The organism is Pseudarthrobacter polychromogenes (assembly GCF_014644495.1).
GTDB lineage: Bacteria > Actinomycetota > Actinomycetes > Actinomycetales > Micrococcaceae > Arthrobacter > Arthrobacter polychromogenes.
On the sequence record NZ_BMKU01000002.1, the window covers coordinates 427,443 to 482,462 of the forward strand.

Here is a 55,020-nt window from a genome sequence, read left to right on the forward strand (position 1 = left end):
CGGCCCCGCCGCTGTTACGATGGCAGCCAGATCCCGGCTGCCCCTTTTGAAAGGCCTCAATGACTGTTGTACCCCTGCCGCTCGAGCAGAACCACCCCGGCGATACCCTGGTCCATGGTTCCGACGGCGGCTCCGAAGTCCGGCGCTCGGTCCTGCCCGGGGGAGTGCGGGTACTCACCGAGGCGATGCCCGGGCAGCGGTCGGCCACCATTGGTTTCTGGGTGGGCGTCGGTTCACGGGATGAGGCTCCGGGACAGCACGGCTCCACCCACTTCCTGGAACACCTCCTGTTCAAGGGCACCAGGCGCCGTACCGCCCTGGAAATCGCTTCGGCCTTCGACGAGGTGGGCGGCGAGTCAAACGCCGCTACGGCCAAGGAAAGCACGTGCTACTTCGCGCGCGTCCTGGATTCTGACCTGCCCATGGCCATTGACGTCATCGCGGACATGATCACCGGAGCTGTCTTGGACCCCGCTGAGATGGAGCAGGAGCGCGACGTCATCCTGGAGGAAATCGCGATGGACAGCGATGACCCCACCGACGTCGCCCATGAGCACTTTGTGGCGGCCGTGCTCGGCAGCCACCCCCTGGGCCGCCCCATCGGCGGTACCCCCGACGCCATCAGGGCCGTGGCCCGCGACTCGGTGTGGGAACACTACCAGCGGTACTACCGGCCGGATGAGCTGGTCATTACCGCAGCCGGGGGACTGGACCACGACGTCGTCTGCAACCTTGTGGTGGATGCCCTCGAATCGGCCGGCTGGTCGCTGAAGTCCGACGCCGCACCGGTGGAACGCCGGTCCACCGACCGCGCCCTCATCACGGGGACGGCAGGCCTGCACGTGGTCAAGCGCGCCGTGGAGCAGGCCAACATCATCATGGGCTGCCCCACCATCGTGGCCACGGACGAGAGGCGCTACGTCATGAGCGTCCTGAATGCCGTGCTGGGCGGGGGCATGTCCTCACGCCTGTTCCAGGAGATCCGGGAGAAGCGCGGGCTCGTGTACTCCACGTACTCCTTCGCGTCCTCCTACGCGGATGCCGGCTATTTCGGCATGTACGCCGGGTGCACCCCGTCGAAGGTGCGCCAGGTCCTGGAGTTGCTGGCTGTTGAGCTGGACAAACTGGCTGAGCACGGGATCTCCGAGGACGAGCTCCGCAAGGCCGTGGGCCAGCTGGGTGGCGGAATCGTGCTGGCGCTGGAGGACACAGGTTCCCGGATGTCGCGGCTGGGCCGCGCCGAGCTCGTCTCCGGCGAATACCAGGACATTGACGAAACGCTGCGCCTGATCAAGGCTGTCACCGCCGACCAGGTCCAGGAACTTGCGGCCGAACTGGCTGCGGCACCCCGGACCGTGACCGTGGTGGGACCGTTCGAGGAGACTGAAACTTTCGGCTTCTGACTTCCGGGCCCCAGGCTTAGGATGAACCCGTGAGGGCAGGTCATTGCCCGGGTTAGGGGAGGACGAATCATGGACCGGCCCCGTACCGATCATGGACACCAGGCCCTGGCGAACCTGCTGGGCCGGTGGCAGGGGACCACACGGCTCGAGTCCGGCCCCTGGGGAGCGGAACGGACCGTGGAGGCCGAAATGACGTTCACCCTGGTTGCCGGAGGCTCGGCCGTGGTGCAGAGCTACCGTCACACAGAAACGGATGGAAGCCACTTCGAGGGCCACGGCATCTTCACGGTCGATCCCGTCCGTCGGGATGTCCTCTGGTACTACGTCGACAGCGTGAGCCCCGCCCCGGATGCCCCTGCGCGCTGCACCTGGCATGACGGGGACCTCCAGGTGGAGCGCCACGCCGGAGCGGGTTCCATCCGCCATACCCTGCGCATCACAGACGGAGTCCTCTTTGACATCGCCGAAATCCGCCGGGATGGTTCTGCTGGCGCGGATCTCCGCTACCGAAGCGCAGCTGACGGAGCAACGGCCCCATACAAACCTTTCATGACCTCCCGGTACAGGCGTGATCCGGGCGCACCGGCTGCGTGACTCCCCGCGTCCTGAACTGCAATGCCGGACACGCCCCGGCCCCTACGTTGGGGCAGCTGTCACCACATGTCCGGTTAGCGCCAGCCTCAGGTAGAACTCCCCGAACACGTCCTGCGGCAGGTCGCACTCCGCTACTCCCGTGTCTTCCGGAATCTCGAATTCCGGCAGGTCAACGAGGGGCGGATCGTCATCATCAGGCATCCCTGAACCCGCGGCATGGCCTGCTGAACCGCTGCCAGGCTCGTGGATGTCAGTCACACATGAAGAAGCCAGCCAGCCTGGCCAGTGGGGTGGTTCCCAGTCCTGGTGTTCGCTTTTGTAGTGGCGCCCGGTGGGTGAGGTCCAGCCGGGTGGTTGGTTTTTGGTGGCTGGTGTTGGTTTCCAGCCGGTGGTGTGCCGGAGTTTGTGGTGTTTTGGGCAGGGTTGTCCGAGGTTGCTGATTCCGGTGGTTCCGCCGTGGTGCCAGGCGAGGAGGTGGTCTGCCTCGTTATCCAGGGAGTTGTTGCTGCAGCCGGGGAAGGGGCATGTGCCGTCCCGCATCCGCAGCCAGTTCCGCATGGCTTTGGTGACGCGGTAGCTGGTCCGTCCGATCTCCAGCGGTGCCCCGTCCCGCGGGTCGACAAGGACGCGGTGGAACGAATCAGCACCGTTCGCGACGAGGTCCCTCGCCATGGACGGCGGGATGGGCCCGTACCCGTCCAGCATGGCGGGCTCGTCGGTCAGGCCCATCAGCGCGACCACCGGCACGGTAACGAGCACCTGCGCCCGGCTCGTCGACGACAGGGCGGCATTGGATCCGTTAGTGAGGATGGCTTCGGCGAAGTTGTCGGCCCGGATCTGGGTGAGGGTGCGGGACTCGTCGGGTCCTTGTGCGGCCCGGGCGAGGGCGTTGAGCCGGTTCCAGCCCGCCATTGCCTGATGAGCGGGGAGGCAGGCCGACAGCCAGGCCATGCCGTCCTGGTCCGGCCGGTATTCCACCCGGCGGTCTGTCACGGCCTTGGTGTGGCGTTTCTCGATGGAGTCGGTGTGGTGGCGTTCGCGCCAGGTGCGTGCTTTGTGCCGGAGGCGGTGCGCGGGGATGTCCCCGGCCGGGGCGGCGGTGGAGGGCCTGGGTGTGTCGGGGTCCAGGAAATGGCCCTCAAGGGCGGCGGCGCCGGTGGGGTCGAGGGTGGCGGCCTCGTCCGCGAGGGCCAGGGCGTGCTGCCAGGAGATGGTTCCGGATTGCAGGGCCGAGAGGGTCAGGGGCAAGGTTGTGTCCAGGGCGTGGGACGTGGCCAGGAACGTGCTTGCGGCCCGTGGCCCGATGGCCAGCACGGCCCCGATTTCCGCGGCGATGGCCATCTCCTGCGCGCGGGCCGGCATCTCCGGTGCCAGGGCGTGGGCGGTGTTGGCGTATTTCATGGCCGCGCGGGCCTTCAGGCCTGCGAGCCCGGCTTCTGCTTCCTTGGCGCCGGCGAGGATGTCCAGGTTTCCATCGGCCAGCCCGGCCAGCGGATCAGCAGCCGAGAACGGCTCCGCACCACGCCCGTCCACCTCAGCGTTGAGCACAGCAAGGGCGGCGCGGATGTCCGCAAACGCCTTCGCCACCGATTCCCTGCCCATGTACCAATCATCGGGGAAGGGTCTGACAATCAGGGCTGGGCAAATGGACCGGCCGGAAAAAGCGCTCCCTACCCCCCGGCGAAAGGAGGCAAAATATCCACCACGTCGTCCGCTTTTAGCACAACTGAGTGGTCACGCACCGCCACTTCATTAAGGAGGAAGCTGCTCCGGGAGAGAATGCGGGGCAGCGGCGGCGTGCCGGAGGGAGGTCCAGGGCGCTGCACGGCCAGGACAGCCTCCAAAAGGTCCGCAACGGTGGCGCCCTCCGCCAGGTGGAAGCTCTCTTCCTCCAGGCCGGCAGCAGCGCGTGCGGCAGCGAAGTAACGTACGTTCAAGAGATTCAGCCCCCGATGGCGCTCATGCTGCGGTCCGGCTGGACGAAGTCCGGAGCATCAAGTCCCACGTGGTCCATTCCGTGAGCCTTCGGCTTGAGCCACATTGCGTCCTGCCACCGCTGGGCGAGGGCTTCATCGCTTGCCCCGCTGCGCAGGAGGCCCAGCAGATCGAACTCCTCGCGGGAAAACAGGCAGCTCATGATTTTGCCCTCTGCGGTGATCCGGGTGCGGCGGCAGTCGGAACAGAAAGGTTCCGTCACGGAGGCGATGATTCCAACGGTTCCCAGCACCGGACCGGACCCGTGATCGGACCCTGGCGTCCGGCGTCGTACTTCAAAACGTTCTGCAGGCGCACCGTCACGGGCGCGGGAGTCGGGGCTGAGGATAAAGTCAGCGGAGAGCAGTTGGCGGATTTCGGCAGCCGTAATCATGTTCCGCCGTGTCCAGCCGTGGTCGGCATCCAGTGGCATCTGCTCGATGAAGCGAAGCTCATAGCCGCGGCCGAGCGCCCAGTCGAGCAACGATGGCGCCTCGGCGTCGTTGATTCCTCGCATCAGCACCGCGTTGAGCTTGACCGGCCCAAGGCCCGCTGCCCACGCGGCGTCCACTCCCGCCAGCACCTGGTCCAGGAACGGCCTGCGCGTCAGCTGGGTGAAGGTTTCCTCGTGCAGCGAGTCAAGGGACACATTGATCCGGGTCAGTCCGGCGCCCTTCAGGGCAGCCGCCTTCTTCGCCAGGCCAACGCCGTTGGTGGTCATGGAGATCGGCAGGTCCGGGTGGTTGCTGCGCAGGGCGGCAATGATGTCCACGAGGTCGTGCCGCACCAGCGGTTCGCCGCCGGTCAGCCGCAGCTCGCGGACTCCCAGCTGCCCAACCCCAATGCCGACGATGCGGACGATCTCCCCGGCGGTCATCACGGCCTGCTTCGAAAGCCACTCCAGGCCCTCCGCCGGCATGCAGTAGGTGCAGCGCAGGTTGCATTTGTCCGTCAGGGACAGCCTCATGTCCGTCGCCAGCCGGCCGTAACGGTCCGCGAGCCCGGCCGGCGCATCCCCGGGGCGGGCGGCTGGGACTGAGGGCAGGGGTGCGTCTGCTTCCTCCCGTGGCTGCGGCATGCCTAGCTGGACACTCATGAATTCAGGCTACGCCACCTTGGGGCGCGCATCACACCCGGGGTGGCGAACGCCGGAAACAGAAAGCCCGGGAACGGCGCCATGCGCAGTCCGCGAATCTAAGCTGGAGGTGTGAGCAGCTCCGAGCCAGGGCAGGCAAGGCACGACGGCGGGCCGCGGCAGGCTGCGCGGGCGGCAGCAGCCGCCGGCATCGTCGCAGTGGGGAGCGCCGCCGTACTGGGGGAACTGCTGGCCGGATTCTTCAGTCCATCGCTGTCACCCATGACCGCTGTCGGCGGAGCGGTTATCGACGCCGTTCCCCCGGGCGTCAAGGACTGGGCGGTAGCCGTGTTCGGCACCGCGGACAAGGCGGCCCTCCTCGTGGGCATGGGCCTGGTGATGGCTGCATTGGCCGCCCTGGCAGGAATCCTGGAATACCGGAAGCGCTTTGCCGGCGCTGCGCTGATCGGCGTCTTCGGCATGGTGGGCCTGGCCGCCGTCCTGACCCGGGCCCAGGCCAGCGCCAACGCGGCAGTGCTGGCGGTGCTCACCGCCGTCGTCGCCGTACTTCTGCTCAGGTTCCTCATTCGCACTCTCCGGGAATGGGAGACCCAAGCGCTGGAGCCTGCCCCCGGTGCCCCGCCGGCACGCCGCCGTTTCCTTCAGGCTCTGGCCGGGGGAGCGGTGTTTACGGCGGCAGGAGGCCTGCTGGCGGGACTCTGGCGTGGTGCTGCTGCCGTCGCCAGCGAGGCCCGGAGCCGCGTGACCTTGCCTGTTCCCGCATCACCTGCACCGGCCATTCCCGGGGACGCCGAGGCCGGAGTGGACGGCATGCAGCCGCTTGTCACCCCCAACAAGGACTTCTACCGCATCGACACCGCCCTGACGGTCCCCGCCGTGGACCCCGCGACCTGGGTCCTCAAAGTCACAGGACTGGTGGACCGGGAGGTGGAACTGACCTTCGCCGACCTCCTGGCCAAACCCCTGACCGAGCGCCACATCACCATCGCCTGCGTGTCCAACACCGTGGGCGGAGACCTCATCGGCAACGCCCGCTGGCTCGGCTGGCCCGTCCGCGAACTGCTGGCACTGGCCGGGCCCCAGGCCGGCGCGGACATGGTGCTGTCAAAAAGTGCCGACGGCTGGACTGCCGGCACGCCGCTTGACGTGCTCAGCGACGGCAGGGACGCACTGCTCGCCGTCGCCATGAACGGCGAGCCGCTGCCCCTCGAGCACGGCTTCCCTGTGAGGCTGGTGGTGCCCGGGCTGTACGGGTACGTCTCGGCCACCAAGTGGGTCACGGAGCTGAAAGTCACCCGGTTCGCGGACGACGTTGCCTACTGGACGCCGCGGGGCTGGTCCGAGCGTGGGCCCATCAAGACCTCTTCGAGGATCGACGTGCCCCGCCCCGGACGGCAGGTGAAGGCCGGAACCATAATGTTCGGCGGTGTCGCCTGGGCGCAGCACACAGGCATCGGCAGGGTGGAACTGCGACTGAACCGCGGACCCTGGCGCCAGGCAGACCTTGCCCAAGGTATCTCGGTGGACACCTGGTACCAATGGAAACTGGGAGTGGAGCTGACGGAGGGCCAGTATGAAGTCCAGGTCCGTGCCACGGACCTCGCGGGACGCATCCAGGACGAGCGGAGCCGGCCGGTTGTCCCGGACGGAGCCACCGGGCTCCACACGATTAGAGTGGACGTGACACCCTGAACGCTCGACCTGAAGGCGGAACCATGGCCAGCCCGCAACCGCATGGAACGCCTGCAGAGGCGGAGCACCGGACGGAGCACCAGCGGCATCACGCGAAGCACCAGGCGAGGTCCGTGGCAGACCATGCAGCAGCCGTCACTGCGTTGCTGGAGCCATTGCACTCGGTGCACAGGACGGAAACGCTGCCCCTGGCGGATGCCCTGGGCCGCGGCCTGGTAGCGGACGTGCGTGCCCCCATCAGCCTGCCGCCCTTCGCCAACTCCCAAATGGACGGGTATGCCATCCGTTCCGTGGACGTGCCCGACGGCGGTGCAGAGCTGGGCATCATGCCTCCCGTCCCAGCGGGCGCACGTCCTGCACCACTCCAACCCGGCATGGCTGCCCCCATCATGACCGGAGCGATGCTCCCCGCGGGGGCGGACGCCGTCGTCCCTATCGAGCGTGCCGTTCCGGACCGCTTCCTGCCAGCCGGCGCCCAGGCAAAGGAACACGCCACCGTATGGCTGCCGCCGGCAGCCCCGGGCACGTTCATCCGTGCCGCAGGCAGCGATGTGCAGGCCGGCGGGGCGGCCCTGGCGGCGGGCACCTTCCTTGGCCCGGCCCAGCTGGGACTCCTGGCCGCGCTGGGCATCCCGGATGTGACCGTGTGCCAGGCCGTGACGGTCCTGCTGGTCACCACCGGCGACGAAGTGGTGGAGCCGGGCCGTGAGCTCCAGCCCGGAAAGATCTTCGACTCCAACGGGACACTCCTGGAAGCCGCCATGAAACAGGCAGGACTGCACGTCCGCCGTGCAGGTATCGCCACGGACAACCCGGACGGGCTCAGGACGCTGCTGCGGGAAGAGGGCGCAGGAGTGGACCTGATCGTGACCACCGGCGGGGTCAGCCAGGGCGCGTACGAAGTGGTCCGGCAGGCCATGGCGGACCAGCCGGTCGAGTTCCTGCATGTAGCCATGCAGCCGGGCGGGCCGCAGGGGATCGGCACCTTTGAAGGCCGGCCCTTCCTCGGGTTCCCCGGCAACCCGGTCAGCTGCCTCGTCTCATTTGAAATGTTCCTCCGCCCCGTCCTCGCCCGCCTGCTGGGTGCCCCGGCGCCCCGCCTGCCGGTCCGCGCCAGGCTCAGCCAGCCGCTCACCTCGCCCGGGCACAAGCACCAGGTCCGCCGCGGAACCCTCAAAGCGGACGGAACCGTGGAACTTCAGGGCGGCGAAAGCTCACACCTGATGCACGCGCTTGCCGGCTCCAACGTGCTGGTCCATGTTCCGGAAGGAGTGGCCGCGCTCGCGGCAGGGGCGGAGGTGGAAGTATGGATGCTGTGAATGCAGAACAAACCCCGGCCGCGCTGACGCACCTGCGCCAGGACGGCAGCGCCCAGATGGTGGACGTCTCCGCCAAAGCCGAAACCACCCGTGAGGCCACCGCCACCGCTACAGTCCGCACCACAGCAGAGGTGATGGGCCTGCTCGGCTCGGGCGGCCTGCCCAAAGGTGACGCCCTGGCCGTGGCACGCGTGGCCGGGATCATGGCCGCCAAAAAGACCCCCGAACTGATTCCGCTGTGCCATCCGCTTCCCCTGTCGAAGGTCACCGTGGACTTCGAGCTGGCACCGGACTCCGTCTCCATCCTTGCCACCGTGAAGACTCGCGGCGTTACCGGCGTGGAGATGGAAGCACTTACGGCTGCCTCCGTGGCGGCGCTCAGCGTTTATGACATGGTCAAGGCGGTGGACAAGCACGCCGTCCTCACCGACATCAAGGTGCTGGCCAAAAGCGGTGGCAAGAGCGGGGACTGGACACTGTGAGCAGCCCCGGCACCCTGAACGCCCCCGAACCCCACCGCCACGGCGACGTGCAGGGCAGGAAGGCAGGCGTCGTCATTGCCTCCACCCGTGCCGCGGCCGGGATCTACGACGACGAAACCGGTCCCGTCATCACCGACTGGCTCACCGAACACGGCTTTGACGTGTTTCCCGTTATGGTCGTTCCTGACGGCGAGCCGGTAGGCGCAGCCATCCGTGCCCTCCTGACCCAGCGCACCGCCGTCGTCATCACCAGCGGCGGCACGGGCCTCAGCCCGGACGACCGGACTCCCGACGTCACCCTCCCGCTGCTGGACCGCGAAATTCCCGGCATCATGGAAGCGGTCCGCCGTGCCGGAGCCACGAAAACCCCGCTTGCGGCGCTCAGCCGCGGTTATGCCGGTGCGGCCGGCACCACGTTCATCATCAACCTGCCCGGATCACCGAAGGGAGTCATGGACGGACTGACCGTCCTTGACCCGGTCATCGGGCACCTTTGCGACCAGCTGGAAGGCGGACATGGGCACTGAGGCAGCATTCGAGGTAGTCAACGCCGTGCTGAGCGCGGAACCCATCTCCGTTGACCAGGCCATCGCCGCGGTGGAAAGTGACACCGCCGGTGCGGTGGTCAGCTTCAGCGGCGTGGTGCGCAATCACGACGGCGGCAAGGCAGTTGAGCGGCTCAGCTACAGTGCGCATCCTACCGCCCACCAGGTGATGGCCGACGTCGTGGCCCGCCTGGCGTCCGAACAGCAGGCAGCCCGCGGCAGCGGCGATGGCGACGGCGCCGCCTCTGGCCCGTCCCCGCAGCCCGTGCGGATCTGGGCAGCGCACCGGATCGGCATGCTGGACATCGGTGATCCCGCGCTGGTGTGCGCCGTGTCCGCGGCCCACCGCGGGCAGGCCTTTGCCGTGTGTTCGGAGCTGGTGGACAGGATCAAGAAGCAGGTGCCCATCTGGAAGGAACAGTTCTTCGCTGACGGCACCGTGGAATGGGTGGGTGCGGGCAGCTGACGCTGCTGTTCCGGTTCCACTGCCAGCCATAGCCAGGCCTGTTCCTGCGAGGTAACGCACAGTCCACGGTTCCCCTGCCTCCCGGCCCCGCCGGTAGGGTTAATGGCATGACCCAACAACTTTCCGATCCCAAGCTGGTGGCCGTCCTTGGCGCCAATGGCCGCATGGGCGCCGAAGCCGTAAAAGCCGTTGAAGCCGCGCCCGACATGAAACTTGTTGCGGCCCTGGGTCGGGGTGATTCGCTGGACCAGATCACCGCTGCCGGCGCCCAGTACGTCGTGGACCTGACAGTTCCCGAAAGCACCGAAGCGAACGTCCGCTTCGCCGTCGAGCATGGCATCCACGCCGTTGTGGGCACTACCGGCTGGAATGCCGACCGCCTGGCCGGGCTGGAAAGCCTGCTGGCCGGCCACCCGGAGACGGGCGTCCTGATCGCCCCGAACTTTGCGCTTGGTTCGGTGCTCGCCTCGGCCTTTGCCGCCAAGGCATCCAAGTATTTTGAATCCGTGGAGATCATCGAGCTCCACCACCCGGACAAGGTGGATGCCCCCTCCGGCACGGCAGTCCGCACCGCGCAGCTGATCGCGGCCGAACGCAAGGCCGCAGAGGTGCCGCCGAGCCCGGACGCCACCACCAGTGAGCTGGCAGGAGCGCGTGGCTGCGAGATTGACGGCATCCGGGTCCACAGCGTCCGCCTCCGCGGACTGGTGGCGCACCAGGAAGTCCTGCTGGGCGGTTCCGGCGAGCAGCTGACCCTGCGCCACGACTCCTTTGACCGCGCATCCTTCATGCCGGGCGTGCTTCTTGGCGTGCGCAACGTGGCTGCCCACCCCGGGCTGACGGTGGGCCTGGACGGCTACCTGGACCTGGGATTCTAGGCCATGGGCGGACTGCTGGCAGGGTTCCGGAAGAACCGCACCAAGATCTGGGTGGGAGCGGTAACGCTGCTGCTGGTCTTCTACCTGGTGGTGTCCTTCCAGCGTTCCATCCTGCTCCTGACGGACAGCAACCTGGCGGCCCAGGCAATCGGGGCTGCGTACCTGGTCCTGCCCGTCATTGGTGCATGGGCCCTGATCCGGGAACTGATGTTCGGGGCCCGGACCGAGCAGATGGCGAAGGTCCTGGAGGCCGAGGGCGGTCTTCCGGTCGACGAGCTGCCCCGCACTCCCGCGGGCCGGATCGTCCGCTCGGCAGCGGATGCGGAATTCGAGAAGTACAAGGCCGAGGCCGAGGCCGCTCCGGACGACTGGCGTTCCTGGTTCCGGCTGAGCTGTGCCTATGACGCCGCGGGGGACCGCAAGCGTGCCCGGGCCTCCATGCGCGACGCCGTCAGGCTTTTCCAGGGCAACGCCCCCGCCTAGGGTTCAGGAACGTCAGGCCCTTACCGGACAGCCCTGACCTGGCCCCGGCCCACCTGGTTTGCCGCGTGCCCCAGCCATTCGAGAGGGCCGCGCCACTTGAGCAGCACGAACACCATGCCCACGATCACGGCCGTGGCGGCCTGGGCAAAGTACATCCCGTCCTCGGTCCAGCCGGCGGGCAGGGGCTTGAGGTAGAACCCGGATACCACCCAGACGTGGACGGTGTAAAGGCTCAGGGTCATCGCGCCCGCGCCGCGCAGCGGCAGCAGCAGGTCCAGGTCCACCCATTCGGCCAGCCGGCCCAGCAGGAGGCAGGCCCCGATCACGGCCACGGCCACGGCCGATGTGTGCAGCAGGTCCAGGGTGGTTGCCGAGTGCGGCGCGGCAGACGCCAGCCACCACCAGGAACCCTCCTGTGGAATACCCGTCAGGTTCACCTGCAGCACGCTGTCCAGCGGATACCCGGGGGAATTCAGCACATCCTCCAGGGCAGCGCGGCCGCCCCAGCTTTCCATGGCGGTGACCCCCACGGTCTTGGCCAGGACGGCAACCAACGAACCGGCCACCAGCAGGACTACCGGGACCATCGCTCTGCCCAGCACCAGCCGGCCCACGATGAGCCCCACCAGCAGGTACGAGAGCCACTGGAACACGGGGTAATAGCCGGTGAAGAACAGGTCAGCCAGCAGCCGTGACGGGGTGGCGAGGTCCTCCCAGGACGGGTTGTGACCCAGTTTGAGTGGAGGCTCGGCCGCCAGGAGCCACGGGCGCAGGAGATACGCCATGACGGGGGAGCCCAGGATCCAGCCGCCGGCCCAGGCGCAGAGCCGCTTCAGGCCCATCCCGAGGAAGGGCAGGACGCACAGGAACAGCACCGCGTAATGGACCAGGATGATGGCAAGGTTGACTTCCAGCCCGCCCAGGGTAAGTCCGACGGCGGCAATCATCAGGGCGCGGAGCGCGATGCCGCGGCGGGCGGCGGAGAGCTCCGGGCCCTGCACCGGCTTGTGCTTTCCCGTGGACAAGGCCAGGCCCACCCCGGCCAGGACGGCGAACAGCGCCGCCGCCCTGCCCGAAAACGTGAGACCGATCCACGTGGGGGTGAGGTCGGCGGTGGATTCGAAGGTGGGAAGCAGATGGGTGGCCATCATCCCCAGCAGCGCGAGGCCACGGGCCGCGTCGATGCCGTGGAGGCGCCCCGTGGCGGGCTGCCCGCCGGATTTCCGGGACGTTCTGGCCGCATTACGGGACGTCATGACCAGATCGTCTCACACCTGCCTGTGCCGGAGTGGCTGGCCAGACCTCCTTGTATTCGAATATATGTTCGAATAAGATTGCCGCCATGTACACTCCATCATCCGGAAGCCCGGCCGACCAGTCCGGCGGTGACGGGCTCGCCAAGGCCATGAGCCCGGGGGTTGTTGACTACCTGTTCCGCCAGCTGGTGGCCGGCCGGCCGGCCGAGGATGTCCAGTGGGAGCAGGAGGGCATCAGCCTCGCCGCCCAGCCCGAGGGGGCAGAACTGGCCCGGCGCCTCGCCGAGACGGACATCGATGCCCTGACCCCTGTTGAGCTCTTCCACTACGTCAGGGCCGCCCAGCGGCTGTCGTCCTGGGCCGAGGACCTCCGCCAGGCCGCCGTCGGGCGGTATTGCCACCCGCCGGCTTACCACCCGCCGGCGGAGCCATCCCGCCCCCGGTATCCCGCCTCCTGACCGGCAGTGCACCGCACCTCCTGACCAGCCCGGCACCCCGCCTCATGACCGGCCGCAGCTCCGGCTGCTGGTTAGGTGCCGGGCCGGTGCCCGGAAGATGGTGGCGGAAGGGGGGCGCGGCGCATGTGACGGTGGTTCGGCCGGTCCGTTATTTGACGTGCATCACGCCCCTGGCATTGTCCTAACCAGCCGCGGACAGGGTAACGTTTTTTCCATGGCTGACACATCCGCGCATCTCCCTGCCCTTGGTACTCTCCTGACCGCCATGGTCACGCCGTTCACCAAGGACGGCGCAGTGGATTATGAGCAGGCTGCAGCACTGGCCAGCAAGCTGGTGGACGATGGCTGCGACGGGCTGGTAGTTACTGGAACCACAGGAGAAACCTCCACCCTCACCGACGAGGAAAACCTCGGCATGTTCCGCGCCGTTAAGGACGCGGTGGGCGGCCGGGCCGCCATCATCGCCGGCACAGGCACCAACGACACCGCCCACTCAGTCCACCTGTCCCGGCAGGCAGCAGCCCTCGGCGTCGACGGCCTCCTCCTGGTGACGCCGTACTACAACAAGCCCAGCCAGGCCGGTGTCCGCGCGCACTTCGAGACCGTTGCCAACGCCGTGGATGTTCCCGTCATGCTGTACGACATTCCTGGACGCTCTTCCATCCCCATCGAGCCCGACACCATGATCCGGCTGGCACAGCACCCGAACATCGTGGCGGTGAAGGATGCCAAGGCCGACTTCGTCGCTGCCACCCGCGTCATGGCCGAGACGGATCTCCTCTTCTATTCAGGTGACGACGGCCTGACCCTTCCGTGGATGGCCCTGGGCGCCGTCGGCCTTGTGGGCGTTACGACACACGTGGCCACGCGCCGCTTCCGCGAGCTCATCGACGCCGTCAACGCGAACGACCTCAGCACCGCCCGGAAGATTAACTTTGAACTCCTGCCCGTGGTGCGTGCCACCATGACGCGGGTCCAGGGGGCCGTTGCGGCCAAGCAGATTCTTAAATGGCAGGGAGTCCTGCCCAACTCGATTGTCCGTTTGCCCCTCGTGGAGCCGGACGAAGCCGAGATCGAAACCATCCGCGGGGATTTGGCGGAAGCGGGGCTGGTCTTTTCCTGAGGAGTAAGACCAGCACCCTTTTCCGCCTGGAAAGTAGTGCAATATGACCCAAACTGCCCTTACCGGCCTTGTCACCCCTCCCCGCCTGCCGCAGGGAACGCTCCGGATTGTTCCGCTGGGCGGACTGGGGGAGATCGGCCGGAACATGGCCGTGTTCGAGATCGACGGCAAGCTGCTGATCGTGGACTGCGGCGTCCTCTTCCCCGAGGAAACCCAGCCGGGCGTTGACCTGATCCTGCCCGATTTCTCGTACATCGAGAATCGCATGGATGACATCGTGGCCGTGGTCCTGACCCACGGGCACGAGGACCACATCGGTGCTGTTCCGTACCTGCTGCGGCTCCGAAACGACATCCCGCTGGTGGGTTCGCAGCTCACCCTCGCCCTGATTGAGGCGAAACTGCAGGAGCACCGCATCCGGCCTTACACGCTCACTGTTGAGGAAGGGCAGGTGGAGAAGTTCGGCCCCTTCGAATGTGAGTTCGTGGCCGTCAACCACTCCATCCCTGACGCCCTCGCCGTGTTCATCCGGACAGCCGGCGGCACTGTGCTGCATACCGGCGACTTCAAGATGGACCAGCTGCCGCTGGACGGGCGCATCACGGACCTCCGGCACTTCGCCAAGCTCGGCGAAGAGGGCGTGGACCTCTTTATGTCGGACTCCACCAACGCTGACGTCCCCGGCTTCACCACCGCGGAAAAGGAAATCGGCCCCACGCTGGAGCGCCTCTTCGGCCAAGCCACCAAGCGCATCATTGTCGCTTCCTTCTCGTCCCACGTCCACCGGGTCCAGCAGGTCCTGGACGCCGCCGCCAAGCACAACCGCAAAGTGGCTTTCGTTGGCCGCTCCATGGTCCGCAACATGGCGATTGCCGAAAAACTCGGCTACCTGGACGTCCCGCCGGGCCTCATCGTCGACATCAAGAACATCGACAACCTGCCGGACAACCGCGTGGTGCTGATGTCCACCGGGTCCCAGGGCGAGCCCATGGCAGCCCTGTCCCGCATGGCCAACGGAGACCACCGCGTGGTGGTGGGCGACGGCGACACCGTCATCCTGGCCTCCAGCCTTATCCCCGGCAACGAGAACGCTGTCTTCCGGATCATCAACGGATTGCTCAAGCTGGGTGCCGACGTGATCCATAAGGGCAACGCCAAGGTGCACGTCTCGGGCCACGCCGCGGCCGGCGAGCTCCTGTACTGCTACAACATCCTTGAGCCGCTGAACGCCATGCCGGTGCACGGTGAAACCCGCCACCTGATCGCCAACGGCAAGATCGCCATCGAATCCGGCGTCCCGGAAGCGAGCGTCATCCTCGCCGACAACGGCACCGTGATCGACCTTAAGGACCATCGGGCAGACGTGGTGGGCCAGGTTGAAGTCGGCTTTGTCTACGTGGATGGATCCAGCGTTGGCGAGGTCACCGAGGCCGACCTTAAGGACCGCCAGACCCTGGGCGATGAAGGCTTCATCTCCATCATCACGGTCATCCACCGCGCTACCGGCAAGGTTGTGTCCGGCCCGGAGATCCACGCCCGCGGCGTGGCAGAGGATGACTCCGTATTCGACGAGATCATCCCCAAGATCAACGCTGCGCTGGAGGAAGCTGTCCTCAACCACGCGGACCACACCAGCCACCAGCTCCAGCAGGTAGTTCGCCGGGTGGTGGGCACGTGGGTCAACCGCAAGCTGCGCCGCAAGCCCATGATCATTCCGGTGGTGCTCGAGGCCTAACACCGGCCGCCGTTACCGGCCCGCGTTCCCGTGTCCAGCGGGACCGCGGGCCGGAGGCCTTTAAGGGCCGCGAACCGGGGACCGGCGGCACCCAAATCCCCGGAAATCCGGCCCAACTCGGGTACCGTGGCTAGTATGGCCACTCGTACTACTTCCGCGCCCAATGGATCCAGCAGGGGCCGCGCCGGCAGCAAAACCGGCAGCTCCTCCGGCCGCGGCGCTGGCTCCACGGCCGCCAGAACCGGACGTGCCGGTGGCTCCACGAGCACCGCACGCACCCGCCAGCTTCCCGCCGTCGAGCACCACCAGCCGTGGCTGCTGCGCGTGGTGGGCGGGGCCTGGCTGGGCCTTGGCCACCTTGTGGGCGGAGGGGTGCGGCGCATCGGCCATGACGTCAGCGACCTGCCGGCAGAGGACCGCCGGGACGGCGCGGCCCTATTCAACCTGGCCCTCGGGATCTTCATCGCCACCTTCGCCTGGTGGGGCCTCACCGGCTGGTTCCCGGACGCCGTGTATGCCGTGGTCAACGGGACCTTCGGCTGGATATCACTCCTGCTTCCGCTCATGCTGTTTGTCTGCGCGTTCCGGCTCTTCCGCCAGCCGTCCGACGGCCGGGGCAATAACAGGGTGGGCATCGGCTTCCTGATCATGACCTTTGCCGGCTGCGGGCTTGCACACATCCTCGGCGGGCAGCCCACCGTTGCCCAGGGCTTTGACGGACTCCGCAAGGCCGGCGGCATGCTCGGATTCCTTGCAGCATCGCCCCTGGCCGCCATCCATTCCGCTGTTCCGTTGGTGCTCTACTCCCTGCTGGCGTTCGTCTCACTGCTGATCATCACCGCCACCCCGTTCACTGCAATCCCGCGCAGGCTGCACGCCGCCTACGAACACCTCATGGGCATCGACCTGCTGGATGAACAGGACCGGGACAAGCACGACCGCAGCTACCTGGAGCGCACCCCCGCCGCCGCACCATCCAGGAATGCCAGGAAGAAGAAGCGCCGCTTCTTCGGCAAGGATGAGGAGGACGGCGACGCCGGCCTGGAAGGCTACGTTGGCGACGAAGCGTTCGAGCACGCCGTGATCGACGACGACGACGCAAAGGGAGGAGCGGAGGTGCGGCCGGCCCCCGGTGTCCGCCGCCCCACCCAGGCGGAGATCGCCGTCGAAAAGATCAAGGCAGCCCAGGGACTCGGGGCAGGCGCCCCGTCTTCCCCGGGGGAGAACGCCACCGAAGCCATTCCGATGATCACCCCCGGCATGGCCCCGCCCGCCGCAAAGCCGGCAGCCGCGCCCACCGTGCCCTCCAACCCGGTGGCACCCGCGCCGCCGCCGGTTCCCATCCCGCAGCGCACCGAGCAGCTGTCCCTCGCCGGCGACGTCACCTACACGCTCCCGGCCTCGGACTACCTGACCCCCGGTTCCATCCCGAAGGAGCGCACGGAAGCGAACGACGCCGTCGTCGCTGCCCTGACCGACACCCTTCAGCAGTTCAACGTCGATGCCACGGTCACCGGCTTCAGCCGCGGCCCCACCGTGACCCGGTACGAGATCGAGCTTGCCCCGGGCACCAAGGTGGAACGCGTCACCGCACTGTCCAAGAACATCTCCTACGCTGTGGCGTCCAGCGACGTGCGCATCCTCAGCCCCATCCCGGGCAAGTCCGCCATCGGCATCGAGATCCCCAACACCGACCGCGAAACCGTCTCCCTGGGCGACGTCCTCCGCAGCCAGAACGCCCGCCGCACGGACCACCCGATGGTGATGGGCGTTGGCAAGGACGTGGAGGGCGGCTACGTGGTGGCCAACCTCGCCAAGATGCCCCACCTGCTGGTGGCTGGGGCCACCGGTGCCGGTAAATCATCCTTCGTGAACTCGATGATCACCTCCATCCTGATGCGTGCCACCCCCGACGAGGTGCGCATGGTCATGGTGGACCCCAAGCGCGTGGAGCTCACCGCCTACGAGGGCGTCCCGCACCTCATTACGCCCATCATCACCAACCCGAAGAAGGCAGCCGAGGCGCTCCAGTGGGTTGTCCGCGAGATGGACGCCCGGTACGACGACCTCGCCAACTACGGCTTCAAGCACATCGACGACTTCAACAAGGCTGTCCGCGCCGGCAAGGTGCAGCCGCCGGTGGACTCCAAGCGCGTCATCCGGCCCTACCCGTACCTGCTGGTGATCGTGGACGAGCTCGCCGACCTGATGATGGTGGCTCCCCGGGATGTTGAAGACTCGATTGTCCGCATCACCCAGCTCGCCCGTGCCGCCGGCATCCACCTGGTCCTGGCCACCCAGCGGCCGTCCGTGGACGTGGTGACCGGCCTCATCAAGGCCAACGTGCCCTCACGCATGGCGTTCGCGACCTCCTCGGTGACCGACTCGCGCGTGGTCCTGGACCAGCCGGGGGCCGAAAAGCTCATCGGCCAGGGTGACGCCCTGTTCCTGCCCATGGGTGCCTCCAAGGCCATGCGCGTCCAGGGCGCATGGGTCACCGAATCGGAAATCCACAAGGTGGTTGAGCACGTCAAGGGACAGCTCCAGGCCACCTACCGCGACGACGTTGCCGCCGAAGCGCCCAAGAAGCAGATTGACGACGACATCGGGGACGACCTCGAAGTCCTGCTGCAGGCCACCGAGCTTGTGGTCACCACGCAGTTCGGCTCCACGTCGATGCTGCAGCGCAAGCTGCGTGTCGGCTTTGCCAAGGCCGGGCGGCTGATGGACCTGCTCGAATCACGCGGAGTCGTGGGACCCTCCGAAGGCTCCAAGGCCAGGGACGTCCTGGTGAAACCGGACGATCTCGCGCCCGTCCTTGCCGCCATGAAGGGCCAGGAAGCCCCGGCAGCACCCGATTCGCAGACCGCAGCGCTGAGCGACAACGCCAACGCCAACATCGCCCAGGGCGGCTACGCCGAAGACCTGGTGGCGGCAGACCTGGACCAGCGGAAGCAGAACGTCGAATATTACGACGGCTCGGATTCCCCGCCCGGCGGCTATGACGACGAGGACGGCTCCGAAGACGCCTGGTCCCTGACCGGGCGTTAGCCCGGGGACTGTAGCCTAGAAACGTGACTAGCACCGATGCAACCGCCGCCGGCCCAGGCCGTGCCGGGGTCTGGAACCTTCCCAACATCCTGACCATGATCCGCATCGCACTGGTGCCCTTCTTTGTCTGGTTTCTCATCGCGGACGCCCCCGGGCTTCGCAGTGAGGCAGGCGTGTGGCGCTGGGCGGCGGTCCTTGCGTTCGCCGTCGCCATCTACACGGACAAGCTCGACGGCGATATCGCCAGGAGCCGGAACCTCGTAACTGACTTCGGCAAGATCGCCGATCCCATTGCGGACAAGCTCCTCATCGGTTCGGCGCTGGTTATGCTCTCGGTGCTCAGCGAACTGCCATGGTGGGTTACCGTGCTGATCCTGGTCCGTGAATGGGGCGTCACGGCCCTGCGTTTCTTCGTGATCCGCTACGGCGTTATCCCGGCCTCCCGCGGCGGCAAGCTCAAGACCGTTGTCCAGACCGCGGCCATCTTCCTTTACCTCCTGCCGCTGGGCTCTTTTGCCCCGTGGCTCGTGTGGGTGGCGTTCGCGGTGATGATGGCCGCTGTGGTGATCACGGTGTGGACCGGCGTGGAGTACGTGGTGGAAGCACTGCGAATCCGGGCCAAGGGAAAGCTGCAGGCACGCAACGATAAAGGCCAGGAGCCCGCATGACCAATCTCCACCATTTGTCCGCTGAAGCGGTCCGCAAAGCCCTCGACGCAGGGCGGACGGTGGCCACCGCCGAATCGCTGACCGCCGGCATGGTGTCCGCAGTCCTCGCGGACACCCCCGGCGCCTCCGGCATCCTGCAGGGCGGGGTGGTTGCGTACCAGAATGCTGTCAAGGAAAAGGTCCTGGATGTCTCGTCCGTGCTCCTGGCGCGCGTGGGATCCGTGGACCCGGACGTTGCCGCGGCCATGGCGGCAGGAGCCCGGACAGTCCTCAGCGCTGACATCGGCGTCTCCACAACAGGCGTTGCCGGTCCGGAGGCGCACGACGGAAAGCCCGTGGGCACCGTTTACGTCGGCATAGCCACCGCAGCCGGAACGGCGGCCTTCGAATACGCCTTCTCGGGAAGCCGTGCAGAGATCCGCGGACAGGCGTGCGGGGCGGCCCTCGAAAGGCTCCTCGAGGCCCTGTCCAGGTAGGGTCCGCACCCGGAAGTTACTGGGCGTAAAGTTGCCGGGAACAAAAGCCGGTACCGATTAGTTATTACATTGTGTCGCTTCCGGAGAGCGGAGGCGCCTAGGATGAAATGACCACGACGGTTCGCCTTAGGGCGGACCTGACCAATGAGGGAGCAAGGCGATACAGATGGTAAAGCAGCCCGTATCCGTAAACGGCGTTGTCCGCTGGAAGGATGTGGGCCTCGCCGATCAGGGCAAGAGCGAACAGAAGGAGCGCAAGATGGTTGTACTTCGTCACGAAATTGGTGATGTCCTGCGCGATGTCCGCCAGCGTCAGGGGCGTACGCTCCGTGAAGTTTCGCACAGCGCCCGTGTCTCCCTGGGTTACCTCAGTGAAGTGGAGCGCGGCCAGAAGGAAGCATCATCCGAGCTTCTGTCCTCGATCTGCTCGGCCCTGGACGTTCCTTTGTCCAGCATGCTTCGCGAGGTGAGCGACAGGGTGGCGGTTGCAGAAGGCGTTGCCGTTCCGGACACCGTTCCCCAGGAATTCTCCCAGCGTTATGGCCGCGACCTTGAGCGCGACCTCAACACTGAACTTAACGACGAACTTTCCACGGGCCTTCTTTCCGGCGCCCGGTAGGATCCCGCCGCAAGGCGGCTCCCGGAATGTAAAAAGCACAGAAGCCCCCGGCCGCGGCCGGGGGCTTCTGTGCTTTTCGGCTACTGATTTTCCACGGTGGGCGCCGGGCCATCCTTCGGGAAGCCGTCACGTTCGTAGGTGGAGTTCAGCTTGGCCATGCAGCGGGCCAGTTCCTCCAGTTCCTCAACCGGCCATTCGCCGAGCCGTTCCCGGAACACCTGCCGCCGGGCGTCCTGGACCTGGTGCATCTTTTCCTCGCCCTTGGGTGTCAGCCGGATCGCCTGCGCCCGTCCGTCCAGGGGATCAGCCTCCTTGGACACAAGCCCCAGGCTCTCCAGGAAAGCGATTTGCCGGCTGACGGACGGCTTGCCGACGCCGATGTTCATCGCCAGGTCGGTAAGGCGGATCGGCCCTTCCCTGCGGATCACCGTCAGGAGGCCGTACGCCGCCGGCTCCATGTCCGGATGGACCTCGCGGGAAAGCTGGTTGGAGATCGACCGTGCGCGCCGCCAGAAGAGACTGATCTGGTGCTCCACGTTCTGCACCGCGGCGTCCACGGTCGCCTCGTCGTGGCGGCCCTGCGGGGAGGGGACGTCAGGGGAGTTGCTCATGGCAACAATTCTAGTGCGCGGGATCGTGAGAGACTTTTCTGGTGCGAATCAGCGACTATTGGCGACTCATGGACGACGAATTCGGCGCCGGGTACTCGCGTGTCCTCAGCAGCAGCCTTGTCCTGGCAGGGGTGGGCGGGCGCACCGCGGACCAGGCGCTTGCCGCCGGCATAGAGCCCCGCAGGGTATGGCTGGCCGTCTGCGACGTGCAGGATGTTCCCGCCGAGCGGCGTCTGGGCCGGGACATCAAGCCCCGCACGGACTAGGCGGTTTCTCCTGACACGCCGCACGATTGTTCGAATACCTGTTCGGGTAAAGCTATGCTTTTCATAGCAGGTTATCCACATAGCCGCCCTCACCCGGCCGGAATGTCAGTGGGTCCCAGTAGCGTCAGAGATGACCAATAAACGGCCGCTGAGGCCACTCCAAAGCGAGAAAGCATTAGAGGTGTGAACCATGGCGGCAGCCCCGGATCGTGCAAAAGCGCTCGAAGCAGCGCTGGCCCAGATCGACAAGCAGTTCGGTAAAGGCTCGGTCATGCGGCTCGGCGATGAAGTCCGGGCCCCGATCGAGGTCATCCCCACCGGATCCATTGCCCTGGATGTTGCTTTGGGAATTGGCGGCCTTCCCCGTGGCCGCGTTGTTGAAATCTACGGGCCGGAATCGTCCGGTAAGACCACCGTGGCGCTCCACGCCGTGGCCAACGCCCAGCGCCTCGGCGGCATCGCCGCGTTCATCGACGCCGAGCACGCCCTTGACCCCGAATATGCCGCGAAGCTCGGTGTGGACACCGACGCCCTCCTCGTATGGACATGCTGGTGGGCTCCGGCTCCCTGGACGTCATCGTGATCGACTCCGTCGCAGCGCTGGTGCCGCGCGCCGAAATCGAGGGCGACATGGGTGACAGCCACGTTGGCCTCCAGGCCCGCCTTATGAGCCAGGCCCTGCGTAAGATCACCGGCCGGCTGAGCCAGACCAAGACCACGGCCATCTTCATCAACCAGCTGCGCGAGAAGATCGGCGTCTTCTTCGGCTCCCCGGAAACCACCACCGGCGGTAAGGCCCTGAAGTTCTACGCCTCCATCCGCATCGACGTCCGGCGCATCCAGACCCTGAAGGAAGGTGCCGATTCCGTTGGCAACCGGACCAAGGCGAAGATCGTCAAGAACAAGATGGCTCCGCCCTTCAAGGTGGCCGAATTCGACATCATCTACGGACAGGGCATTTCCCGTGAGGGCGGCATCATCGACATGGGTGTCGAGCACGGCATTATCAAGAAGTCCGGCTCCTGGTTCACCTACGACGGCGACCAGCTTGGTCAGGGCATGGAGAACTCCCGCAGGTTCCTCCGTGACAACCCTGAGCTTGCTGCCGAACTCGAGCGCCTGATCAAGGAAAAGCTCGGCGTGGGTGTCAAGCCTGCGGAGCCGGAGTCCAAAGACTCCCCGAAGCTGAAGGCCGTTGACGGGTTCTAGCCGTTGACCGGTTTTGACAATCCGCGTCCCCGCCGGGCGAAGACCGGCGGGCGGCGCGGAGCTTCACATGACGGCGCATTCCAGGACGGCCCGGATCCCGGCTCTTCCGTTGCCGAGGACGCAGAGCCGGATCCGGTGTCCGTTGCGCAGAACATTGTGTACCGGCAACTGACCGCGTCGGCCAAAAGCAGGCTGCAGCTCGCCCGGAAACTCGCCGAACGGAACATCCCGGAGGACGTCGCCGAGGCAGTCCTGGACCGGTTCCAGGAAGCACGCCTGATCAACGACGCCGATTTCGCGGACATGTGGGTGAGGAGCCGCTCCCAGTCGCGCAAACTGGCAAAAGGCGCGCTCCGCCGCGAACTCGCGGAGAAGGGCATCGACCAGGAAACCGCCGCCGCGGCTTTGGACCAGCTGACAGACGCGGATGAGGAAGCCGCTGCCCGGCAGCTCGTGGAGCGGAAGCTCCGGCCGGGAACGGATCTGCAGGACCGGGCCGCAAGGGACAAGGCAACCCGGCGGCTGGCCTCCATGCTGGCACGTAAGGGCTATCAGCCCTCGCAGGCGTTCCGGATTGTCAACGAGGTCCTGGACTCCTGCGCTGGAGCCGACGGTGCCAATCCGTAAAACCGGTACCCTTAACAGGTGAGTTTGACCATCCCTTCCCCCTTTTCCGGTACCGCCCCCTCTGCAGAAGCTGGAGGTGCTCCGCAATCCGGTGCCCCCAAGCCCCGCACCTACCAGGTGCGGACGTTTGGGTGCCAGATGAACGTCCACGACTCGGAGCGGATGGCCGGGATGCTGGAGGACGCCGGGTACGTACCGGCAGACGGTGAGCAGGCCGACGTCGTGGTGTTCAACACGTGCGCGGTGCGGGAAAACGCTGACAACAAGCTCTACGGCAACCTTGGCATCCTGGCTCCGGTGAAGGCAGCAAACCCCGGCATGCAGATTGCTGTGGGCGGCTGCCTTGCTCAGAAGGACAGGGAAACAATCCTCAAGAAGGCACCGTGGGTGGATGCCGTTTTCGGCACCCATAACGTTGGCGCCCTGCCTGCCCTGCTGGACCGCGCCCGGCACAACAACGAGGCACAGCTGGAAATCCTCGAGTCGCTGGATGTGTTCCCGTCCACGCTTCCCACCAAGAGGGACTCCGTCTACTCAGGCTGGGTATCCATCTCCGTTGGCTGCAACAACACCTGCACCTTCTGCATCGTGCCCGCTCTCCGCGGAAAAGAGAAAGACCGCCGGCCGGGGGACATCCTGGCGGAGATCCAGGCCCTGGTGGACGACGGCGCCATCGAAGTCACGCTCCTGGGCCAGAACGTCAACTCGTACGGTGTGGAGTTCGGCGACCGGCAGGCATTCTCCAAGCTCCTCCGGGCCTGCGGCGACATCGAAGGCCTGGAGCGTGTCCGCTTCACGAGCCCGCACCCAGCCGCCTTCACCGACGACGTCATTGACGCCATGGCCGAGACCCCCAACGTGATGCCGCAGCTGCACATGCCGCTGCAATCGGGGTCGGACAAGGTGCTTCGGGACATGCGGCGTTCCTACCGCTCCAGCAAGTTCCTGGGCATTCTGGACAAAGTCCGCGAAAAAATCCCGCAGGCAGCAATCTCCACCGACATCATTGTGGGGTTCCCCGGCGAAACCGAGGAGGACTTCCAGGCAACACTGGATGTCGTGGAGAAGTCACGCTTCGCCACCGCGTTCACGTTCCAGTACTCCAAGCGCCCCGGAACCCCTGCCGCTGACCTGCCGGACCAACTGCCCAAGGCAGTGGTCCAGGAACGGTTCGAACGCCTGACTGCCCTCCAGGACCGGATTGCGGCAGAGGAGAACGGGCGCCAGCTCGGCCGCCGCGTTGAGGTCATGGTCACGGCGCAGTCCGGACGGAAGGCAGGGGAGACGCACAGGCTGTCCGGCCGTTCGCAGGACCAACGGCTCGTACACTTCTCGGTCCCTGAGGGTGCGCCCGCTCCGCGGCCGGGAGACCTGGTCACGGTGACCATCACCGAGGCCGCCGCTTTCCACCTCGTCGCCGATCCCGCCCTGGAGGATTACAGCCTCAGGCGTTCCCGGGCCGGCGACGCCTGGGACAGGGCGCAGGCAGATTCCTGCGGAGCACCCACACCCGGGTCCGGGGCTGGCGGCAAGGGCGTTTCGCTGGGTATGCCCTCGTTGCCCGTCCGCACCCGCTGACCGGTGGGCTCACCGCCTGTTATCGCCGTCGTTGGCCCCACAGGGTCGGGCAAGTCAGACCTCGCCGTCAGCCTTGCCCTTGAACTCGGCGGCGAAGTCATCAATGCCGACGCCATGCAGTTCTACCGCGGCATGGACATCGGCACCGCAAAAATCACCGACGCTGAACGCAGGGGAGTTCCCCACCACCTGCTGGACATCCTGGAGGTAACCCAGGAAGCCAGCGTGTCGCAGTTCCAGCAGCAGGCCCGGGAGCTCATCTCGGACATCCACGCCCGCGGCAAGCGCGCCATCCTGGCCGGCGGGTCCGGCCTTTACGTGCGGGCCGCGCTGGACGTCCTTGAGTTCCCGGGGACTGATCCGCTGGTGCGGGAACGGCTGGAAGCCGAACTCGCTGCGCAGGGGACCGCGGTGCTGCTCGAACGGCTGCGTGGGGTGGACCCTGTGTCAGCCGGCAGGCTCTCAGATGACCGGCGCATCATCCGGGCCCTGGAGGTCCACCAGCTCACCGGACGGCCGTTCAGCTCCTTCATGCCGCAGCGCGAGTACTTCCAGCCTGCCGTCCAGGTAGGCCTGGCAGTGGACCGCGAGGCGCTTCGGGACCGGCTCGCCCAACGCGTCCACCGCATGGTGGACGCCGGCCTGCCCGCCGAGGTTCGACGGCTGGACGCCCGCGGGCTGAGGCAGGGAAAGACCGCCCCCCGCGCCCTGGGATACTCGCAGTTCCTGCGGGTTATCGACGGCGAATGGACCGTTCCCGAGGCCGCGGAGGACACCATCGTGGCCACCCGGCAGTTCGCCCGGCGACAGCTCACCTGGTTCCGCGCCGATCCGCGCATCCACTGGCTGGACTGGCAGGATCCGGCCCTGGTGGCCAAAGCGGCAGGGCTCTCCCGTTTTTAGGGCTGTACCGCCCGGCCGGTACCCTTGGAACCATGGACACAACCCTCGCAGAAACCACCGAGCCGGCCTTCCGCACGCTGAGCGGGCTCCGCTTTTCCAAGGGGCACGGCACCGGCAATGACTTCGTCCTGGTGGCTGATCCCGAGGGCGTCCACACCATCACTGCCGAAGCCGTGGCCGCCCTGTGCGACCGGCACCGGGGGATCGGCGGGGACGGGCTCATCCGGGCGGTCCCGTCGCGCTTCCTCCCGGAGGGCCGCGAACTGCTCGCCGCCGCCCCTGACGCTGAGTGGTTCATGGACTACCGCAACGGCGACGGCTCGCTGTCCGAAATGTGCGGCAACGGCGTCCGCGTGTTCGTCCATTTCCTCCGGACCGAGGGCCTGATCGAACTGCCCGACGGCGGCGCCCTGGCCATCGGAACCCGCGCCGGGGTCAAGACCGTGGTGCGCACGGGCGACGACTATGCCGTGGACATGGGGCCGTGGGAGTTCATCTTCCCCGGGGAAGCTACGGCCAAGGCCATGGATTCACTGGTGACCGCCGAGGGCCTGGAGGTTCCCCGCCCCGCCCTCTCCGTCAGCATGGGCAACCCGCACACCGTTGTAGCCCTCGCCGAGCTTTCCGAACTTGCCGGAACCCGCCTGTTCACCGCACCAGTCGTGGACCCCGTACCCGCCAACGGGACCAACGTGGAATTCGTCGTCCCCTCCGAGCCGCTCGTGCACGACGGCATCGGTTCGGTGACAATGCGGGTGCATGAACGCGGCGTGGGGGAGACCCAGTCCTGCGGAACGGGTGCCTGCGCCGCCGCAGTGGCCATCCGCCACTGGGCAGGAGCGGAAGCCCCGGACTCCTGGCGGGTCCACGTCCCCGGAGGCGTCGTGGGAGTAAAGTTCTTCGCTGGTCCCGCAGGCCACGAACACGTGGAGCTCAGCGGTCCGGCAGTTATTGTGGCAACCGGGACGCTTTCCTGACCTTGAGGATCCGGAACGACTTCGACGTCGCTTCCCGGCTCACGCTGAACGATTCGTCCAGCTCAGCTGCAAGCCACCGCTGAAGCGAGTCCGCCCCCAGGTTTTTCTGCACCACCAGCCATGCCGTCCCGCCCGGAGCCAGGCGGGGCAGCCACAGTCTCAGCAGGGAGTGCAGTTCGTCCTTGCCGATCCGGATGGGCGGATTGGACCAGATCGTGTCAAAGCGCAGGTCGGGGTCCACTGCGTCAGGGGTGCTGGCCGTAACGTTGGCCAGGCCCAATGCTGCGGCGTTCTCGTTTGTCAGCGCGATGCAGCGCTCGTTGACATCCACCGCGTAGACCCGGGCGGACGGCGCCTTGAGGGCCATGGTCAGGGCAATCGGACCCCAGCCGCAGCCGATATCCAGAAGGTTTCCCTGCGGCGCCGGCGCGGGCACCTCGGTGAGCAGGATGGCTGTGCCTTTGTCGATCCCGTCAGGGCTGAAGATGCCGGAGGAAGTCTGCAGCCTGCGCGTTTGCCCCGCCAGTTCAACAGTCAGGGGCTTGCGGGTGAAAGGGCCAGCGGGTGTTGCGCTGAAATAATGTGCGGACTCCATAACTGGCCAGAGTAGTTCCCCTTGCAGCGTAAAGGGAAACCGCGGGCAGGGCCCTCTGCTACGCTGGAGGGCATGTTCCTGATCTTCGAGTAACCGGCACGGGCCACGCCCGTCCCGAAGCCTGTCCTCCAGCGGCAGCATGTCCCACCCAGCGACGCAGGTCCTCCGACCCTTCCGCTGCGTGCACCGGGCCAAGCGGATATCCCTTTGTTCCGGTCGCCGGACCACACTCGAAAGTCAGCCTCCTGCTGAACTTATCGCCGTTTTCCGGCTGCCTTTTTCCGCCGCGTAAGTGTACGTGGCACGTCTGCCGGCGCCGCCATCAGCGGCGCCGGCCCAGCAAGCCAGGAGGCTTGGATGACCGCAGGCCGTCAGCCCAGCGCGAATACTTCCCCCACCACCAGCAATCGGCACTATTCTGGAACTGCCGAATCTTCAAAGGAGACCATGACCAGCCAGCCCAACACCGGATCAGATCCAGCCGCCCAGGACATGAGTCCCGAGGAAATCCAGGCTGTCATCGACCGGATTCTCTCCAAGGACGTACCTGCCAGGAACCCCAACACGCAAAGCGGCGATGGGAAGGGCGGCGACGGAAAGGCAGTGTTCGGCAAGGCCCAGGCAATTTCCCGCCTGGACGAAGAACATTCAACGTACGACGGCGACCAGCAGGACCTTGAGGAACGGCGCGCCCTGCGCCGTACCGCAGGACTGTCCACCGAACTGGAAGACGTCACCGAGGTCGAGTACCGCCAGTTGCGCCTTGAACGGGTGGTCCTGGCAGGGCTCTGGTCCGAAGGCACGCTGGCCGACGCCGAGAACTCGCTCCGGGAGCTCGCTGCCCTTGCGGAAACAGCCGGCTCCGAGGTCCTTGACGGACTGGTCCAGCGCCGGGACAAGCCGGACCCCGGAACATTCCTTGGCTCGGGCAAGGCGCTTGAGCTTCGGGACATCGTGATGTCCACCGGCGCGGACACCGTGGTGGTGGATGCCGAGCTTGCACCCTCCCAGCGCCGAGGCCTGGAGGACATCGTCAAGGTCAAGGTCATCGACCGGACAGCCCTGATCCTGGATATTTTCGCCCAGCACGCCAAGAGCCGCGAAGGCAAGGCCCAGGTGGAGCTGGCGCAGCTTGAGTACCTCCTGCCGCGCCTCCGTGGCTGGGGCGATTCGATGTCCCGCCAGGCCGGCGGCCAGGTGGGCGGCGCCGCAGCCGGCATGGGTTCGCGCGGTCCCGGTGAAACGAAAATCGAGCTGGACCGCCGTCGCATCCGCACCCGCATGGCCAAGCTGCGGCGGGAGATCGCCGCGATGAAGCCGGCCCGCGAGACCAAGCGGGCCAACCGCCGTCGTAATTCCGTGCCGTCCGTAGCGATCGCCGGGTACACCAACGCGGGCAAGTCCTCCCTGCTCAACCGCCTGACCGACGCCGGCGTCCTGGTGGAGAACGCCTTGTTCGCCACCCTGGACCCGACTGTCCGCAAGGCGGAAACCGCGGACGGGCTGGGTTACACGCTCGCGGACACCGTTGGCTTTGTCCGCTCCCTGCCGACGCAGCTGGTGGAGGCGTTCCGCTCCACGCTGGAGGAAGTTGCCGACGCCGACCTGATCCTCCACGTGGTGGACGTTTCGCACCCGGACCCTGAGGGCCAGATTGCTGCGGTCCGCAAGGTCTTCAGCGAAGTGGATGCCCGCAAGGTGCCCGAAATCATCGTGCTCAACAAAGCCGACGCCGCTGATCCCTTCGTGGTGGAACGGCTCCGGCAGCGCGAACCGCGGCATGTGGTGGTGTCCGCCCGCACGGGGCAGGGCATCGCGGAACTGCTGAAGGCCATCAGCGACGCCATTCCCAGGCCAAGCGTCAAGCTGGAACTGCTCATCCCCTACGACCGCGGAGACCTGGTCAGTAAACTCCACGAGTCCGACGCCGAGATCATCAGCGTGGACCACGTGGAGCAAGGCACGCGGGCCGTGGTGATGGTCCGTGAAGGCTTTGCGGCCGAACTGGAACCCTTCGTCAGCAATGACTGACCTCGTGGCCAAGGAAGCCACGGAGACGGCTGGCGAGCAGTTCGTGATCGAACTGCTCGACCGGGCCGTTGCCGGCATGGGCGGGCAAAGCCGTGCCGGCCAGCATGAGATGGCCAGGCAGGTGGCCCGTGCCCTGGAAACGGGGGACCACCTCCTGGTCCAAGCAGGCACAGGCACCGGAAAGTCGCTGGCCTACCTAATACCCCTCATCGCGCACGCCCTGGAAAGCAACAAGCCCGCCCTGGTCTCCACGGCCACGCTTGCGCTCCAGACGCAGATCGTGGGCAGGGACCTGCCCCGGCTGCTCAAGGCCATCACTCCCGCGCTGGACAGGCCCGTCAAGGTGGCCCTGGTCAAGGGGCGGTCCAACTACGTCTGCCGGCACAAGCTGGAAGGCGGCTTCCCGAGCGAGGAACCGGCGGAAGGCCAGCTGTTCAGCCTGGGCGAGGACACCAGCGTCCCGCACTTTGCCGCAGCCGTTGGCGGCCCTTCGTCCCAGCTCGGCAAGGAAGTGGTGCGGCTGCGGGAGTGGGCGGAGAAGACCGCCACGGGGGACCGGGATGAGCTCCTGCCGGGCGTCACGGACCGTGCCTGGCGCCAGGTGTCCGTGACGTCCATGGAGTGCCTGGGCGCCCAAAAGTGCCCCATGGCAGCAGAGTGCTTCAGTGAACTCGCCCGCCAGGACGCTGCTGAGGCCGATGTTGTGGTCACGAACCACGCCATGCTTGCAGTCAGCGCCTTTGAGGGGCTGGCGGTCCTGCCCGAGTATGACGTGGTGGTGGTGGATGAGGCGCACGAACTCCAGGACAGGGTTACCGGTGCGGTGTCCGGCCAGCTGTCGGTGGCCATGGTGCACGCCGCTGCCTCCGGCGCCCGCAAGCACACCGCCATCACCGTTGACGCGCTCAACGCCGCGGCCGCCAACCTGGAGCTTGCCCTCGCCGGCGTGCCGAACGGGCTGCTGCCCAACGGACTGAATGACGAACAGCTGGACTGTGTGGACCAGTTGCGCGACGCCTGCCGGGCCGCCCTCTCGGATTCGAAGGGGGACAGTACTACAGCGCCCGACGGCGGCAGGCAGCTTGCGCGGTCCCGCCTGATGCTCATCCTGGAACTTTGCGAACGGCTCCTCGCTGCCCGGGAGAACCGCGAAGTAGTGTGGTTTTCCCGCGCCAGCTCCTTTGATCCCGCGCAAGGGTTCTCCCCGCCTGATGAGACAGCGCCGGCGTTGATCAACATTGCGCCCCTCTCCGTGGCCGGGCGGCTGCGGGAAGGCCTGTTCGCCGGACACACTGTTGTGCTGACCTCCGCCACACTGGCCATCGGTTCAGCATTTGAACCTGCCGCCGGCGGACTGGGCCTCGTGGGTGAGGGTGCTCCCCAATGGAAGGGCGTGGACGTGGGCTCGCCGTTCGACTACCCCAAACAGGGCATCCTCTATGTGGCAGGGCACCTGCCGAAGCCCGGCAGGGGCTCATCCCCGGAAGCGCTGGACGAACTCGAGGCGCTGATCCGTGCTTCCGGCGGCGGCGCACTGTGCCTGTTTTCTTCCCGGCGTGCCGCGGAGGAGGCCGCCGAGGCCCTGCGCCCAAAGCTGGACATGACGGTCCTGTGCCAGGGCGACTCCACCATGACGGCACTGGTGAAGCAGTTTGCGGACGAGCCCGACACCTGCCTGTTCGGAACCATGTCCCTGTGGCAGGGCGTGGATGTCCCGGGCGGTTCGTGCCGGCTTGTGGTGATAGACCGGATTCCTTTTCCGCGGCCGGACGATCCCCTGATGACGGCGCGCTCCCGTGCCGTGGCGCAGGCCGGCGGAAACGGCTTTATGTCGGTGTCGGCCACCCATGCCGCCATCCGGCTCGCGCAGGGCGCAGGCCGGCTGATCCGCTCCACCGGGGACAAGGGAGTGGTGGCGGTCCTTGACTCCAGGCTCGCCACGGAGCGCTACGCCGGGTTCCTTCGGGGAGCGCTGCCGCCGTTTTGGTCTACAACGGACCGGAAGACGGCAATCGCGGCACTGGAGAGGCTGGCCGGGGAAAACACCTGACGCCCTGGGCAGGGCTGGGCCTCCAGGAAGCCGGCCCTGTGCAGGGCCGGCTTGCCCAAGGGGGATCCGGCCAGCGCACTGCGCAGGGCCGGATGTGCCCTGGGCTAATGGGGCTGTGGGCTGGTTCTGCCTGGGCCAGTAGCGGGCGGTTACAGCGAGCGGAGGACTGACACGACCTTGCCCATGATGGTGGCGTGGTCCCCGAGGATGGGCTCGTACTGGGTGTTCTGGGGGAGCAGCCAGGTGTGGCCGTCGCGCTGCCGGAACGTTTTCACGGTGGCCTCGTCGTCGAGGAGGGCAGCGACGATGTCGCCGTTGGCTGCGTCCGCCTGGCGGCGGACCACCACCCAGTCGCCATCACAAATGGCTGCATCCACCATGGAATCCCCGGCCACCCTGAGCATAAACAGTTCGCCCTGGCCCACCAGCTGCCGGGGGAGCGGCATAACGTCCTCCACCTGCTGGTCGGCAAGGATGGGGCCACCAGCGGCGATGCGGCCCACGAGTGGGACCATCGCGGTGTCCAGGGCCGTGGGCAACTCCGTGACGGTGGCCCCGCCTGCGGAGATTCCTGCTGATGGCTGGCTGGCCGGCTTGGCCGCGCCGCCGTCCAGGGTCAGGGGCATGAGGACTTCCATGGCGCGCGGACGCTTAGGGTCACGGCGGAGGTAGCCGAGTTTCTCCAGCTGGGCCAACTGGTGCGTGACGCTTGAAAGGCTGGCCAGTCCCACAGTGTCACCGATCTCCCGCATGGACGGGGGGTAACCGTTCTCATTGACGGAGCGCTGGATGGTTTCGAGGATCTTTTTTTGCCGTGGCGTCAGGCCCTTGGCGGTCCTCTTCGGTTGCGCGGTTGCCCTGCCCCCGGCGGCTGCTGCTGCCATATTCGCCAATGCCTTTCGGTGTCCGCGGGGCCCCTTCCACGGCCAGGCCCTGGAGGATCCCGCCCCATAATGTCAGACCCTGCTGATCGACTGTCCGGGTGGTTGTTCTTTTGTTCAAAACTAGGCCAGCCACACTGCTTTTTCAAACATTTGTTCTAGCGAGTCTCGACAATGTTCGTTGATAGGTGCTAAAAATGAAGAAGCAAAGTTCGAACATATGTTCTACTGCGAACACGGGCCATTCGAAGATGGCGCCGGAAAGCCCCTGCCGGGGCGCGGAGCAGAACATCCGGGCAGCACAGTATGGTCCAGGAGGGCTCAGTTCATGTCAGCTACATCTGTTTCGCGGGGTTCACGTCCACAGCTGCACTCAGTGCAGCAACTTCTGTCCCGGCCTGAAGGGCGGCAGCCGGAACGGCCGGCAGCCCTTCCGCCCCTGCGGCTGACCCGCCGCGGCCGCATCGTGCTGATCGGGATTCCCCTGGTGCTGCTGGCCGCCCTGCTGCTCTCCCTGGCCGGCTTCTTCAACTCCCCGGCGAAAGCCTCCGACTCTGCTGCGAACCTAGAAACGACGTCCGCGGTCAGCGTGACGGTCCAGCCCGGCCAGTCGCTGTGGGGCATCGCGGCCACCGTGGCGCCGGAGCGCGATGCACGTGATGTTGTGGCGGATATCGTGCAGCTGAACAACCTGTCCGCAGGCACGGTCTTCCCGGGGCAGCAGCTGTTCGTACCCGCCGCTTGATTTGGCACATGCCGAGGGCGAACAGGATGCCGTCACATTTTCCGGCACCCGGCACGGGCACTAAACTGTTCAGGTGAATGACCAGCTAGAACGCCTGAACCGGCTTCCCCTCCGCAGCAACCTCCGCGGGCTTACCCCTTATGGTGCGCCACAGCTGGACGTCCCCATCCTCCTCAACGTCAACGAGAATACACATGGTGTTCCGGCGGACGTGCGGGCTGCCATCAGCGCGGCGGTGTCCGAGGCCGCCGCAGGACTGAACCGCTACCCGGACCGGGAGTTCACGGAACTGCGGAAAGCGCTGGCGGAATACCTGGGCCACGGATTGGACGAGACCAACCTCTGGGCCGCCAACGGCTCCAACGAGGTGCTCCAGCAGATCCTCCAGGCCTTCGGCGGCCCCGGACGCACAGCGCTCGGCTTTCCGCCCACGTACTCCATGTACCCGCTGCTGGCCAGCGGAACGGACACCGAATACATCGTCGGTGAGCGCGCCGAGGGCTACGGCCTCAGCGCCGAATCCGCGGCGCGGCAGGTCAAGGAACTGCAGCCCAACATCGTGTTCCTCTGCTCACCCAACAACCCCACGGGGACGGGACTGGGGCTGGACGTCGTGGAGGCCGTCTATGAGGCCGGTGAAGCAACCCAGACCATCGTCATTGTGGATGAGGCCTACCACGAGTTCGCACACGACGGGACGCCCAGTGCACTGACGTTGCTGCCCGGCCGGGAGCGGCTGATCGTGTCCAGGACCATGAGCAAGGCCTTCGCGCTGGCAGGAGCCCGCCTGGGCTACATGGCTGCAGCACCCGAAGTTGCCGATGCGCTGCGCCTGGTCCGGCTGCCGTACCACCTCTCTGCCATCACGCAGGCCACCGCACTGGCTGCCCTCCAGCACCGTGAGGCGCTGATGGCGGATGTGGAAGACATCAAGAGGCAGCGGGACCGCATCGTGTCGGAGCTGACGCGCATGGGCCTCAAACCTGCGGCGTCCGACTCCAACTACGTCTTTTTCGGCGGACTGGAGAACCCGCACCGGGTCTGGCAGCAACTGCTGGATGCGGGCGTACTGATCCGGGACGTGGGGATTCCGGGCCATCTTCGCGTCACGGCCGGAACTGAGACCGAAACCACAGCCTTCCTCGCATCCCTGGAAAGCATCCTTGCAAGCCAGGCCACGCTTCCCGCCTAGACTGGAAGCAGCGGCGCTGGACGCCCTGAACCACCCCTTCTGCCCAAAAGGACCCAACGCATGAGTACCACCGGATCGAACGTGGCTGCGGCCCGCACTGCGCGCATGGAACGTGCCACCAGTGAGTCGTCCGTGCTCGTGGAAATCAACCTGGACGGCACCGGCACCTCGGACATCGACACGTCGGTACCGTTCTACGACCACATGCTCACGGCGCTGTGCAAGCACTCGCTGATCGACATGACCGTCAAAGCCACAGGCGACATCCACATCGACGTCCACCACACGGTGGAGGACGTCGCCATCACCTTCGGAGAGGTGCTGCGCACCGCGCTGGGGAACAAAGCCGGCATCCGCCGGTTTGGCGAGGCCACCGTCCCCCTTGACGAGGCCCTGGCCCACGCCGTCGTCGATGTTTCCGGGCGTCCCTACCTGGTGCACGGCGGCGAGCCCGCAGGCCAGGAATACCACCTGATCGGCGGCCACTTCACCGGGTCACTTACCCGCCACGTATTCGAGGCCATCACGCTGCACGCGGGCATCTGCCTCCACATGAACGTCATCGCAGGCCGCGATCCGCACCACATCGTCGAGGCCCAGTTCAAGGCGTTCGCGCGGGCGCTCCGTGCTGCTGTGGAACCGGATCCCCGTGTTGAGGGGATCCCCTCCACCAAGGGTGCGCTGTGAGCGGCCAGGTCCTGCGGGACGGTGCCATCGTGGATCCCTCGGCCTCCCGGAAACTGCCCTCGCCCGAGGGCAAGCCCACCGTCACGGTCCTGGATTACGGCTCCGGGAACGTCCGCTCCGCTGTGCGGGCGCTGGAACGGGCCGGTGCAGAAGTCATCCTGAGCTCAAAGCCGGAGGACGTCCTGAACGCCGACGGCCTTGTGGTCCCCGGAGTCGGAGCCTTCGAAACCGTGATGCGCGAGCTCAAAGCCGTGGACGGCATCCGCCTCATTGGCAGGCGGGTGGCCGGCGGGCGGCCGGTCCTGGGCATCTGCGTGGGCCTCCAGGTGCTCTTTGAGGCTGGAGTGGAGCATGGCACCGAAGCTAAAGGCATGGGTGAATGGCCCGGCAAGGTGGAACTCCTGCCGGCCGACGTGGTGCCACACATGGGCTGGAACACCGTCAAGGTGCCCGAAGGGTCGAAGCTGTTTGCCGGCGTCGAAAACGAGCGGTTCTACTTTGTGCACTCCTATGGGGTCCAGGAATGGACCTTCGATGTCATCCAGCCACGGATGGCAGCGCCCCTGGTCACCTGGTCCGAGCACGGCGCTCCGTTCATTGCCGCCGTCGAGAACGGCCCGCTCTGCGCCACGCAGTTCCACCCGGAGAAATCCGGTGATGCGGGCGCGCGCCTGCTCCACAACTGGGTGGAAGCCCTCCGCAGGCCCGCTGACGGCGGCCAGTCCGACAGCAGCCAGTCGGACAGCACGCAGGCCAACAATACTTCGGCCCACGGCGGGGCGCCGGTTTCGGAAGAGGGCTCCGCCTAGATGTGGTCCGTTCTCCTGATGGGGCTTGCCGGCGTGCTCGTCGGCGGTGCACTGTCTTTCAGGCAGCAGCACAAGCCGCTCTGGACCCAGATTTCGTTTTATGTTCTTGCGGGCATGTCGCTGCTCGCCGCCTACCTGCTGACGCTGCCGGGCAACTGACCGCGGCAGGCCATCCTGCCCCCACCCTGAGGATTCACCATGACCACTTCAACTGACCTTCCCGTTCTCGAACTGCTGCCCGCCGTCGACGTCGTCAACGGCCAGGCCGTCCGGCTGGTGCAGGGCGAAGCGGGCAGTGAGACCAGCTACGGGACCCCGCTCGAAGCGGCACTCAACTGGCAGGAGCAGGGAGCTGAATGGGTTCACCTCGTGGACCTGGATGCAGCCTTCGGGCGGGGCTCAAACGCGGAGCTGCTCCGCGAAGTTGTGGGCCGGCTGGACATCAAGGTGGAACTGTCCGGCGGGCTTCGTGACGATGCGACCCTCGAAGCGGCGCTGGATCTGGGCGTTGCCCGCGTGAACCTGGGAACCGCCGCGCTGGAAAACCCCGAATGGACCCGCCGTGCCATCGAGCGCTTTGGTGACAAAATCGCCGTCGGACTCGACGTCCGCGGAACCACGCTGGCCGGCCGCGGCTGGACGAAGGAAGGCGGAGACCTCTGGGAGGTCCTGGGCCGCCTCGAGGAAGCCGGCTGCAGCCGCTACGTGGTCACGGACGTAACAAAGGACGGCACGCTGCAGGGGCCCAACGTGGAACTCCTCCGCCAGATGGTGGAGAAAACGGGCAAGCCCGTTGTCGCCTCCGGAGGCATCTCCAGCCTCGACGACCTCAAGGTCCTGCGTTCGCTTGTGCCGCTGGGCGTTGAAGGGGCGATCGTGGGCAAGGCCCTCTACGCCGGCGCCTTTACGCTGCCCGAAGCCCTCGACGTTGCCGGCCGCCGCTAAGGGCGCACGCCGGCATGGCCAGCAACGAATCAGGCACTCCGTCACCCCGCCAGTTGCCGGGGCATATCGCTGCGGCGCTGGCAGGTGCCGGCGGCTCCACGGACTCCGCAGGGCAGCCCTGGGCGGGCCGGAGCCTGGCCGGCGACGACGCCAGGATCCACAACTTCGAGAACGACGACGGGACGGCCAGCGCTGACTACCTTGCCGCCATAGCGGCACTCCGGGACGGAACCGGGGACGAGGCGGCCGTCGTCGCCTCGCTGGCCACCGCACGGGTGTTCATCCCGATCGTGGCCCAGCTCGCGGAGGAAGCGGAAGGCCAGAACGGCCTGCAGGCCGACAAGCAGGCCGACATGGCACTGGTAACGCTCAAAGCCGCTGACGGGAGGACAGCAATGCCCGCCTTCACCTCCACAGCGGCCCTGTCCGCCTGGCATCCCGGAGCCAGACCCGTTGCCGTGTACGCCGCACGCGCCGCGCTCTCTGCCGTCGCCGAAGGCGCAGAGCTCCTGGTTCTTGATCCGGGCTCTGCCTTCACGTTCGTGGTGCGGCGCCCTGCCGTGTGGGCTCTGGCCCAGCAGCAGCAGTGGACGCCTTCATACAGAGACCAGGGACTCGCTGCCGAGATGGGCAGGGCGGCCGCCGGTTTTCCCGCCGTCCGGAACCTCGAATTGGTACCAGGCAGGGGAGTGGCCGCCCGTGCCGCCGACGGGACCGTGGCAGCAGGCGGCGGCGCCGGGCCGGAACTGCAGGTGGTGCTTTACCTGGAGGACGGGCTGGATGCCGCGGGGGTCCAGGAGCTGGTGGCCGGACTCCAGGCCCAATGGTCCCGGAATGTATTGTTTGGGGAGCGCGTCGACTCGATCGACATCAAGTTGAGGCGTGCAGACCACTAGCCGGCAGCCAGCGGGGTGATCCCCAGCCACTGCGGCAGACCTAAGGATCACTCCGTGAATTTCGCTCTCTACCGGGAGTTGCTCGCCGTCCGGCCTATCCGCCGGCTGTTGCTGGTGGGCATGGTTGCCCGCATTCCCCACTCCGCTGCCGGGGTGCTGTTGACCCTGCACATCGTCCTGAGCCTGGACCAGGGGTACGCCGCCGCGGGCGCTGCCGCGGCCGTCATGACCATCGGCATTGCCGTGGGTGCACCTTGGCGCGGCAGGCGGGTTGACACCGTGGGCCTCCGGACAGCACTCATTCCCTCCGTCATCTCGGAAGCGGTCATCTGGTCCGTTGTTCCGCACGTGTCCTACCAGTGGCTCCTTCCGTTGGTGTTTGTGGGCGGCCTGCTCACGCTTCCCATTTTCAGCGTGGTGCGCCAGTCCCTGGGCGTGCTGGCCGACGGCGACCAGCGCCGTACCGCCTTCGCCCTCGACGCGATTACCACTGAGGTGGTGTTCATGATCGGTCCCGCTGCAGGCGCCATCGTTGCCACCAGCGGCTTCACGGTGCTGGGCCTCACCATAGTGGGAGTTTCCACCTCACTGGCCGGGCTGTTCCTGATGTGGTTCAACCCGCCCACCCGAAGCCCGGTGCAGGACGAGGAATGCAGCGCCGATGAGCGCCACGCCGCCGAGGCCGCCGTGGTATCCGCCGCCCCTGCCCACCTGCAGGAGGCTGCGGCTGAACTGGTACCTGCGGGCGCAACACGCAGCGGGCCGGGCCTGCGCGGCAAGGTAGCCCACAACTTCGCCTGGTTCACCGCCACCGTGGCGGCCGTCTTTGCCGTGGCGGCAGGGGCGGGCATGGTGCTGAGCGGGACCGACGTCGGCATTGTCGCCGCCCTGGAAACGGGGGGACGCCAGGCGGAAATCGGCATCGTCTTCCTCTTCTGGTGTGCCGCGTCCGTGGTGGGAGGCCTGATCTACGGGGCCATGCACCGCCCGGTCTCGCCCATCCTCCTGCTGCTCGGAATGGCTGCACTGACAATCCCGATGGGTTTCGCGCATGATACGTGGGCGCTGGCGTTCACAGCGATCCTGCCAGGACTTCTCTGCGCGCCCGTGCTGTCCTCCGCGTCGGAAAAAGTTGCGGACCTGGTGGCTGAGGAGCGCCGCGGGGAGGCCATGGGCTGGTACGGCTCGGCACTGACCGGCGGCGTGGCTCTGGGTGCACCGCTCGCGGGTGTCTTCATCGACGGCACGGGCCCATCCGGAGGCTTCGTTTCGGTGGGTGTTGCCGGCGTCGCGCTTTGCTTCGCAGGCCTTATCCTCCAGCAGCGCCGCCGGGGCAGAATCAAAGCCCAGTAATTCCCAACCCACTAGGCGGAGTTTTTGTCCAGATATGCAGGCTTCCGAGGCGCTAAAGCCTGCATATCTGGACAAAAACTCCATTAAAAGCGCGACGGCGGGACGAGCCGTGAAGGCCGTCCCGCCGTCGTCAAGTGATTGGGCTGGTTCTTTCCTAGTTCACTGCCCCGGTGTACTTCTCGCCCGGGCCCTTGCCCGGGGCATCGGGGATCAAAGACTCTTCGCGGAACGCCAGCTGCAGGGACCGCAGTCCGTCACGCAAGGGTCCGGCATGCTGGGAACCGATCTCCGGGGCGGCGGCGGTCACCAGGCCGGCCAGGGCGGTGATCAGTTTCCGGGCCTCGTCCAGGTCCTTCAGTTCTTCCGCGTTGTCCTCGGCCGCGAGCCCCAGCTTCACTGCGGCTGCACTCATCAGGTGGACGGCGGCTGTGGTGATGACCTCGATCGCCGGCACTTCGGAAATGTCGCGGATGTGCTGCGAGACGTCGCCGGCGGCACCTGCCTCATCCGCCGCAGGCTCGAAAACGTATGAATTACTGTCTGGGGTGCTCATACTGGTAAGCTTGACACAGACCGACTGGATGTCGTTATTTCAGAGATTGTTCGAAACGATCAGGGTTCCCACCGGCGCTGCACAGCGTTGACGGGAATTTTTTCTGTAAGATGGCATGCAGTTTGCAAGCGGAGTTCTCTCCCACCCGCGCCAGCCGCTGTTCCAACCTTTTGGAACTCAAGGTTGCCGGGTACCTGGTTGGGCATGGCGCCGGCATGAGCCGGAACTGTGTGCGCAGTCCCTTTCGCGGGACCTGCATCCGATCTTTTAGAGGCCTTCGATTGCTCCGGCAATTGGGGGCCTTCTCTATTTGCCGGATTCCACAACAAAAACAGGAGCTTTAACATTAGCGAGCCAAGAATCAATGAGCGTATCCGCGTCCCCGAGGTGCGGCTGGTCGGCCCTGCAGGTGAACAGGTAGGAATCGTCCGTATTGAGGATGCCCTGCGTCTGGCTGCCGAGTCCGACCTTGATCTCGTTGAAGTTGCACCTCAGGCGAAGCCTCCGGTGTGCAAGCTGATGGACTTCGGCAAGTACAAGTACGAGGCCGCGGTTAAGGCACGTGAAGCACGGAAGAACCAGACGAACACCGTTCTGAAGGAAATCCGCTTCCGCCTGAAGATCGATACCCACGACTACGAGACCAAGCGCGGGCACGCACTGCGCTTCCTCGGCGCCGGGGACAAGGTCAAGGCCATGATCCAGTTCCGTGGCCGCGAGCAGCAGCGTCCGGAAATGGGCATCCGCCTGCTCCAGCGCTTCGCCGACGACGTTGCGGAAGTTGGCGTTGTTGAGTCCAGCCCCCGCATCGACGGCCGCAACATGGTCATGGTGGTTGGCCCGCTGAAGAACAAGGCGGAGGCCAAGGCCGAAGCCCGCCGCGCTACGCAGCGAGCCGAGGCAAAGGCGGAGAACGAAGCCAAGGCTTCCGGCCGCGTTGACACCTCCGGCGATGATCAGGCGCCCCTGACCCAGTCACTCGCGGATCTGCTCCCGGAGGGGTTCGCCATCAACACCGAGCCGGAAGCCGAAGCGCCTGTGCAGGAGCCGGCCGCCGTCGTCGAACCCGCTGCTCCGAAGCAGGAGGCCCCCAAAGCCGCCGAGGCACCCAAGCAGGAAGCCCCCAAGGCCGAAGCCCCGAAACAGGAGGCCCCCAAGGCCACCGCTCCGAAGGCGGCTGCTGCTCCCAAGGCAGCAGAGCCCAAGGCGGCACCGGCACCGAAGGCCGCAGCGGCGAAGCCTGCTGCTGCTCCGGCCGCCGCGCCGAAGCCCGCAGCAGTGCCTGCTCCGCCGAAGCCGGTGGCCAGGCCCGCTGCACCGAAGCCTGCCGCACGGCCCGCCCCCAAGGCAGCGCCCAAGCCGGCCGGCAAGAAGACCACTTAGTCCACAGCTGCCGGAGGTCGCCCTCCGGCTGTCAGCAACCAGCACGCCGCCCTGAGGGGCAGCTGCGCGATAGAGCTGCAGGCCCAGCCTGCGGAACGTAAGGAGATCGGTTCCCATGCCGAAGATGAAGACCCACAGTGGTGCCAAGAAGCGCTTCAAGCTGACTGGCAGCGGCAAGCTGCGCCGCCAGCAGGCCAACCGCCGCCACTACCTCGAGCACAAGTCCTCCAGGCTGACCCGCCGCCTCGCCGGCGACAAGATCGTCTTCAAGGGCGACGCCAAGGTCATCCGGAAGATGCTCGGCATCTAGTTTCCAAGTTCTTTGACTGACCACCACCTGGTGTAAGTCACCTACCAAAAAGCCTTCTCAGGCCGCCGGGACTACCGGCAGTAGATGCTTGGGAGCAGAATTTTCGAAGGAGTACGCACGTGGCACGTGTGAAGAGGGCGGTCAACGCCCACAAGAAGCGCCGGGTTATCCTTGAACGCGCAAAGGGCTACCGTGGACAGCGTTCACGCTTGTACCGCAAAGCCAAAGAGCAGCTGCTGCACTCGTTTGTGTACAGCTACGGCGACCGCAAGAAGAAGAAGGGCGACTTCCGCCGCCTGTGGATCCAGCGCATCAACGCTGCGTCCCGCGCCAACGGACTCACCTACAACCGCCTGATCCAGGGCCTGAAGGCCGCTGAGGTTGAGGTTGACCGCCGCATGCTGGCCGAACTGGCCGTTTCCGACGCCAACGCTTTCGCAGCGCTGGTCAAGGTTGCCAAGGATTCCCTGCCTGCCGACACCTCCGCCAAGAAGGCTGTTGCCTAGCAACCGGCTGTTCCCGTCAGGGACAGTTCAAGAACCGGTGGCAGCAGCCACTAAAGTTCTTGTATGAACGAAACCGGGCGCCCGCAAGATTTTCCACTGTCCAATCCCCGAGCTGATCGGGTGAAGGACGTGGCAAAACTTGCCGGGCGCCCGGCCCGTTTAAAGCGCGGACAGTTCCTTGCCGAAGGACCCCAGGCCGTGCGCGAAGCGCTCCGGCTCCATCAGCAGCGGGTGGCCGATGGCCAGCAAGGCGTGGTCACCGAAGTGTTCGCCAGTGAAAGCTGCCTGGACCGGCATCCGGAATTCGAGGAACTGTCCCAGGGAGTCAATGCCCGCCTTGCCACCGACGAGGTCCTGGCTGCCATGGCGGACACCGTCAACCCGCAGGGGATCGTCGCCGTCTGCCGTTTCCTTGACGTGACGCTGCAGGAAGTGCTCGACGCCGGCCCCCGCCTGGTTGCCGTGCTCTGCCAGGTCCGCGACCCCGGCAACGCCGGTACGGTCCTGCGCGCGGCCGACTCGGCCGGAGCCGACGCCGTTATACTGACGGCCTCCAGCGTTGACATCTACAACCCCAAGGCCGTCAGGTCCACAGCAGGCTCGCTGTTCCACCTTCCTGTGGTGCTGGGCGCGGACATTGACGAACTTGCGGCCGCCTGCCGTGCCAGGGGGATCGGCGTCCTGGCAGCGGACGGCTATGGGACCCTCAACCTGGACACCCTGCAGGACGAGAACGCCCGGCGCCGGCTGACCGGCGAAGGTCCGGCATCCGAGTACGCCCTGGAGCAGCCAACCGCCTGGCTGTTCGGCAATGAGGCCCAGGGCTTGTCCCCGGAGGAGCTCGCGCTGGCGGACCACCGGGTTGCCGTGCCGGTGTATGGCTCCGCGGAAAGCCTCAACCTGGGGACAGCGGCTACGGTCTGCCTCTATGCCAGCGCGCGCTCCCAGCACCTCCCGGTCACGGCCTAGCATTGGACGCCCCGGCTGCCTCTGCCTCAGGCGGTGGGCGCGCGTCAGAGAGGCGGGATTAAACATTGAAGGGCTCCGGTTCACCGGAGCCCTTGCTTGTTGATGTTGTTCCTGGGAGCGGGTCAGGGTGCGCGGGTGGCCTTGCCGCGACCGGTGACAGCTCCGTAGATGCCGGCCACAACCAGGCCGCCGACGATAGCGAGAATCCAGGTGCCGAGGTCGAAGAAGGCAAGATCGCCCCTGTTGAACAGGAGGCTTCCGATCCAGCCGCCGACGATGGCGCCAACGACGCCCAGCACCAGGCTGGTTACCCAGCCGCCGCCAACCCGGCCGGGCATGACAGCCTTAACAATGGCCCCTACGATGAGGCCCAGAATAATCCAAGCAAGAAAACCCATGTCTCCTCCTTATAGTGACCGGGATCTTAAGGTCCCGATGTGGCTCAAGCTAACATACGGGCGCCCTGAAGTCAGCAGGCCTCCAGGCAGTTGACCCGGTAGGCCGGCGGGCAGGGCGGCCGGGTGCCGGGACACGAGTGAATCATCACTCCGGGGATCAGGCGGCCAGCGGCCTCTTCCGCTCCAGCAGTCCGCTGGTGATCGCGACGCCGAGCCCCAGCAGGGCGAGGACGGCACCTACCAATGCGGGGGCTGTGTAGCCCCAGCCCAAGGCGATCACCAGTCCGCCCAGGAATGCCCCGAGGGCGTTGGCGACGTTCAGCGCCGCATGGTTCAGCGATGATGCGAGGGAAGGGGCATCCGGGGACGCGTCCAGGAGCCGGGTTTGCAGTGCGGGGATCAGCATGGACCCGGAAGCACCCACCACGAACACCATGACAAATGCGGACCACGGCCATTGGACGGCCACGGCGTACACCACCAGGGCAACGGCGATGCCGGGCAGCACCTTGTAGAGGGTGCCCATCACGGACCTGTCCGCAATCCGGCCGCCCACGATGTTGCCGGCCACCATCCCCAGCCCGTACAGCGCCACTACCAGGGGAATCAGTGAGGACGGAATGCCCGCCACCATGGTCATGGTGTGGGCAATGTAGGTGTAGGTGGCAAAGAAGCCGCCAAAGCCCACGATTCCGATCAGAATGGCCAGCCACACCTGCAGGCGTTTGAGCGCGCCCAGTTCGCGCCGGATGCTCGCATCCGGGTGGGCCTTGTGGAACGGGACGAACTTCCATATCAGGGCAAGGGTCAGCAGGCCGATCAGTCCCACCAGGATAAAGAGGAGTCGCCAGCCGTAGGTCTGTCCCATCCAGGTGGCAAACGGAACTCCCACCACATTGGAAATGCTCAGGCCGGCCATCACCATTGAAATGGCCCAGCCGCGCCGCGTGGGTGGCACCAGCGAGGCGGCGATGACTGCTGCCACCCCGAAAAATGCGCCGTGCGGCAGGCCGGCGGCGAAGCGCGAAAGCAGCATTGTTCCGTAATCCGGGGCCAGGAATGACGCCAGGTTGGCCACCGTGAAGAACATCATCAGTCCGAGAGCCAGGTGCTTGCGGGGGAGTTTGGCACCTACTGCGGCCAGCAGCGGGGCTCCCACCACGACTCCCAGGGCGTAGGCGGATATGAGGTGGCCTGCTTCCGGCGTGGAAACTCCAAGGCCCTGCTCTACTTCCCTTAGCAGGCCCATCATGGTGAACTCCGTGACCCCGATGCCAACACCTCCCATGGCAAGGGCGACGATGGCCATGGCCACGTTGGTGGATCGGGCGGGGGCTGCCGTGGACGTTTGGAGGACGCTGCTCATAAGCCTGCTTTTCGAAGGATGAAAGTGGTGGTGGACTAGTGCCACGGCAGTGGGGCTGATGAAGTCCGGACCCTGCAAACAACCCGGAAAAGGGAATCAGTATTCCCGTGGCGTGAGGATATTTGCAGCTGGTCCTTTCATTGTCCCCCATAGAATGGGGCGGTGAACGGACAGATACAGGTGGTAGGCGGGGCCGTCGTGGACAGCCTGGCGGAACCCTCCATGCTGCTGGTGGCGCGGCGCAGCGCTCCGGAGCAGTTGGCAGGACTCTGGGAGTTCCCAGGCGGCAAAGTGGAACCCGGCGAGGAGCCGGAGGCGGCGCTGGCCCGCGAACTGCTTGAGGAGCTGGGGATAGGGGTCCGGCTCGGCGCTGAACTCCCCTCGCAGGTTCCGGGCGGCTGGCCACTAAACCACCGGGCCAGCATGCGGGTGTGGTTTGCGGAAATTTCCGATGGGCAGCCGAAGCCACTGGAGGACCACGATGAACTTCGGTGGGTGGCGCTGGAGAACCACAGCTGCGTCCTGGACCTGCCGTGGATTCCCGCCGACTTCCCGATAGTGCGGGCCCTGCTTGGCGCCGTCGCCGTCAAGGCAGAAGGCGCACGGTCCTAGAAGAGCGTTGCCTGTCCCTCAAAAGCTGCCTTCTTTCCGTACAGTGCCTGGCCGGGTGCTGCCGCCTGGGGGATGATGCCTGCGGGATATTCGGCTTCCTCACCCCGGGGATCGTCCTCAAGATCCCTGTGGCTGAAGCCGGACGTGTTGGTAAACCCGTGGCGGGCTTTGAAGTACCGGACTTTGCCCGCAAGCCACGAGCGGTATTCCTTGGACGCGTACGAACCTGTCCCGTAGAGCCGCCGGTAGCGGCCCGCCAGCCCGGGATGGTTGGCGGCAATCCACTTCATGAACCACTCCCTGGTCCCCGGCTTGATGTACAGGGCTCCGGCCGTGACGCCGGTTGCGCCCGCAGCCGCCAAGGACGCAAACAGCGCGTCAAGGGCCTCATCGCTGTCCGAAAGCCACGGAAGGATGGGCATGGCCATGACACCGCAGGGCAGGCCGGCTTCACGAAGGCGGGAAACGAGCTTGAGGCGCGCCCGGGGTCCGGGCGTTCCAGGTTCAATGGCCTCGGACAGGGCTTCGTCTGTCATGGCCAGGGAAATGCCAATGCCCACAGGCACCTCGGCGGCCGCGCTCTTGAGCAGGGGAATGTCGCGGGCAAGCAGGGTCCCCTTGGTAAGGATGGACAGGGGAGTGCCGGACTCGGCAAGTGCGGTGATGATGCCGGGCATGAGCTGGTAGCGGCCCTCAGCCCGCTGGTAAGGATCCGTGTTGGTACCCAAGGCAACCTGCGGACGCGTCCACGATGGCTTAGCCAGTTCCTTCCGGAGGACCTCGGCAGCGTTGACTTTCACCACCACCTGGCTGTCAAAGTCCAGCCCGGCGTCAAAATCAAGGTAGGTGTGGCTCTTGCGGGCAAAGCAATACACGCAGGCGTGGCTGCAGCCCCGGTAGGGGTTGATGGTCCACTCAAAGGGCATCCGTGAACCGGCAGGCACCTTGTTGAGCACCGATTTAGCGGTGACCTCATGGAAGGTGATGCCAGCGAACTCGGGGGTCGTGATGGAGCGGACCAGGCCGGCCAGGGGAAGCAATGCGGGGGATGGGGTTGGCGCAGCCGTCTCCGCTGGCCGGGGCATCAGTGCTTGTGCGTCCCATCTCATGCCGTCCATTCGAATCTATGTTCGAATAAAAGTCAAGCATGGAGTGCAGAAGCCGGCTGGTCCCCAGCACGGGGTACACCTAGGTGCCGGCCAGGAGTTCCCACTCCACGGTTACTGCCGCGTCCACCACGGAATTGCCGGCCTCCACGCTGAGGGATTCAACGGCAGCAGCCCGCTGCATCCGGGGCAGCGGCACCGGGCCGCGGGCCGGTCCGTCCTCCGTTACGGAAAGCACCCGTCCCAGCCGGGCAGAGGCAAGCTGCGCGTACTGCGTGGCGGTGCTGAGGGCGTCCAGCCAGGCGGCCTCCCGGGCGCGTGCCCGCACAGCCGCGTCATCGCTGAAGGTGAGTTCCACGCCGTTCAGCCGGACATCGTTTCCGCCCGCCTCAACTGCTTCCGAGATGACGGCTGAGGCGGAACCCAGGTCCCGCAGCTTCACAGTGAGGGTGCTGACTGCCACGTATCCGGTGACCCGCTGTCCTTCGCCTTCCCGCCAGGCGAGGTCCGCGCGGACGTTGAGGCCCGACGTGCGGATGTCGGAATCGGCCACCCCATGCCTGCGGAAGGAGGCCGTCACGGCGTCTGAGCCCGTTCCGGCCCGCGCGTAGGCTTGCCCGACCGAATCGGCCCGGCACTCCACCCCGATCGAAACCACCGCAAGGTCAGGCGCAGCTTCCGCCGAGCCCGCTCCCGACACTCGGACCGTGCCGGAAGAAGCGCTGCCGCGGGTGGCACCGCGACCGGCTTCATCGGCGTTGTACGCAGTGGCCATGGGTTAAACCTCCACTTCTGACGGGCGGCGGCGCGGAGGCCGGCGCCGGGTTCCGACTGCCGGGTATCCGCCGGCCTCAAGGCCGGCGTGGCGCTCGAAGATGTTGCGCGTCCCCGGGTTGCCGGAGCGCACCAGCGACCAGCCTGCGGCAAGGAAATACAGGGGAAGAAACGGCGCGCCCAGGCACCAGGCGTACTGCGTACAGTGCTTCTCCTCGTGGCCCAGCAGGGCCGGGCGGGACAATAACTCGGCGGCGGTGCACCGGCACAACACCACGTTGCCCAGGGTAAAAGCTCCGGCGAAAGGCAGCCGCGGCCTGTACCCGGACGCAAGGATCAGTCCACGGGGGCCGCTGCTGATCCGGGTGCGCGCGGCAAGGGCCACGGCCACGCCAAGGACAGTGCTGCCGTTGGCCAGGTTCGCTGCCTGCCGCAGTCTCTGCGCAGCGGTGAGGCGCTTCTGGGCTCCCGGGCGCCGCGGAACTGTCATGAGGCTATGGTAGCCGGAGCCTTCAATTAGACTGGAGGGCAGTGGCCGCCGGCTCAACCGGTGTGCCCTGACCTGGTCATTGAATGAACCGGAATGCACAGTTGGCATTGGGGACATTCATCCATGACCTGCCAGTGACGGACGCGCCGCCGGGAAACCGTGCAGGGCTGCCCCGTTCACCGGCAGCCACGACTCGTAGCTAAGAACAGTAGATGACTGAAACTTTGCCGGGCGCCGCCATCCCGAACCCCACGGATGAAGCCGCCATCACTGCCGCTGTAGACCAGGCCGTCGCCGCCATTGCCGGCGCGGGCACCCTTGATGAGCTGAAGGCGGTGCGGCTCGCCCATACCGGCGAGAAGTCCCCGCTCAGCCTCGCCAACCGTGAGATAGGCAAGCTGCCCAAGGAACAGAAGGCCCTTGCCGGAAAGCTGATGGGCGCATCTCGCGGACGGGTCAACAAGGCGCTCGCCGACCGCACGGCAGAGCTGGAAGCGGAAAACGACGCCCGCATCCTCCTGGAAGAGACCGTGGACGTCACCGCCGCGCCGCGCCGCCGTCGTGCCGGTGCACGGCACCCGCTCTCCACGCTCCAGGACCGCGTGGCGGACATTTTTGTGGGCATGGGCTGGGAAATCGCCGAGGGGCCGGAAGTCGAATCGGAATGGTTCAACTTCGACGCCCTGAACTTCAAGCCGGACCACCCCGCCCGCGAAATGCAGGACACCTTCTTCGTGGAACCGCCCGAAGCGCACCTGCTGATGCGCACGCACACCTCGCCGGTGCAGGTCCGCTCCATGCTCGAACGCGAGCTGCCTATCTACGTGCTGTGCCCGGGCAAGGTATTCCGCACTGATGAGCTGGACGCCACCCACACTCCCGTGTTCCACCAGTTCGAAGGCCTCGCCATCGACAAGCACCTGAGCATGGCGGACCTCCGCGGCACGCTCGAGCACTTCGCACGGCAGATGTTCGGCGACGAAGCCCAGATCCGGCTGCGTCCCAACTACTTCCCGTTCACGGAACCGTCAGCGGAGCTGGACATCTGGCACCCCGGCGCCAAGGGCGGCCCGCGCTGGATCGAGTGGGGCGGATGCGGCATGGTCAACCCCAGTGTGCTCCGGGCAGCCGGCATCGATCCGGACGTGTATTCAGGTTTTGCCTTCGGCATGGGCATTGAGCGCACCCTTATGTTCCGCAACGAAGTGGGGGACATGCGCGACATGATCGAAGGCGATGTACGTTTCAGCGAGCACTTCGGGATGGAGATCTAACAGTGCGTATCCCACTTTCCTGGCTGCGTGAATTCGCAGAGGTACCTGCCGGAGCAACGGCAGAAGACGTCATGACCGAGCTGGTCAAGGTCGGTTTTGAAGAAGAGGACGTCCACCGCCCCACGGACACCCTGCAGGGGCCCATCGTGGTTGGCCAGGTCCTGAGCCTGGTCAAGGAGCCCCAGACGAATGGCAAGACCATCAACTGGTGCCAGGTCCGGGTGGTTCCTGAAGGCCAGGATCAGACCCTCACCGGTGACGGCATTGACCCCTCCGGCGTGCAGGGCATCATCTGCGGCGCCCACAACTTCGTTGAGGGCGACAAGGTGGTGGTTACCCTGCCGGGCGCCGTGCTGCCGGGCAACTTCCACATCTCTGCCCGGAAGACCTACGGGCACCTGTCAGCAGGCATGATCGCCTCCGTCCGCGAACTCGGCATCGGCGAGGACCACGACGGCATCCTGGTGCTGTCCCGCATCGGGCTGGATCCGGAAATCGGCACTGATGCGATGGAGCTCCTGGGCCTCTACGACCAGGCTGCCGAGATCAACGTGACGCCGGACCGCGGCTACGCGTTCTCCATCCGCGGGGTTGCCCGCGAGTACGCCCACGCCACGGGAACCACCTTCACGGACCCCGCGTCCCGCGTTACCGCTCCTGCGGAGCTTTCCGGCGGTTACGGCGTCAAGATCAATGACGATGCCCCCATCTACGGGAAGCCCGGATGTGACAGGTTTGTAGCCCGCACCGTCCGCGGCGTGGACGCCACAAAGCCCACGCCGCCGTGGATGGTTTCCCGGCTGCGCCTTGCCGGCATCCGTTCCATCTCCCTGCCGGTGGATATTTCCAACTACGTGATGCTGGAACTCGGCCAGCCGACGCACTGCTACGACAAGGACACGCTGTCCGGGGACATCGTGGTGCGCCGGGCCCTGGCCGGTGAGAAGATCACCACCCTGGATGGCAAGGAACGCGCCCTCGACGCCGAGGATCTGCTGATCACGGACGCCTCCGGACCGATCGGCATCGCCGGGGTGATGGGCGGCGCCGCAACAGAGGTGGGGGATTCGACGTCGACCGTTCTGGTTGAAGCTGCGCACTTCGACGAGGTGTCCATTGCCCGTTCCCGGCGCCGCCACAAGCTGCCGTCTGAAGCGTCCAAGCGGTTTGAGCGCGGCGTGGACTGGCACGTGGCCGGCATCGCCGCCCAGCGGGTGGTTGACCTGCTCGTCGAGCTGGCCGGTGGAACGGCGGACCAGGCCGGTACCGATGTGGGGAACGCCCCGGGCTCCGTCAGCATCGAACTTCCGCAGGCCTTCGCTGCCGCCCGCATCGGCATCGACTTCACCGAAGAGCAGATCGTCACGTCCCTGGAGGACCTTGGCGCCGCGGTGGAAAAGAACGACGGCGGCTGGACCGTTACGGCCCCCAGCTGGCGGAACGATCTGGAAACCAAGGAGGACCTCTCCGAGGAGATTGCCCGGCTGGTGGGCTACGACAAGATTCCCGCCACGCTTCCGGTAGCGCCTCCCGGTCGCGGCCTGACGCGGGTGCAGCAACAGCGCCGCCGCCTGATCCAGGCGCTGGCGGATGCAGGCCTCACCGAAGTCCTGTCCTACCCCTTCGTGTCCAAGTCGGCCAATGACACATTCGGTGTAGCCGAACAAGGGGCGGACCGGACCGCGGTCAAGCTGGCGAACCCGATCAGCGAAGAGCAAGGCTTCCTGCGCACGTCCATCCTGCCGGGGCTCATCGAGGTGGCCAAGCGGAACCATTCGCGCGGTTTCCGCGACCTGGCACTCTTCGAATCAGGCCTGGTGTTCCTGCCCGGCGGCACGGTGGGCACTGCCTCCATCCCGCCGCTAGGGGTCAAGCCCTCCGATGAGGTGCTGGACGGACTGTACGACGGCGTCCCGGCGCAGCCGTTCCACTTCGCCGCAGTGCTCACGGGACATGATTCCCCGGCAGCGGCCGGCCATGCGCCGCGGCCCTGGGACTGGGCTGACGCGCTGGACCTTGCCCGTGTGGCCGGGGACGTGCTGGGAGTGGAGGTCCTGGTCAGCCAGGGCAGCCACCAGGCATTCCATCCCGGCCGGGCAGCACGGTTGTCACTCCGCAACGGGGAGGTGGTGGGCTACGCCGGTGAGCTGCACCCCAAGCTGCTGGCGGCATCCGACATGCCCGCACGCTCGGTGGCACTGGAGCTCAACGCCGACGCGCTGTTCGACGCTGCGCCGGACGTGATCGTGGCGCGCCACATCTCCACCTTCCCCGTAGCCACCCAGGATGTGGCGCTGGTGGTTCCTGCTGAAGTCCCCGCCGCCGACGTCCTGGCGGCCCTGCGCGAAGGTGCCGGGGAACTGCTGGAAGATGTGGCGCTTTTCGATGTCTATGCAGGCAAGGGCATCGAGGAAGGGAAGAAGTCACTCGCTTTCGGGCTTCGGTTCCGCGCCAACGACCGGACCCTCACGGCGGACGAGGCATCAGCCGCACGGGAAAGCGCGGTGGCACTCGCGGCCGAGCGCTTCGGCGCCGTCCAGCGCTAGCCACAAAAACCCATCAACAGGGAAGGTCCCCGCAGCCACAGGGCTGCGGGGACCTTCCCATATCTTCAGTTGCTGGAGCCGCGAACTGTCTCGAAACTCCAGGGTTTTGAGGCGGAGAGGTTTAGAGACACCGAAGTGGATTAGGAGAAGGGGCGGCCGCCCTCAGGCGGAACCTGAGCGGGCGCGATGCACTCGGCTAACTAATCCCTTTGGTTGACGTTTAATTCGTCCAATTCGCGGATCGTGACTCGGGCAGGTTCTGGACCCAGCACCTGTTGCGCCCGACCGTAGTTACGCCAGCAGGAAACGCTGAGGATGCTGAAAAAGATAGCACCGGCACCGCCCAGGGCGATGGACATATCGAGCAAGGAGTGTGCTTCGTCGTAGCCTGGATCGTCGAACCCGACTTCGCCAAGGGCGATCCATGCCTCGTAGGCCTGCACCCCGGAGGCAACCTTGGTCACCGTCAGGACCAATATCCACAGGAGTACTGCCCCGGCCGCGAGGTAGGTCACTTTCATGATTCGCCTCTGCCGGTTCCACGCCTTAAAGGTCTTCGGACGCAGCTCCGCCGGCATTGGACCAAGGGCTGCCGTGGAGCGTTTCCACCAGCGGTGCAGCAGGACCGACGAGAGTGCCAATGTCGCCGTCAGCACTCCAAAGGCCGCGACAAGCAGGTCTTTCGAACTCTGCAAATATTCGTAAGCCGGATGGCCGAATGCGACATCCCCTCGCAAAAGCGGCCCGGCAACGTTCAGGAGCCAAAAGCTGAGCAGGAAGAGACCCACAATCAAAGGCAGCTGGAAGACGAAAACTGCGACGCCGTAGATCAGCGTCATACGCCGACAGCGCCGCGACCACGTCGTTGTGCTTTCAGATGTCTCGGCGTGCTGAAGATCTGTCATTGAGGTCCCCCACCTAAATGGCTACTTGGCTCCAGCTTAGCCGGGGGAAGGACACCGGCGCCCCCGCCGGGGCGCTGCCTAGGCATGGTCCGGCAAGAGACCTGGACCATCGAAAGGCAGCTCGTGGCTTCCAGCAATGAACATATTCGGGTAAAACTGCCGGAAGGGTTTGATCCTGCCCGCCACACCGGAGGCTTGGCAAATAAGATCGCCGAGAAGCAAGGCGAAGGCTTCGAGTTCGACTCCATCGTCGACGGCGCATGCCAATGAGCGCGACGCGTTCAAGGGGATCCCTCCGCGGTCTGGTCGCCGAGGTTCCCGCCCCGCTCTTGGCAGAACCATGGTCCCGTTACATGCCAGCCATTCCTAGATATTGATCAACAAAGATTAATCGAAGCAAAGAATTTGGAACGGGCTGGATCACGGATTCTGATCGAACCAATCCGAAGCACTCAAAGCTCTTGCTTTTGGCCGCCCTACTCGATCAACGATCGGAGCCCAAGTCTTGTCCGGTACATCTTCTGCAAACCAATCAAAGGCCCTGATCGAAGGGTGGGCAGCGATTGCCTCCGGATCGGTACTACTCAAGGCGACTGCTTTGGAAAGCAACAATTCCTCCAGATACGGCGCCTCTAGGAGCGGACCCAACCCAGCCAGCCCTTTCATCGATCCGATCTCCAGTCGTTTGAGATGCAGAAGGCTAGCGAGCGAAGGAAGAGTCCGCACTTGAGGCAATCCGTAGAGGCTCAGCAGCCGGAGGTTAGTTTGAGCACTTAGAGCAGACAGATCATGGAGACCACGAATCTGATTGACAGCAAGATAGGTCAACTTCGAGCAACCATTGACCACGTCGATGGACGCCCCAGAACCCCCGCGGAGGTCTAACCGCTCTAGGTGCGGCAGCGACGCCAACAAGCCCGAAGGTATCTTTACCGCCCAGAGCGTCAGGCACCGGACACCCGAGAGCCAATCAACATCCGAGAGGTCGAGCGATGCGTGATCGATCCACACGTCATGCTCCGAGCGCCACTTGGCACCAGACTGAGCGGATCTTCGTTGGGCAACCATGACCCCAAGTCTCTCGCAGAACCCTAGTGTTTCGAGGCGGTTAAGTTTCGAGACGCCGGTCCCATGGGGAACCGTGTGCGGGACAGGATTGGCTCGCACACGGTCCCATCTGATGCTAGAGCCCCGTTCTCCTATCTCTTTTGGCCAAGGCGTGCTTTGCTGAATATTCAAAGTGTCGGAAGAACCATCAACGGGGGAATTATGGAACTTTGGCAATGGGTTTTAGCCCTACTTGGTGGGGCGTCAGTGGTCTTCATCTTGGGGGCCATCATCTGGGGCATTTTTGATGCCTTAGGGAACGCTCGGTTAGACCCAGCTTTCAGAATCGGCTGGGTGCTCGTGATGGCTTTCGTGCCACTTTTCGGGATAGTTGCCTGGCTCTATGCAAAGCCAAGGCTATCCCGCTCCTTCTGACGAACCATTACCGCGACATAGGCGGGTCAGCTGCAGCGGCCTCTTCTAGTCCAGGACCCTAAGTGAGCGGAGCCTCCTCAACCCTTTAAGAAAGGTCCTCGCTTCGCTCAGGCTATAGGAACCCAGGGGAGGGCGGCTACGGCTCTGGATTTGCTGTCCCGGACGTTTCGTGACGACTTTGTAGGATTGGTCCGCTTCGTCCATTTGCGAATAGGTCAGTCAGCTGGTCAGGGCGGCAGTGCGGCGCAACCACCACTCGCCGAGGGCGACGTGCATGATGAACGCAAGCCAGAAAGCGACGCCGAACATCGTGGGGTCCGGGGCGCCCGGTGTCGTCCCACCGGAGATGGCTTGCTCGATGCTCTCGAAGATCCCAACCCAGATCCTGATGGTGCCGACGGCGACACCGACGGCGAACGCGCGAATCATCCAGCGCCGGTGCTGCCGTACGTCATCATGCCGGATAGCCCGGAATGCGAGCACGAGGCAGGTCAGGAACCAGCTGCCGAACACCACCGTCGCGACGGCTTCTGGAGCGCCTCCCCAGGCGTGGGGTACGCCGAAGAGGAAGGCGAACATCCCGGAGATAAGCGCGCAGGTGAGAAGTATCCGCCCGAGCCTCCGGTGTACGTCGTAGTGGCGGGTACGGAACCGCCGCGACAGCTGCAACGGCGCTCCCAAGAGGTAGACGACTCCCGGCGCGATATGAAGGTAGGCCAGCCACGGGTGGGCGATGTACCGCTCGGCGAAGTCGTCCTCGCTCGGTGTGGTCCCAGCGATGATGTTCGGCCAGTCGACCGCAACCCGGACCGCAGCGGAGACCATCACGATGGTAAGCAGCACTCCGATCGCCACTGAGGTACGACGCACGAGCCGCGGATTCGCGGTCGGCAAATTTTGCGTCACGAGCGGATCGTCGCACCATGTAGCTCCGGTGTCAACGGCCGGCGTTGACTCATGGAAGACGCGCTGAGGAGGAATCGAAGAACTTCTTGGTGATCAGCTTTGGTCTGCTGACGTTCCTGCTCAGCAATGCCAGTTGGGCCTGAATGATCAACTCAGTGTTGCATCCAGGCATCCAGGCAGCCCGACGGGCCGGAGAGCCGCCGCCGCCGGGCCGCACGAACGTGACTGCAAACCGTACCCTGCTGGATGAATTAGGAACTCCGGAGAGGGATCGCCATATCCGTTGACAACATCATGGGGATTCCTACGGAACCAGGATGACCTTTCCGGTGGTTTTCCGCCCCTCAAGGTCGCGGTGTGCCTGGGCGGCCTGCACCAAGGGGTACCGGGCGCCGATCCGGACCTTGAGGCTCCCGTCCGCCGCGGCCGCGAACACTTCGCCGGAGCGCCAGCGCCGCTCCGCAGCGTCCCTCAGGTAGTGCCCCATGGTGGGCCTGGTCAGGAACAACGAACCGCCGGCATTCAGGCGCTGGGGATCCACGGGAGGGACCGGGCCGGAGGCAGCGCCGAAAAGCACCAGCATCCCCCTGACGCGCAAAGCGGCCAGTGAGCCGTCGAACGTGTCCTTCCCAACGCCGTCGTACACCACGTCGGCGCCGGTGCCGCTGGTGATCTCCCTGACCCGCTCCGCGAAGCCTTCATACCGCAGCACGTGGTCGGCGCCGGCGCCGCGGGCGAGCTGCTCCTTCCCGTCCGTGGAGACCGTG

The 55,020-nt window shown here is 65.9% G+C and carries 57 protein-coding genes and 1 pseudogene (1 of these 58 cut by a window edge); 41 read left to right on the plus strand and 17 right to left on the minus strand.

What is annotated here, in order from left to right:
• Window positions 1-59 precede the first annotated feature (59 nt).
• Both IEX43_RS05170 and IEX43_RS05175 read left to right on the plus strand, forming a co-directional pair.
• Window positions 60-1,403: a M16 family metallopeptidase gene (locus tag IEX43_RS05170; protein ID WP_188809365.1), complete on the plus strand. Its 1,344-nt coding sequence runs from the start codon at window positions 60-62 to the stop codon at window positions 1,401-1,403.
• Between the two features lie 69 nt (window positions 1,404-1,472).
• A complete protein-coding gene (locus tag IEX43_RS05175; RefSeq protein WP_188809366.1) occupies window positions 1,473-1,997 on the plus strand; it encodes a DUF1579 family protein in 525 nt (174 codons plus the stop codon).
• A gap of 42 nt (window positions 1,998-2,039) precedes the next feature.
• Here the strand turns inward: IEX43_RS05175 and IEX43_RS05180 are convergent, their stop codons facing one another.
• From IEX43_RS05180 to moaA, 3 genes are all read right to left on the minus strand, one after another.
• A complete protein-coding gene (locus tag IEX43_RS05180) occupies window positions 2,040-3,599 on the minus strand; it encodes an HNH endonuclease signature motif containing protein (RefSeq protein ID WP_188809367.1) in 1,560 nt (519 codons plus the stop codon).
• A gap of 68 nt (window positions 3,600-3,667) precedes the next feature.
• Window positions 3,668-3,934, minus strand: coding sequence for a MoaD/ThiS family protein (locus tag IEX43_RS05185; RefSeq protein WP_188809368.1), 267 nt, complete (start codon window positions 3,932-3,934; stop codon window positions 3,668-3,670).
• A gap of 5 nt (window positions 3,935-3,939) precedes the next feature.
• Window positions 3,940-5,067 carry a GTP 3',8-cyclase MoaA gene (moaA, locus tag IEX43_RS05190; protein ID WP_188809369.1) on the minus strand — a complete coding sequence of 376 codons (1,128 nt, stop codon included), beginning with the start codon at window positions 5,065-5,067 and terminating at the stop codon, window positions 3,940-3,942.
• A gap of 111 nt (window positions 5,068-5,178) precedes the next feature.
• Here moaA and IEX43_RS05195 point away from each other — a divergent pair, with 111 nt between their 5' ends.
• From IEX43_RS05195 to IEX43_RS05225, 7 genes are all read left to right on the plus strand, one after another.
• A complete protein-coding gene (locus IEX43_RS05195) occupies window positions 5,179-6,759 on the plus strand; it encodes a molybdopterin-dependent oxidoreductase (RefSeq protein WP_377102461.1) in 1,581 nt (526 codons plus the stop codon).
• Window positions 6,760-6,782: 23 nt separating this feature from the next.
• On the plus strand, window positions 6,783-8,078 hold the full coding sequence (locus IEX43_RS05200; RefSeq protein ID WP_188809370.1) for a molybdopterin molybdotransferase MoeA: 1,296 nt from the start codon (window positions 6,783-6,785) through the stop codon (window positions 8,076-8,078).
• Entirely contained in the window at window positions 8,066-8,560 is a 495-nt protein-coding gene (gene moaC, locus IEX43_RS05205; RefSeq protein WP_104185186.1) for a cyclic pyranopterin monophosphate synthase MoaC, read from the plus strand. Before IEX43_RS05200 ends, moaC begins: the two co-directional genes overlap by 13 nt.
• On the plus strand, window positions 8,557-9,087 hold the full coding sequence (locus tag IEX43_RS05210) for a MogA/MoaB family molybdenum cofactor biosynthesis protein (protein ID WP_188809371.1): 531 nt from the start codon (window positions 8,557-8,559) through the stop codon (window positions 9,085-9,087). The genes moaC and IEX43_RS05210 overlap by 4 nt, the downstream gene beginning before the upstream one ends.
• A complete protein-coding gene (locus IEX43_RS05215; protein WP_188809372.1) occupies window positions 9,077-9,571 on the plus strand; it encodes a molybdenum cofactor biosynthesis protein MoaE in 495 nt (164 codons plus the stop codon). The genes IEX43_RS05210 and IEX43_RS05215 overlap by 11 nt, the downstream gene beginning before the upstream one ends.
• 107 nt (window positions 9,572-9,678) lie before the next feature.
• Window positions 9,679-10,449 carry a 4-hydroxy-tetrahydrodipicolinate reductase gene (dapB, locus tag IEX43_RS05220; protein WP_188809373.1) on the plus strand — a complete coding sequence of 257 codons (771 nt, stop codon included), beginning with the start codon at window positions 9,679-9,681 and terminating at the stop codon, window positions 10,447-10,449.
• Window positions 10,450-10,452: 3 nt separating this feature from the next.
• Window positions 10,453-10,932 carry a hypothetical protein gene (locus IEX43_RS05225; RefSeq protein ID WP_066274857.1) on the plus strand — a complete coding sequence of 160 codons (480 nt, stop codon included), beginning with the start codon at window positions 10,453-10,455 and terminating at the stop codon, window positions 10,930-10,932.
• 20 nt (window positions 10,933-10,952) lie between these two features.
• Here IEX43_RS05225 and IEX43_RS05230 read toward each other — a convergent pair whose 3' ends face one another.
• The gene (locus IEX43_RS05230) at window positions 10,953-12,188 is read right to left on the minus strand and encodes a heparan-alpha-glucosaminide N-acetyltransferase domain-containing protein (RefSeq protein ID WP_188809374.1); all 1,236 of its coding nucleotides are present in this window, start codon (window positions 12,186-12,188) and stop codon (window positions 10,953-10,955) included.
• A gap of 149 nt (window positions 12,189-12,337) precedes the next feature.
• Here IEX43_RS05230 and IEX43_RS05235 point away from each other — a divergent pair, with 149 nt between their 5' ends.
• The 7 genes from IEX43_RS05235 (at window position 12,338) to IEX43_RS05265 (ending at window position 20,318) form a co-directional block, all read left to right on the plus strand.
• The gene (locus IEX43_RS05235) at window positions 12,338-12,646 is read left to right on the plus strand and encodes a hypothetical protein (RefSeq protein ID WP_104189924.1); all 309 of its coding nucleotides are present in this window, start codon (window positions 12,338-12,340) and stop codon (window positions 12,644-12,646) included.
• 214 nt (window positions 12,647-12,860) lie between these two features.
• Window positions 12,861-13,769 (plus strand): 4-hydroxy-tetrahydrodipicolinate synthase, encoded by a 909-nt coding sequence (gene dapA / locus IEX43_RS05240; RefSeq protein ID WP_188809375.1) that lies wholly within the window; start codon window positions 12,861-12,863, stop codon window positions 13,767-13,769.
• Window positions 13,770-13,812: 43 nt separating this feature from the next.
• Window positions 13,813-15,504: a ribonuclease J gene (locus IEX43_RS05245; RefSeq protein WP_188732088.1), complete on the plus strand. Its 1,692-nt coding sequence runs from the start codon at window positions 13,813-13,815 to the stop codon at window positions 15,502-15,504.
• A 135-nt stretch (window positions 15,505-15,639) separates the two neighbouring features.
• Complete coding sequence (locus IEX43_RS05250) at window positions 15,640-18,555, plus strand: FtsK/SpoIIIE family DNA translocase (protein WP_188809376.1); 2,916 nt, start codon at window positions 15,640-15,642, stop codon at window positions 18,553-18,555.
• A 23-nt stretch (window positions 18,556-18,578) separates the two neighbouring features.
• A complete protein-coding gene (gene pgsA, locus IEX43_RS05255; protein WP_188809377.1) occupies window positions 18,579-19,223 on the plus strand; it encodes a CDP-diacylglycerol--glycerol-3-phosphate 3-phosphatidyltransferase in 645 nt (214 codons plus the stop codon).
• Entirely contained in the window at window positions 19,220-19,699 is a 480-nt protein-coding gene (locus tag IEX43_RS05260; protein ID WP_188809378.1) for a CinA family protein, read from the plus strand. The genes pgsA and IEX43_RS05260 overlap by 4 nt, the downstream gene beginning before the upstream one ends.
• 166 nt (window positions 19,700-19,865) lie before the next feature.
• Entirely contained in the window at window positions 19,866-20,318 is a 453-nt protein-coding gene (locus IEX43_RS05265; protein ID WP_041652016.1) for a helix-turn-helix domain-containing protein, read from the plus strand.
• An 80-nt stretch (window positions 20,319-20,398) separates the two neighbouring features.
• Here IEX43_RS05265 and IEX43_RS05270 read toward each other — a convergent pair whose 3' ends face one another.
• Window positions 20,399-20,929 (minus strand): MarR family winged helix-turn-helix transcriptional regulator, encoded by a 531-nt coding sequence (locus IEX43_RS05270; RefSeq protein WP_188809379.1) that lies wholly within the window; start codon window positions 20,927-20,929, stop codon window positions 20,399-20,401.
• 41 nt (window positions 20,930-20,970) lie between these two features.
• Between IEX43_RS05270 and IEX43_RS05275 the strand changes: the two genes are divergently transcribed.
• The 6 genes and pseudogenes from IEX43_RS05275 (at window position 20,971) to dapF (ending at window position 26,489) form a co-directional block, all read left to right on the plus strand.
• The gene (locus tag IEX43_RS05275) at window positions 20,971-21,195 is read left to right on the plus strand and encodes a DUF3046 domain-containing protein (protein ID WP_066274882.1); all 225 of its coding nucleotides are present in this window, start codon (window positions 20,971-20,973) and stop codon (window positions 21,193-21,195) included.
• 190 nt (window positions 21,196-21,385) lie between these two features.
• Window positions 21,386-22,404: pseudogene (recA, locus tag IEX43_RS05280) on the plus strand (recombinase RecA).
• A 3-nt stretch (window positions 22,405-22,407) separates the two neighbouring features.
• Window positions 22,408-23,031 carry a regulatory protein RecX gene (locus tag IEX43_RS05285; protein WP_192044259.1) on the plus strand — a complete coding sequence of 208 codons (624 nt, stop codon included), beginning with the start codon at window positions 22,408-22,410 and terminating at the stop codon, window positions 23,029-23,031.
• A gap of 18 nt (window positions 23,032-23,049) precedes the next feature.
• Window positions 23,050-24,609, plus strand: coding sequence for a tRNA (N6-isopentenyl adenosine(37)-C2)-methylthiotransferase MiaB (miaB, locus tag IEX43_RS05290; protein ID WP_188809380.1), 1,560 nt, complete (start codon window positions 23,050-23,052; stop codon window positions 24,607-24,609).
• Window positions 24,610-24,612: 3 nt separating this feature from the next.
• Window positions 24,613-25,512 carry a tRNA (adenosine(37)-N6)-dimethylallyltransferase MiaA gene (gene miaA, locus IEX43_RS05295; RefSeq protein WP_188809381.1) on the plus strand — a complete coding sequence of 300 codons (900 nt, stop codon included), beginning with the start codon at window positions 24,613-24,615 and terminating at the stop codon, window positions 25,510-25,512.
• A gap of 32 nt (window positions 25,513-25,544) precedes the next feature.
• Complete coding sequence (gene dapF, locus IEX43_RS05300) at window positions 25,545-26,489, plus strand: diaminopimelate epimerase (RefSeq protein ID WP_188809382.1); 945 nt, start codon at window positions 25,545-25,547, stop codon at window positions 26,487-26,489.
• Here dapF and IEX43_RS05305 read toward each other — a convergent pair.
• Window positions 26,461-27,084, minus strand: a complete 624-nt coding sequence (locus tag IEX43_RS05305) for a class I SAM-dependent methyltransferase (RefSeq protein WP_188809383.1) — start codon at window positions 27,082-27,084, stop codon at window positions 26,461-26,463. The two genes, dapF and IEX43_RS05305, sit on opposite strands and share 29 nt — an antisense overlap.
• Before the next feature lie 447 nt (window positions 27,085-27,531).
• Here IEX43_RS05305 and hflX point away from each other — a divergent pair, with 447 nt between their 5' ends.
• Window positions 27,532-29,115 carry a GTPase HflX gene (gene hflX, locus IEX43_RS05310; protein WP_188809384.1) on the plus strand — a complete coding sequence of 528 codons (1,584 nt, stop codon included), beginning with the start codon at window positions 27,532-27,534 and terminating at the stop codon, window positions 29,113-29,115.
• A complete protein-coding gene (locus IEX43_RS05315) occupies window positions 29,108-31,165 on the plus strand; it encodes an ATP-dependent DNA helicase (protein WP_188809385.1) in 2,058 nt (685 codons plus the stop codon). Before hflX ends, IEX43_RS05315 begins: the two co-directional genes overlap by 8 nt.
• A gap of 149 nt (window positions 31,166-31,314) precedes the next feature.
• Here IEX43_RS05315 and lexA read toward each other — a convergent pair whose 3' ends face one another.
• Window positions 31,315-32,049, minus strand: coding sequence for a transcriptional repressor LexA (gene lexA / locus IEX43_RS05320; RefSeq protein WP_188809386.1), 735 nt, complete (start codon window positions 32,047-32,049; stop codon window positions 31,315-31,317).
• A 325-nt stretch (window positions 32,050-32,374) separates the two neighbouring features.
• On the opposite strand from lexA, the gene IEX43_RS05325 reads away from it, so the two are divergent.
• From IEX43_RS05325 to IEX43_RS05360, 8 genes are all read left to right on the plus strand, one after another.
• Window positions 32,375-32,791 (plus strand): LysM peptidoglycan-binding domain-containing protein, encoded by a 417-nt coding sequence (locus tag IEX43_RS05325; protein WP_188809387.1) that lies wholly within the window; start codon window positions 32,375-32,377, stop codon window positions 32,789-32,791.
• A gap of 73 nt (window positions 32,792-32,864) precedes the next feature.
• Window positions 32,865-33,983: a histidinol-phosphate transaminase gene (locus IEX43_RS05330; RefSeq protein ID WP_188809388.1), complete on the plus strand. Its 1,119-nt coding sequence runs from the start codon at window positions 32,865-32,867 to the stop codon at window positions 33,981-33,983.
• A 60-nt stretch (window positions 33,984-34,043) separates the two neighbouring features.
• On the plus strand, window positions 34,044-34,670 hold the full coding sequence (gene hisB, locus IEX43_RS05335; RefSeq protein WP_066274905.1) for an imidazoleglycerol-phosphate dehydratase HisB: 627 nt from the start codon (window positions 34,044-34,046) through the stop codon (window positions 34,668-34,670).
• On the plus strand, window positions 34,667-35,479 hold the full coding sequence (gene hisH, locus IEX43_RS05340; RefSeq protein WP_229666315.1) for an imidazole glycerol phosphate synthase subunit HisH: 813 nt from the start codon (window positions 34,667-34,669) through the stop codon (window positions 35,477-35,479). Before hisB ends, hisH begins: the two co-directional genes overlap by 4 nt.
• Complete coding sequence (locus tag IEX43_RS05345; RefSeq protein WP_181038237.1) at window positions 35,480-35,638, plus strand: hypothetical protein; 159 nt, start codon at window positions 35,480-35,482, stop codon at window positions 35,636-35,638.
• Between the two features lie 39 nt (window positions 35,639-35,677).
• Entirely contained in the window at window positions 35,678-36,424 is a 747-nt protein-coding gene (gene priA / locus IEX43_RS05350) for a bifunctional 1-(5-phosphoribosyl)-5-((5-phosphoribosylamino)methylideneamino)imidazole-4-carboxamide isomerase/phosphoribosylanthranilate isomerase PriA (RefSeq protein WP_188809389.1), read from the plus strand.
• Between the two features lie 14 nt (window positions 36,425-36,438).
• Window positions 36,439-37,320, plus strand: coding sequence for an SseB family protein (locus IEX43_RS05355; RefSeq protein ID WP_188809390.1), 882 nt, complete (start codon window positions 36,439-36,441; stop codon window positions 37,318-37,320).
• 54 nt (window positions 37,321-37,374) lie between these two features.
• Window positions 37,375-38,673: an MFS transporter gene (locus tag IEX43_RS05360; RefSeq protein ID WP_188809391.1), complete on the plus strand. Its 1,299-nt coding sequence runs from the start codon at window positions 37,375-37,377 to the stop codon at window positions 38,671-38,673.
• Between the two features lie 154 nt (window positions 38,674-38,827).
• Here IEX43_RS05360 and IEX43_RS05365 read toward each other — a convergent pair whose 3' ends face one another.
• Complete coding sequence (locus tag IEX43_RS05365) at window positions 38,828-39,226, minus strand: DUF1844 domain-containing protein (RefSeq protein ID WP_104189899.1); 399 nt, start codon at window positions 39,224-39,226, stop codon at window positions 38,828-38,830.
• A gap of 387 nt (window positions 39,227-39,613) precedes the next feature.
• On the opposite strand from IEX43_RS05365, the gene infC reads away from it, so the two are divergent.
• From infC to IEX43_RS05385, 4 genes are all read left to right on the plus strand, one after another.
• A complete protein-coding gene (gene infC / locus IEX43_RS05370; protein ID WP_229666316.1) occupies window positions 39,614-40,609 on the plus strand; it encodes a translation initiation factor IF-3 in 996 nt (331 codons plus the stop codon).
• Between the two features lie 115 nt (window positions 40,610-40,724).
• On the plus strand, window positions 40,725-40,919 hold the full coding sequence (rpmI, locus tag IEX43_RS05375) for a 50S ribosomal protein L35 (protein WP_009358635.1): 195 nt from the start codon (window positions 40,725-40,727) through the stop codon (window positions 40,917-40,919).
• A 119-nt stretch (window positions 40,920-41,038) separates the two neighbouring features.
• On the plus strand, window positions 41,039-41,425 hold the full coding sequence (rplT, locus tag IEX43_RS05380) for a 50S ribosomal protein L20 (RefSeq protein ID WP_013600575.1): 387 nt from the start codon (window positions 41,039-41,041) through the stop codon (window positions 41,423-41,425).
• A 63-nt stretch (window positions 41,426-41,488) separates the two neighbouring features.
• A complete protein-coding gene (locus IEX43_RS05385) occupies window positions 41,489-42,394 on the plus strand; it encodes a TrmH family RNA methyltransferase (RefSeq protein WP_188809392.1) in 906 nt (301 codons plus the stop codon).
• A 122-nt stretch (window positions 42,395-42,516) separates the two neighbouring features.
• Here the strand turns inward: IEX43_RS05385 and IEX43_RS05390 are convergent, their stop codons facing one another.
• Together IEX43_RS05390 and IEX43_RS05395 are read right to left on the minus strand one after the other, a co-directional pair.
• Window positions 42,517-42,792 (minus strand): GlsB/YeaQ/YmgE family stress response membrane protein, encoded by a 276-nt coding sequence (locus IEX43_RS05390; RefSeq protein ID WP_188809393.1) that lies wholly within the window; start codon window positions 42,790-42,792, stop codon window positions 42,517-42,519.
• 157 nt (window positions 42,793-42,949) lie between these two features.
• On the minus strand, window positions 42,950-44,158 hold the full coding sequence (locus tag IEX43_RS05395) for an MFS transporter (RefSeq protein ID WP_188809394.1): 1,209 nt from the start codon (window positions 44,156-44,158) through the stop codon (window positions 42,950-42,952).
• A 162-nt stretch (window positions 44,159-44,320) separates the two neighbouring features.
• Here IEX43_RS05395 and IEX43_RS05400 point away from each other — a divergent pair, with 162 nt between their 5' ends.
• On the plus strand, window positions 44,321-44,770 hold the full coding sequence (locus IEX43_RS05400) for a (deoxy)nucleoside triphosphate pyrophosphohydrolase (protein ID WP_188809395.1): 450 nt from the start codon (window positions 44,321-44,323) through the stop codon (window positions 44,768-44,770).
• On the opposite strand, the gene IEX43_RS05405 is transcribed toward IEX43_RS05400, so the two are convergent.
• The 3 genes from IEX43_RS05405 to IEX43_RS05415 all read right to left on the minus strand — a co-directional run bounded on the left by IEX43_RS05405 (window position 44,767) and on the right by IEX43_RS05415 (window position 47,140).
• Window positions 44,767-45,879, minus strand: coding sequence for an Rv2578c family radical SAM protein (locus IEX43_RS05405; protein ID WP_188809396.1), 1,113 nt, complete (start codon window positions 45,877-45,879; stop codon window positions 44,767-44,769). The genes IEX43_RS05400 and IEX43_RS05405 overlap by 4 nt on opposite strands.
• 79 nt (window positions 45,880-45,958) lie before the next feature.
• On the minus strand, window positions 45,959-46,651 hold the full coding sequence (locus IEX43_RS05410; protein WP_188809397.1) for an SIMPL domain-containing protein: 693 nt from the start codon (window positions 46,649-46,651) through the stop codon (window positions 45,959-45,961).
• Window positions 46,652-46,654: 3 nt separating this feature from the next.
• Window positions 46,655-47,140 carry a hypothetical protein gene (locus IEX43_RS05415; RefSeq protein ID WP_188809398.1) on the minus strand — a complete coding sequence of 162 codons (486 nt, stop codon included), beginning with the start codon at window positions 47,138-47,140 and terminating at the stop codon, window positions 46,655-46,657.
• Window positions 47,141-47,352: 212 nt separating this feature from the next.
• On the opposite strand from IEX43_RS05415, the gene pheS reads away from it, so the two are divergent.
• Window positions 47,353-48,414: a phenylalanine--tRNA ligase subunit alpha gene (pheS, locus tag IEX43_RS05420; protein WP_188809399.1), complete on the plus strand. Its 1,062-nt coding sequence runs from the start codon at window positions 47,353-47,355 to the stop codon at window positions 48,412-48,414.
• 2 nt (window positions 48,415-48,416) lie between these two features.
• The gene (pheT, locus tag IEX43_RS05425) at window positions 48,417-50,960 is read left to right on the plus strand and encodes a phenylalanine--tRNA ligase subunit beta (RefSeq protein ID WP_188809400.1); all 2,544 of its coding nucleotides are present in this window, start codon (window positions 48,417-48,419) and stop codon (window positions 50,958-50,960) included.
• 200 nt (window positions 50,961-51,160) lie between these two features.
• On the opposite strand, the gene IEX43_RS05430 is transcribed toward pheT, so the two are convergent.
• Entirely contained in the window at window positions 51,161-51,799 is a 639-nt protein-coding gene (locus IEX43_RS05430) for a hypothetical protein (RefSeq protein WP_188809401.1), read from the minus strand.
• Window positions 51,800-51,988: 189 nt separating this feature from the next.
• Here IEX43_RS05430 and IEX43_RS05435 point away from each other — a divergent pair, with 189 nt between their 5' ends.
• Window positions 51,989-52,135: a hypothetical protein gene (locus tag IEX43_RS05435; RefSeq protein WP_188809402.1), complete on the plus strand. Its 147-nt coding sequence runs from the start codon at window positions 51,989-51,991 to the stop codon at window positions 52,133-52,135.
• Between the two features lie 150 nt (window positions 52,136-52,285).
• On the opposite strand, the gene IEX43_RS05440 is transcribed toward IEX43_RS05435, so the two are convergent.
• On the minus strand, window positions 52,286-52,933 hold the full coding sequence (locus tag IEX43_RS05440; RefSeq protein WP_188809403.1) for a leucine-rich repeat domain-containing protein: 648 nt from the start codon (window positions 52,931-52,933) through the stop codon (window positions 52,286-52,288).
• 201 nt (window positions 52,934-53,134) lie between these two features.
• Between IEX43_RS05440 and IEX43_RS20550 the strand changes: the two genes are divergently transcribed.
• Entirely contained in the window at window positions 53,135-53,347 is a 213-nt protein-coding gene (locus tag IEX43_RS20550; RefSeq protein WP_377102484.1) for a PLDc N-terminal domain-containing protein, read from the plus strand.
• A gap of 219 nt (window positions 53,348-53,566) precedes the next feature.
• On the opposite strand, the gene IEX43_RS05450 is transcribed toward IEX43_RS20550, so the two are convergent.
• Window positions 53,567-54,217: a DUF2306 domain-containing protein gene (locus IEX43_RS05450; protein WP_188809405.1), complete on the minus strand. Its 651-nt coding sequence runs from the start codon at window positions 54,215-54,217 to the stop codon at window positions 53,567-53,569.
• A 340-nt stretch (window positions 54,218-54,557) separates the two neighbouring features.
• Window positions 54,558-55,020 carry the 3' end of a quinone oxidoreductase family protein gene (locus tag IEX43_RS05455; protein ID WP_188809406.1) on the minus strand. The gene runs 503 nt beyond the window's last position, so the window shows 463 of its 966 coding nt (coding positions 504-966); its start codon lies beyond the right edge, outside the window; its stop codon occupies window positions 54,558-54,560.

What these genes read in the sequence shown, in the direction of transcription:
- IEX43_RS05170 (WP_188809365.1), top strand. Translation starts at nt 60, where the DNA reads ATGACTGTTGTACCCCTGCCGCTCGAGCAGAACCACCCCGGCGATACC.
- IEX43_RS05175 (WP_188809366.1), top strand. Translation starts at nt 1,473, where the DNA reads ATGGACCGGCCCCGTACCGATCATGGACACCAGGCCCTGGCGAACCTG.
- IEX43_RS05180 (WP_188809367.1), bottom strand. Translation starts at nt 3,599, where the DNA reads ATGGGCAGGGAATCGGTGGCGAAGGCGTTTGCGGACATCCGCGCCGCC.
- moaA (WP_188809369.1), bottom strand. Translation starts at nt 5,067, where the DNA reads ATGAGTGTCCAGCTAGGCATGCCGCAGCCACGGGAGGAAGCAGACGCA.
- IEX43_RS05200 (WP_188809370.1), top strand. Translation starts at nt 6,783, where the DNA reads ATGGCCAGCCCGCAACCGCATGGAACGCCTGCAGAGGCGGAGCACCGG.
- moaC (WP_104185186.1), top strand. Translation starts at nt 8,066, where the DNA reads ATGGATGCTGTGAATGCAGAACAAACCCCGGCCGCGCTGACGCACCTG.
- IEX43_RS05215 (WP_188809372.1), top strand. Translation starts at nt 9,077, where the DNA reads ATGGGCACTGAGGCAGCATTCGAGGTAGTCAACGCCGTGCTGAGCGCG.
- dapB (WP_188809373.1), top strand. Translation starts at nt 9,679, where the DNA reads ATGACCCAACAACTTTCCGATCCCAAGCTGGTGGCCGTCCTTGGCGCC.
- IEX43_RS05225 (WP_066274857.1), top strand. Translation starts at nt 10,453, where the DNA reads ATGGGCGGACTGCTGGCAGGGTTCCGGAAGAACCGCACCAAGATCTGG.
- IEX43_RS05230 (WP_188809374.1), bottom strand. Translation starts at nt 12,188, where the DNA reads ATGACGTCCCGTAATGCGGCCAGAACGTCCCGGAAATCCGGCGGGCAG.
- IEX43_RS05235 (WP_104189924.1), top strand. Translation starts at nt 12,338, where the DNA reads ATGAGCCCGGGGGTTGTTGACTACCTGTTCCGCCAGCTGGTGGCCGGC.
- dapA (WP_188809375.1), top strand. Translation starts at nt 12,861, where the DNA reads ATGGCTGACACATCCGCGCATCTCCCTGCCCTTGGTACTCTCCTGACC.
- IEX43_RS05245 (WP_188732088.1), top strand. Translation starts at nt 13,813, where the DNA reads ATGACCCAAACTGCCCTTACCGGCCTTGTCACCCCTCCCCGCCTGCCG.
- IEX43_RS05250 (WP_188809376.1), top strand. Translation starts at nt 15,640, where the DNA reads ATGGCCACTCGTACTACTTCCGCGCCCAATGGATCCAGCAGGGGCCGC.
- IEX43_RS05260 (WP_188809378.1), top strand. Translation starts at nt 19,220, where the DNA reads ATGACCAATCTCCACCATTTGTCCGCTGAAGCGGTCCGCAAAGCCCTC.
- IEX43_RS05265 (WP_041652016.1), top strand. Translation starts at nt 19,866, where the DNA reads ATGGTAAAGCAGCCCGTATCCGTAAACGGCGTTGTCCGCTGGAAGGAT.
- IEX43_RS05270 (WP_188809379.1), bottom strand. Translation starts at nt 20,929, where the DNA reads ATGAGCAACTCCCCTGACGTCCCCTCCCCGCAGGGCCGCCACGACGAG.
- dapF (WP_188809382.1), top strand. Translation starts at nt 25,545, where the DNA reads ATGGACACAACCCTCGCAGAAACCACCGAGCCGGCCTTCCGCACGCTG.
- IEX43_RS05305 (WP_188809383.1), bottom strand. Translation starts at nt 27,084, where the DNA reads ATGGAGTCCGCACATTATTTCAGCGCAACACCCGCTGGCCCTTTCACC.
- hflX (WP_188809384.1), top strand. Translation starts at nt 27,532, where the DNA reads ATGACCAGCCAGCCCAACACCGGATCAGATCCAGCCGCCCAGGACATG.
- IEX43_RS05315 (WP_188809385.1), top strand. Translation starts at nt 29,108, where the DNA reads ATGACTGACCTCGTGGCCAAGGAAGCCACGGAGACGGCTGGCGAGCAG.
- lexA (WP_188809386.1), bottom strand. Translation starts at nt 32,049, where the DNA reads ATGGCAGCAGCAGCCGCCGGGGGCAGGGCAACCGCGCAACCGAAGAGG.
- IEX43_RS05325 (WP_188809387.1), top strand. Translation starts at nt 32,375, where the DNA reads ATGTCAGCTACATCTGTTTCGCGGGGTTCACGTCCACAGCTGCACTCA.
- hisB (WP_066274905.1), top strand. Translation starts at nt 34,044, where the DNA reads ATGAGTACCACCGGATCGAACGTGGCTGCGGCCCGCACTGCGCGCATG.
- IEX43_RS05345 (WP_181038237.1), top strand. Translation starts at nt 35,480, where the DNA reads ATGTGGTCCGTTCTCCTGATGGGGCTTGCCGGCGTGCTCGTCGGCGGT.
- priA (WP_188809389.1), top strand. Translation starts at nt 35,678, where the DNA reads ATGACCACTTCAACTGACCTTCCCGTTCTCGAACTGCTGCCCGCCGTC.
- IEX43_RS05355 (WP_188809390.1), top strand. Translation starts at nt 36,439, where the DNA reads ATGGCCAGCAACGAATCAGGCACTCCGTCACCCCGCCAGTTGCCGGGG.
- IEX43_RS05365 (WP_104189899.1), bottom strand. Translation starts at nt 39,226, where the DNA reads ATGAGCACCCCAGACAGTAATTCATACGTTTTCGAGCCTGCGGCGGAT.
- rpmI (WP_009358635.1), top strand. Translation starts at nt 40,725, where the DNA reads ATGCCGAAGATGAAGACCCACAGTGGTGCCAAGAAGCGCTTCAAGCTG.
- IEX43_RS05385 (WP_188809392.1), top strand. Translation starts at nt 41,489, where the DNA reads ATGAACGAAACCGGGCGCCCGCAAGATTTTCCACTGTCCAATCCCCGA.
- IEX43_RS05390 (WP_188809393.1), bottom strand. Translation starts at nt 42,792, where the DNA reads ATGGGTTTTCTTGCTTGGATTATTCTGGGCCTCATCGTAGGGGCCATT.
- IEX43_RS05395 (WP_188809394.1), bottom strand. Translation starts at nt 44,158, where the DNA reads ATGAGCAGCGTCCTCCAAACGTCCACGGCAGCCCCCGCCCGATCCACC.
- IEX43_RS05405 (WP_188809396.1), bottom strand. Translation starts at nt 45,879, where the DNA reads ATGAGATGGGACGCACAAGCACTGATGCCCCGGCCAGCGGAGACGGCT.
- IEX43_RS05410 (WP_188809397.1), bottom strand. Translation starts at nt 46,651, where the DNA reads ATGGCCACTGCGTACAACGCCGATGAAGCCGGTCGCGGTGCCACCCGC.
- IEX43_RS05415 (WP_188809398.1), bottom strand. Translation starts at nt 47,140, where the DNA reads ATGACAGTTCCGCGGCGCCCGGGAGCCCAGAAGCGCCTCACCGCTGCG.
- pheS (WP_188809399.1), top strand. Translation starts at nt 47,353, where the DNA reads ATGACTGAAACTTTGCCGGGCGCCGCCATCCCGAACCCCACGGATGAA.
- IEX43_RS05430 (WP_188809401.1), bottom strand. Translation starts at nt 51,799, where the DNA reads ATGACGCTGATCTACGGCGTCGCAGTTTTCGTCTTCCAGCTGCCTTTG.
- IEX43_RS05440 (WP_188809403.1), bottom strand. Translation starts at nt 52,933, where the DNA reads ATGGTTGCCCAACGAAGATCCGCTCAGTCTGGTGCCAAGTGGCGCTCG.
- IEX43_RS20550 (WP_377102484.1), top strand. Translation starts at nt 53,135, where the DNA reads ATGGAACTTTGGCAATGGGTTTTAGCCCTACTTGGTGGGGCGTCAGTG.